We start from the raw sequence: 57,671 nt of genomic DNA, 5'->3' as shown, positions 1-57,671 counted from the left end.
CTCTTGCACTCATTAACAGTTCCGAACGCCTAGACAACAGGATTGTTATCGCCTGTCTTGAGTTCTGCTGTTGTTTTAACGAAAAGTAGGCTGAGGATAGAGGAGCCGTCAAGACAGACTTGAATGCGCGATCGCGACTGCTGGAGATAGCCATTAAAAAAGCCCACAATCTGCTGTGAGCTTCTCAGAACAAAAGGTTGGCTTTTCGGCTCAATACACTCTAGGCAGCACCGCGAATTTCGACGACAACGCCATCACGCAGTACAATTTCGACTTGCATTTTTTCAATCAAGTTATCGCCCGGATGGAGCTCAAAGAAGCTCTCGATTTGACCCTGATTAACTTCTTCTTCGAGGTTGACTACTTGTACTTGCTGGAGTTGCTGGAGAATTTGGTTCTTTTGCTCTAGTAGCTGGGTTTTTTGTTGATTGACTTGAATCTGAATGTTGTCAATCTGTTGCAGCACATTGGGATGTACTGGATTGGCACTTTGGCTGCGAATTTCATTGATAGCAGCCTGCCCCTGCAAGTCTAGCTGTTGGATCTGGGCATCTACCTGACCGAGCTGGCCCTGCAGTGCATTTTGGGCTTCTTGCTTCCAAGTCGGCGTCACGATCGCCTTGACATTGATCGTCCGCTTGAGCTGCAAAGGAGTACCGATAGCCATAGGGTCAAAGAAAAGGATGAAGGGTCAGGGGTCTGAGTCGACGCCTAACTCGCCGATTCAAACATCCCGTCGATCATAGCCGCGTAGCGCTCCGCCACAACATTGCGGCGGATTTTCAGGGTTTGAGTCAGCAGGCCGTTTTCCATGCTGAAGGGTTCTTCGAGGAGTCGGAAGGGACCAATGCGGTCATCAATGCGATAGCCTGGGCGGTCGCGCACTTCGCGGTTGAGTTCCTCGCGAATCAATTTTTGCACTGCCCCCTGCAAATCGGTTTGGCTGATGCTCTGTTCAGCGGCCCAAAGGGCGATCGCCTCTTGGTTGGGAACAATCAGTGCCCCCAAACTCTTGCGATCTTGCCCCACCAGCATGATCTGGCTGATGTAGGAACTGCGCAGGCAAGCATCCTCGATCGGCTGTGGCTCAATATTCTCGCCATTGGTCAGCACGATCGTGTCCTTGGCCCGACCGGTTAGCACAAGGTTGCCTTCGCCCACGACGTAACCCAGATCGCCAGTGTTGAACCACCCTTCGGCATCGAGCACCTGAGCCGTGGCCTCCGGTTTCCCAAAGTAGCCCTGCATAATCTGTGGCCCTTTGGCGAGCACCAGCCCGCGATCGCCACTGGGTCGATTTTCCTGGGTTTCGGGGTCGACGATGCGGATTGCTGTGCCCGGAATCGGCTGACCTGCAGAACCGCGTAGGTTGTGCCAAGGGCGGCGACCGGTCAGCACGGGCGACGTTTCCGTCAGACCATAGCCAACGAGGAGATCAACGCCGACGATTTCAAAGAAGGTGTCGAGGTGAAGCGCTAGTGAGCCGCCACCACTGATTACTTGGCGGATGCGGCCACCGGTTGCTTCACGCACCTTGCCATAGACGAGACGATCGCCCAAACGATGCAGGGGCGCTAAAGCCAACATCCAAGCGCCCTCAGTCAACCGTTGCAGGGGCGAGAGATCGAGGGCCAGCAAATCCAAGCCTTGCCAGCGGCGACGCGCCAAAACAAAGCGCTGACTGATCGCGAAGAATGTATCGATCAGGCGACGTTTTTTCGGCGGTTGCTCTCGAAATTGCTTTTGGACTCCCTCGTAGATCGACTCCCACAGACGCGGCACACTGACCATGAACTGGGGCCGATAGTGGCGCAGATCTTGTTTGACATGGCGCAGGGTAGTGTAGACCTGCGTGCAGCCTTGGGAGAGCAAGAAGTACTCGCAGGCCCGCTCGTAGGAATGCCAAGTCGGCAGAATGCTCAGAACGGTGTCGCCGGGTTGGGGCTGAACGACAACCCCTAAAGTCGTAACTTGGTGGAGCAGGTTGCCATGGGAGAGCATGACGCCCTTCGGCTGGCCTGTGGTGCCTGAGGTGTAGATCAAAGTTGCGAGGCGATCGAGTTGGAGAGTCGGTTCCGGTACCGTCTGCGATCGCCCTAGTTCCAACACCTCGCTAAAGCTGACAACGCGCAGTCCGCCCAGGTCAACCACTTCATCGCTCAACACGATCACAAATTGCAGCGATTGCTCTTCTAATCCGGGCTGTAGCTTATGAAGGAGGGCAGCATCTTCAACGATCAGGCCGATCGCGCCGCTGTCTTCCAAGATGTAGAGCAGTTCTGGAATATCTGCCTGAGCACCGCGGACGGCATTGGCAGCACCGGCTCGCAGTGTGCCCTGATCCGCAATCAGCCAGCGGGGGCTGTTGTCTGCAAACAGGGCTAATCGTGGGGGCAAATCCGTAGCTGTTGCGGCCGGTAATCCCAGCGCGAGCAAACCACCCGCGAACGCCTCAATCTGGATAGCGAGTTCCTGATAGCTGATCGTGACGGGTGGGTCAGCATGGGGAGCAATGAGGGCTGGTGCAGCACCGAATTGACTGGCTGTTCGTCCCCAAATCTGGGGCAGGCTTTGGACATCGCGATAGCTTTGCAATTGAGCCAGGAGTCGCTGTTCATGAGGCGTGATGGCGCGAGGTTGCGCGAGGGCGGTTCCAGTCACTCGAGTGGCTCTCCTCTACCGGCGTCCTCATTATTAAGGATCGTTCGCCTTTTCCCCGCATCCTTTGTGCGACTTTTGCCAATGGGCGATCGCTGCAGGGTTTGGGTGCCGAGAGCCTTCAGTCTGCAGGGAAGGCAGCCATAGGTTTTGGTTAAGCAAAATCTGGCATCGGTTGAACTGCGAGGACCCCTCAGCGCGATCGCGCCTGAAACAAAGCGTATTAAAGGAGCAATTCCCAGGAACGGCCGAATCCCCCTAGAGTGAGATCAACGCCTTTGTGTGGCCCTCGGGAGGAGCGCTAGCCATGAGTTCTGATACTGCAACAACGGAGCTGCGGATCCGCCTCTGCATTCCTGAGCCCCGTCGCAATGAACCCATCATCTACACGCTGATCACGGAATACCAACTGCAGGTCAACATCGCAGCTGCAACGATGGGAGCGAACGGCATTGGTGAGGGGTGGTTTGACCTCAGCCTGGCTGGCCCCTCGGATCGGATTGAAGAGGCGATCGCATTCCTGCGAACGAATGGCCTGGAAGTTTGGACGGAGTCTGAACCGACAGACTGGTAAGCGCCCTCAGCCTTGGTGAATTCTGCTTGCTGATCGGAGTCGTCCTGACCAAACGAGAGCTTTCTAGGACTCCGATCGCTGCTCCCAATTGTGACTTGCGGGATGATGAGCGCGTTTTATTTCATGACGCGCGACAGGTTGGGTGAGCGATCGCGGTTCACCTGACAGTCCCCCAAACGTTAAAAAAATCGCGACGATTCCTGAAAAGCAGGTTGTTCTCAACACTGTGAAGTTTGCTAGTGATCGCCATTGCCAATGGCCGGCCTGCAACCTTCCACCCATTTCATCGGTTTCGGCTGATGCTGCCTCTTGTCGAAGTTGGGCTGACGCTTGCGCCACTACTCCTGACAACACCGATTCTGGGGAGATACCTATGGCGCGTTTTTACTGAGCAATCCAGCCTGCTCGATCGCCTCTGCCGTCCTTGGGAACAGCGTCTCTGGGCGTGGATCGGCGTAGATCCCCAGCAGTCGATGACGGCGGGGGCCTACCTGCGATCGCTGCTTGCCGTCAATGCCATCACCGCCATCTTGAGTGCCGGTCTGCTGTCGCTCCAGGGTTGGCTGCCGCTTAACCCCACTCAGCGATCGCCCCTGCGCTGGGATTTGGCCCTGCATACGATCGTTTCCTTTGTCACCAATACTGACCAGCAGCACTACAGCGGTGAGCTAAGTCTTAGCGATGCCAGTCAGATTGGGGTGATCGGATTTCTGATGTTCACGTCTGCCGCGACAGGACTGGCAGTGGGGATTGCCTTCGTGCGGGGCTTGGCGGGTCAAGGACTCGGTAACTTCTACCGCGATTGGCTGCTGAGTTTGACGCGGGTGCTGCTGCCGCTCTCGCTCGTTTTGGCAGTGATCTTGCTGGCGCTCGGTGTCCCAGAAAGCTTGGCTGAGGTGGCGATCGCTCAGACCTTAGACGGGGCAACCCAAGCGATCGCTCGTGGGCCGATCGCCCATCTCGAAGCGATCAAGCTCTTGGGAGAAAACGGTGGAGGGATCTTGGCGGCGAACTCTGCCCATCCGTTTGAAAATCCCAGTGCCCTCAGCAATTGGCTGGAAGCGATCGCCATGTTGGTCATCCCGACAGCCCTGCTGGATACCTATGGTCGCTTTCTCGGCAATCGGCGACAGGCTTGGCTGCTGTTGGGTCTGGCGACAGGTCTACTGCTGGTGCTGGTGGGTTTGGCCGTCAGCAGTGAAGGCCAGGGCAATCCTGGGCTCCAGACTTGGGTGCAAGGCCCCAATTGGGAAGGCAAAGAAATTCGCTTCGACTGGGTGCAGTCCGCTCTCTGGTCGGTGATCACCACCAGCACCATGACCGGAGCGGTCAATGCTGACTTAGATTCCCTGATGCCCTTGAGTAACCTTGCGACCTTGTTTGCGCTGTTTCTGCAGGTCATCTTTGGTGGGCAAGGGTTGGGGGCAGCCTATCTCGTTGTCTTTGTGCTGCTCAGCATTTTTGTGACCGGTCTGATGGTGGGGCGTACCCCCGATTTTCAGGGCCGCAAGATTGAAAAGCCTCAGGTGGTCTTAGCCAGTCTGATTTTGCTCGTTCACCCGCTGTTTGTCCTAATTCCCAGTGCGATCGCCCTCTCCCAGCCTGTAGTGACGCAAACCCTCAGCCAAGCGGGTTTCCACGGCCTGAGCCAAGCCATCTACGAATATGCCTCTGCCAGTGCCAACAACGGCTCGGGTCTGGAAGGACTCCAGGATGACACCCTTTGGTGGAACCTCAGCACCACGGTCAGTTTGCTGGGCGGTCGGTTTCTGCCGATCGCGGCACTCTTGGCTTTGGCCGAAGGCATGGGGCACAAGCCCCAACTGCCACCCACCGCTGGCAGCCTCCGCAGCGATACTCCCCTGTTCACCGGTGTCACGGCGATCGTCATCGCCATTCTGGGCGCTTTGACCTTTTTCCCCGTTTTGGCGCTTGGCCCGATTGCTGAAGCCTTGCAGCTTTACCGCTAATTGCGACCCTTCGCGGCGATGCCCATGCCTCTACTCCCCCGTCATCACCGAGCTCCAGGCGGCCCGCGATCGCAGCGTCGTCACCTCGCTCAGCCCCAACGTCAGGGGTTATACCGGCGCGCCCTCATTGAAGCGTTCCGCAAACTCGACCCACGCCAGATGGTCCGCAATCCCGTGATGTTTGTGGTCTGGTTGGGCACGATTCTGACCTTCCTCTTGGTGCTGAATCCGAGTTTGTTTGGCGGCAGTCACGAGCCGGGGGCGCGATCGTTTAATGCCCTGATTGGTCTGACCCTGTTTTTGACGGTTTGGTTTGCCAACGTTGCAGAGGCGATCGCTGAAGGTCGCGGCAAAGCCCAGGCCGATGCCCTGCGGGCGACCCAAACCCAGACCCTTGCGCAGCGGCTCACGACAGCAGGGACGATCGAGTCGATCCCCTCACCAGAACTGCGGAAAGGCGATCGCGTGGTGGTGGTGGCAGGAGCGCTGATTCCCGCCGATGGAGAGGTGATTGCCGGAGTTGCTTCGGTCGATGAATCGGCGATTACCGGTGAGTCTGCCCCAGTGCTGAAGGAAGCTGGCTCGGATGTGGCGAGTTCGGTAACTGGCGGCACGCGGGTGATCTCCGATCAACTGACGATTCAGATCACCTCAGAGCCGGGTAAAGGCTTCATCGATCGCATGATTCAGTTGGTCGAAGGGGCTAAACGCAGTAAAACGCCGAATGAGATTGCTTTGACGGTTCTGCTAGCCGTCCTGACCCAAATTTTTCTGATCGCGATCGCGACGCTCTCGCCCATTGCGAACTATCTGGGTAGCCCCACTGCGATCGCCACCTTGATCGCTCTCTTGGTGGCTTTAATTCCCACCACGATCGGGGGGCTATTGAGTGCGATTGGCATCGCCGGCATGGATCGGGTTGCGCAATTTAATGTCATTGCAACCTCCGGCCGTGCGGTTGAAGCCTGTGGCGATATCAACACGCTAGTCCTCGACAAGACAGGCACCATCACCCTTGGCAATCGCTTGGCAGATTCCTTCATTCCCTTATCGGGGCGATCGCCTGAAGCCGTGGCAAGAGCAGCTTGGATCGCCAGCTATTTCGACAACACCCCAGAAGGGAAATCGATTGTCCGACTGGCCGAAAGCCAGTTGACTCAGGTGGATTTTGACTGGCAGTCCGCCACGGGAATTGACTTCTCAGCGCGAACTCGGATGAGTGGCACGGATGCTGCGGATGGGCAGGAGTTTCGCAAAGGGGCTGTCGATGCGATTAAGGGCTTTGCGCGATCGCGGGGAGGAACGATTCCCCCCGATTTAGAGGCTGCCTTTGAACAGGTTTCGCGTTTAGGCGGAACGCCACTGGCCGTCTGTATTGGTGCTGAAATCTACGGCGTCATCTATCTCAAGGACATCATCAAAACCGGTATCCGCGAACGCTTTGACCAGCTGCGGCGTATGGGGATTCGCACGGTGATGCTGACTGGGGATAATCATTTAACTGCTTCTGTGATTGCTGCCGAGGCTGGAGTGGATGACTTCATTGCGGAAGCCACGCCTGAAGACAAAATTGCGGTGATTCAAGCGGAGCAGCGCCAAGGCAAGCTGGTGGCGATGACCGGTGATGGCACCAATGATGCGCCAGCTTTAGCTCAGGCGAATGTCGGGTTGGCGATGAATTCAGGCACCCAAGCCGCTAAAGAAGCTGCCAATATGGTCGATTTGGATTCCGATCCAACCAAGCTGATCGATGTGGTGACGATTGGCAAGCAGTTGTTGATCACCCGCGGGGCACTGACTACCTTTTCGATCGCCAATGATGTCGCCAAATACTTTGCGATCTTGCCGGCATTATTCATCGATGCCGGCCTCGCCCCCTTGAATGTGATGAGACTAGCGACGCCGCGATCAGCTCTGCTGGCCGCGATGCTCTACAACGCGTTGATTATTCCAGCCCTCATTCCCTTGGCATTGAAAGGGGTGAAGTTTCGGCCGCTGACCGCGAATGAACTGTTGCAGCGCAATCTTCTGCTCTATGGCGTGGGGGGATTGATCGCGCCCTTTTTAGCGATTAAGGCGATCGACTGGGTCATTTTTCACTTAGGCATTCTCTGAGATGACGATTCCGCTTGATCCGCCAGCAACAGTTTGGATGGCCGCGATCGCGACAGCACCGACCGGCTTGCAAGTCGCCTTGCTTACGGGCGTGATTGCCCTCTCGGTCTATCTGTTTTACGTGATGATCTCTCCCGAGAAGTTTTGACCATGCTCCTGCGTCGGATTCAGCCCGCTCTGCGGATCACGCTCGTAGTCTGGCTACTGACTGCGGTGATCTATCCGCTGATGCTCTGGGGCATGGGTCAGCTGATTTTTCCTGCTCAAGCCAATGGCAGTCTGCTCACTGATGCCCAGGGAACGGTGATTGGGTCATCTCTCATTGGCCAGCCCTTCCAGAGCGATCGCTATTTCTGGGGACGCCCTAGCGCCATTGCCTATGCCACCGATCCCGCCGATCGCCAAACGGGGCGTTCAGGCAATCAACATCTCGGACCGACCAATCCTTTGCTGCGCGATCGCATTGCCGCAGCAGCCCAACAATGGCAGGCGACGGGGTTGTCTGAGATCCCCAGCGACTTGCTCTACAGCTCGGCTTCGGGGCTGGATCCGCACATTTCCCTTGCTGCTGCCCAAGCGCAGATTCCACGAGTGGCTGCGGCTCGTCAGCGATCGCCTGAAGCCATTGCCACCTTGCTCGACTGCTATCGCGATCGCCCTGTCTTGGGGATCATCGGTGGGACTGGCATTAACGTCTTGCAACTCAATCGCGCCTTAGATCGCAATGACCCGGCTGAAGGTCAGACCTGCCCTAACCGCTAACGCATCCCGGACCGTAGCCAGAACACAGTCCATCCCCAAATTCTCCGATATCCTGTCTGCTATGGGCTTTCAGTACGACGATGACGTACCCGTTGCGATCCGCAGCGAGGTGCCAGCTCCCAAAGCACGGACCAACCGCTTGCTGCCTTGGGCCGTGGGTGGTGCGATCGCGGTTTTCGCGATCGGGGCTTGGGCAGTTAGCCAACGTCCGCCTGCCGAGACGGACACGGTCACAGCACCGTCCGACCCCCTGACTGCCCCCTCTGACTCTCTCTTGGGGCATCGCCCCTATGCCGACGCTCCTGCGGCAGTCCTAACGCCACTGGCCAGTAACCCAGACATCCGTCTGCGAACGACTGCGGCCAGAGCGTTTAACGATCTTCAAACTGCCGCCGCTCGGGATGGCGTGCAACTGCTGCCGTTGTCAGGCTTCCGGTCTAAGCAAGAGCAGCGATCGCTCTTTTTTGATGTCAAGGCCGAGCGCAATCAAAGTGTGACTGAGCGGGCGAGTGTCAGCGCGCCACCGGGCTACAGCGAACACCACACAGGCTACGCGATCGACATTGGCGATGCCCAAGCGCCAAATACTCACCTTGAAACCACATTTGAGCAAACGGCAGCTTTCCGCTGGCTACAAGCCAATGCCAAGCGCTTTAATTTCGAGCTATCGTTTCCCCGCAATAATCCCCAGCAGGTCAGCTATGAACCCTGGCACTGGCGGTTTGTCGGAGATGTGGAAAGCCTACGCTTGTTCTACGGCGATCGCGGTACGCCAGCGGCTCAGTGATTGATCGAATTTCGCGGCAATGCCCGCAATCCAACGTTCATCCTGCTGGGTATAGCTGCGCGGAGCACGGGCGGCTAGCAGCAACACGCCGCGATCGCCGATGGGCTGACAGATCAAACCCTGACTGTTAGCGGGTAAATAGTTGAACTCGATCCGACCTGGATAGAGTTTGAGATCGACCAGATAGACGGCTTTGCCCGTTTTCATGGCCCGTTCGACGATTGGCCCCGGTTGCACGGGAACTGGGGGGGCCAAAATACCGCGCCGCATCAGCACCTGCCCGTCGTACCAGAGCAGCAGCGAGCCCGTAATTGTATTGGTCAGCAGCAGCTTGGAGGCCCAAGCTAATTCCTGGCGGATCTCTTCCGGGAGCTGGTCATCGAGATCAAAGCCCTCTTCCCCATCCAGGACGACTATCTCAGGTGGCACGGGCTGAACCCGTTGCCAAAGCAATCCACTCAGAATTAACAGAGCACTGAGCAGAATCCCCAAGGCATCCGATCGCGATTGGGTTGGCAGCAATTCAGGCGTGAGGGCACGGTTGACCATCAGCAACGTCCCCCCGATCGCACCAGCAATCAGGGGGAGCCGCCGTAACCAAACCCCGGAATCCGTGGCCATTTAGTCGAGGTAGCCCATCAAGCTCGCTGCATCTTCCGGCTCATTCGAAGCGATCGGACGATTGAACAGCTTCGGTGCTTGACGCAGATTGCGGTTGTCGGGTGCTTCCCAACGAGCAACAGGACGGCGACCTGCTATTGCCACAGTCTTGGCGACTTCGATCGACGAGGGAGAAATCGGTCGATTTTGGGGCAGTTGCAGGCTGGCTTTGGGTTCCAGATCTACAGGCTGCGCCGCAATAGTCAGGGCTTCTTCAGCGTTGGCTGCCGTGCGGCTGCGTCGGGGCGTGCGGGGCGTCGTCTCTTCGGACATAGCAACCTCTGGCAGGAATACGTCTCTACGGTCTACGTGAATTATAGAATCCGCTCTATCCATTCCACTGATAGGAGTCGTTGGAAATGGTGATGATCCCTATCGGCTGCGGTTATCGATTAAGCGATCGCGCCGGTGGGAGCCAGCGATCGATCCAACGTCCTAGCGATTGACGCAGTTGGCGTTGGCGTCGCCAGGACTGGAACTCCTTCTCGTAGACTTCGGGTGTGGGCTTCCAGGTTTGCCAAAAGCTCAGCACCAACCCGATTGTCCAAGGCACCAAAACGTACAAGCTCCAGCCCAGCCCTTGGCTGGTGATCCAGTTGAGCGCCATCAGGCCCGCATTGACGACGAGAAAGCGAATCGCTTGATCCTGCCAACGCTGCCAGCGCCGCTGATCAAACTCGGTTTGGTCTTGACGTTGCAGTTGCAGCGTACGCCAATCCGTTTCAGCCGCCTGGAGCTGCTCGGTTGTGATTCCCAGTTCAGCCGCCATTTCTTGGAGCTGCTGAGCACTAAATTCATCTTGGGTTGTCGATCGTGCGATCGCCCGCTGCAGAATTTCCTGCACATCTTCGAGGTTGTAGCGATCGGCCATGGTTCTGTCCTCTCTGCCCCTAGTCTGCCACTCGACTAGGACTCTGATAATCAGCCGTCGATCACCTCGACCGTTACCATCTGCAGGCTGGCATAATCACTGAGAAAATTGCGGATGTTGCGGCCGCTGGCCAGCATCAAGGCAGCACTAACGCCGCCACTGGCGATCGCACCGGCGACAGGAATCAAACTGCTGACTGAGGTCGCTGCTGCCCGCGCCAATAGACGACTGCCCAAGGTGGTCAAAGTCCGTTCCATGGCGGCTTTGGAGAGTTGACCCAAGACTTGGTGAATGGCATTGCGCATCAACTGACTGCCAATCAGGGCGGCTAGTTCTGCAACTCCAATACCTGCAGCGGCAGCCATCAACAGCGGCAGATGACGGCGATCGTCCAGTTCAACCCCGTGAACGCGGAACAGGGCCGCTGCAAGTTTGACCTGAGCATAGAGGGTTTGACCGGCATCGAACGAGAGACCCGCCAGCAAAGTTAGGGGGCCGGCGAGACCAGCGACCGTGCTCCAGCCTGCTGTTCGAATTGCGCTGTCGGTAATCATGCGATCGCAGAGCTGTTGGCGATCGGCTAAACCATCAGTCTCGGCCAAGAGGCGATCGGCCCAGCGAATGCCATCACTGACTGCCCGACGCAGTAGCGCACCCATCACAGGCAGCTGAATCAATTGCTGAGGATCGAGGGCAGCAGCCATCGCAACAACTTGGGAGGGGATAGCTGTCAGGTTAGATCATGGCGGCGGTGGACGGGGGCACCGCAGCAGCAAGCAGTTCCTGAACGATCGCAGCAGTAACCGGCGCTAGCAACAGTCCATTGCGGTAGTGAGCCGTCGCCACAATCACATTGGGCCAGTCCGTCAGGCATTCAATCACCGGTGCAGGTCGCCCCAGCGGTCGGGGACGGTAGCCTTGCCAAGCTTGGAGAACTTCTGCCTGTTGGAGATCGGGCCAGAACTGCACAGCGCGCGATCGCAAAGTCTCTAAATACTCCGCTTGTGGCGCGATCGCAGTTTGATCGGGGGGCATCTCCACTGTTGCCCCCAGCCACAATTCGCGATCAGTTAGCGGCACGAGGTGAATATCCTCAGCTGTCATCACTTGCTGAGGCAGACGATTATTCGGCCAGCGCAACCGCAAGGCTTGTCCCAGTACCGGTTGCATTGGTAAATCCAGCCCTAGTTGCTGAGCGATCGCCGTTGACCCCAGCCCAGCACTGAGAATCAGCCAATCACAAGGTCGACCTTCCACAGACAGACCGCGATCGCCGTTTCGCTGCAGCGTTTGTACCGGCGTGTTGAAGCAAAACTCTACGCCCCGTTGCTGAGCTGCTTTTACTAAAGCCAGCGTCAAAGCAGTGGGATTGATTTGGCGATCGTAGGGTGACCAGACCGCCAGGGCAAACTGCTCGGCGGCGATGCTCGGGACGCGATCGCGCAGTTCTGAGGGATCCCAGAGTTCCAGTTCGTAGCCCTGCTGGCGGCGAATCGCCTGCAACTGTTCCCAACCCTCCCGCTCAGTCGGATCGGTAACCAGCTTTAGCAAACCTTCATGGCCTGGAATGGGCTGGCCGATCGCTGCCTCAAGCTCCGGAATCAAGCTTTGGTAGCGGGCTAGGGTGCGTTGACGCAGCTGCCAAAAACGGCCCTTGGTGCGCTGACAAAGGACACCGATCAAGACGCCCAAGGCAGCACCTGTGGCACCCGTAGCTGGGCCAGCAGCTTGATCAAACACGGTGATTTGATAGCGCGAATCGGCGCTCAGCTCGTAGGCCAAGCAAGCTCCGATCGCACCGGCACCAATGATGATCAGCCGCTGTTTGGACATCAGCTGCGATCGCCTAGAGGGTCGGAATCGCGTTTAGGAAAGCGTCGAAATCAACGATCGCTTCTTGGAACTGTTGACGCGCCCGACGGCTATCCCCATCTTTGGCGGCATCATCCAAAGCAATCAGGTGATTAAACAGGTCTTGGGCCGTCTCAGTGGTTTCCGCTTTCAGGGCTGGATCGAGCAAGGTGCGACTGACGGTTGCCGTCTCTCGGCGCACATCGCCCAAAGGACCACGGATGAAGTTTTGGACGAAGGTCCAGTCTTCAGCATTGATCAATTGATCTAACTCGGGGAAGCGATCGCGCGCTGCTTGGAGATTGGCCTGTGATTTTTCGATCTGTAGAATCTGGCTCTCGCTATAGGTCGGCACAGTTGCTGCTGTTGGACCTGCGCAAGCAACCAAAACCGTTGAAAGCAAGGGAATGAGGACGAGCGCAACGGCTCGACGGCAACGAGACCACAATGTCATGGGTTCACGGAGAAATGTTGAGCAGAAGCGTGCTGAAGTGGCACTGCTTCTAGTCTAGGCAGGCTTGCGAGGAAGGGGGCTGATTCGTGTTGTGGCGCACCAATCACCAGCCAAAGTTCACGACTGGGAACCCAGGAGTGGAGCGAAGTCAATCCATGAGCTCAAGGCTGCCGCCGCCAGTATTCCAGCTGACGACGAACGCGATCATCGAGACGACTGCCGAGGGTTTTGGGTTGGTGTTTGCGGCGTTGCTCGACCTGCCACTGTTTTACTTTCTGAATCGAAGTCTCCACATCTTGGGCAAGGCGATGTGTCGACATCCACTCGGCTCCAAAGCCAATTACCGTCAATTGCTGGGCGCGATCGCTGGTGGCGACAATGACTCGCCGTCGAGAAGCTCGTAGTTCATCTCGATGGTTGGCGCAGGTCATTTCAATATAGGTATCGGCTGTCTGCTCAGGATCGGTGTAGCTCACAACAAGCTGCTCGGTCACTTGCTCCTGTTGTCCGGGTGTGGCTCGATACTGTGCATCGAAAACCAGATTGGTGGCATAGCCCTGATAGGCGCTGTAGTTGCTTAATAACTCAATCAATTCAGTCCGGGCTGCTTCTAAACCATGGCGATCGCGGAGTCGCTGCAAGCGTTGCCAAGCGCCAATGACGTTGTAGCCATCAACAAGCAGCAGAGCAGACATGATCTGAGGAGTGGCACTTACTTTGTAAGTGTGACACTTTCTTCACAATCTCCTGCAGCCGGATAGCCTGCCTTGGTTGCTTCTCTTGAGTCCTGAACGTTCAAAGCTGTTCAAGTTTGGCTTTCACGGTAGCCACCGATCCCGTAACGACCACTCGCCCCTGCTGCAACAGACAGGCGCCATCAGCTGCCTCCAGTTCCTCCAATCGGTGTGTCACCCAAAGAGCCGTCAACCCGCGATCGCGCACCAATTGTTTGACTTGCTGAACTAAATCTCGTTGACTGTCGCCATCCAACAGGGCTGTCGGCTCATCAAACAGTAGTAATTCACAGTGGCGAGCGATCGCGCCGGCGATCGCAACCCGTTGCTTTTGACCACCACTGAGGGCATAGACTGGCCGCCGCTCATAGTGCTCCAGTCGCACGGCTGCGAGAGCTTCAGCGACCCGCTCCTTTGCTTGTGCAACTGAGAGCCCTTCTTCAACCAGTCCAAACGCAACATCAGCCCCGACTGTGGGCATCACCAATTGATGATCGGGATTCTGAAAGACAAATCCCAGCGGGCGATCGCCAGTGATGGCGCCTGACTGTAACGGCAACAGGCCAGCAATCAGCCGCAAGAGAGTGGATTTGCCACTGCCGTTATCCCCCAGCAGCATCCAAAATTCACCACGGGGAATCTGGAGGTTGCAATCTTGCAGGATGGGTGACTCAGGCGACCAGCCAAAGCTGAGCGATCGCACGTCTAGCGCAAAAGGAGAAGGGGTTGATGACTGTTCCAAGGATGCTTGAGGAGGCTGCAGCCCCTTGAGAAGCTTTAAGAAAAAGTGAAGCAGCCCCAGTCATGTTGCCAAACCGAGACTGCTCATCAGACTGAAGAAACACTCAGCGATTGCCTATTGAGCGACAGCGATTACTCACCGATGACGGCAAAACCCGGGCGCTTGACTGTTGCGCTGCCGCCCGACTTTTCATACAGCTGCACCGAGGCAATCTCGCTGGTCAGCACTGCTAATTTTTTCTCAGCTTGGAACTCACAATTCAGCTCCAGCACCGATGGTTGGCCGCTCCGCAGCGCTTCAACCACCTGCTGATAGGTTGCCTGGGCAGCCTCTGCTTCTTTGCGCTGCACCGAGACCGGCATGGGCGTGAATTTCAGCGAAATCTCAAGGATGTACATGTGAGCCTTGCAAGACACAACAGCAGCGATCGCCTCCAGTATCTCAGATCCGCCTCCTACCCGTTCGGGGATCGCCTGCCTATAATGAGACGACAGTAACGAAACGTTAAGTTGTGGCCCATCGTTGCAACAAGCAGCTACGTCCGTCACCAGCTACGTTTCTTTGAACTGATATTGCAAATACCTGGAGATTCCGAAGCAATGACGATTGCAGTGGGGCGAGCGCCAGCGGAGCGGGGATGGTTTGACGTCCTCGACGACTGGCTGAAGCGCGACCGATTCGTATTTGTGGGTTGGTCTGGTTTGCTGCTGTTTCCCTGTGCGTACATGGCACTGGGCGGCTGGCTAACTGGGACGACCTTTGTGACGTCGTGGTACACCCACGGCATTGCGTCTTCGTACTTGGAAGGCGGCAACTTTTTGACCGTGGCGGTCAGCACACCAGCGGATGCGTTTGGTCATTCGTTGATGCTGCTGTGGGGCCCCGAGGCACAAGGGAACTTCGTGCGTTGGTGCCAACTGGGCGGTTTGTGGAACTTCGTAGCACTGCACGGCGCCTTCGGTTTGATTGGCTTCATGCTGCGTCAATTTGAGATTGCGCGCTTGGTGGGCGTCCGTCCGTACAACGCGATCGCCTTCTCGGGTCCGATCGCGGTGTTCGTGTCCGTGTTTTTGATGTACCCATTGGGGCAATCGAGCTGGTTCTTCGCACCGAGCTTCGGCGTGGCAGCGATTTTCCGGTTCTTGTTGTTCCTGCAAGGGTTCCACAACTGGACCTTGAACCCATTCCACATGATGGGCGTGGCGGGCATTTTGGGTGGAGCACTGCTGTGTGCCATTCACGGTGCGACGGTGGAAAACACTTTGTTCGAAGACTCCGAGCAATCGAACACCTTCCGAGCGTTTGAGCCGACGCAGGCTGAAGAGACGTACTCGATGGTGACGGCGAACCGTTTTTGGAGCCAGATTTTCGGGATTGCGTTTTCGAACAAGCGCTGGCTGCACTTCTTCATGTTGTTCGTGCCAGTGACGGGCTTGTGGATGAGCTCGATTGGGATTGTTGGTTTGGCATTGAACCTGCGGGCATATGATTTTGTGTCGCAGGAGCTGCGTGCAGCCGAGGATCCGGAGTTTGAGACGTTCTACACGAAGAACATCTTGTTGAACGAAGGGATTCGGGCCTGGATGGCACCGCAAGACCAACCGCACGAAAAATTCGTCTTCCCCGAAGAGGTTCTGCCCCGCGGTAACGCTCTCTAGGCATTTTTCTCTAATCTGGAAGATTTCCATGCTGCGACCTCCCCAAAGGAGGTCGTTGTCGTTAGAATCAAACCGTTAACCCTTGTAGTTGCGCGGAGGTGGTGCCCTCATGGTGGAATGTAGTAAAACCTTGGGTCTGATCGTTGGAGAAAGCCGGCTGTGAGCCGGAACCGTCCTCTGAGCACGATTCCCAGTAATCTTTAAGGTCTGGAACCAGACTTTAGTCGGAGTGTTCTTCCGGCAGCCAGGTTCTGACGTCATAGACCCGACTAGACCGCTCCTTGTCAGCTGACAGGGAGCGGATAGTTTTTTAGGAGCTGCGATCGCCTCATTTCGTAGCAAAAGACACGGGTTGTGAGTGAGCAACTCGCTAGGTTTGAAGGCAATGGTGATTCAAAATCTCTCAATATCAGTGTTCAGCTGGACGTCTTACTGCAAAGTGTTAGCCATTACCCTGATTGCGGGCACCCTACCCCCAGTTGTTGCGAGCCCGCCGGCTTCGGTTGCTCGCGCCTCGATGGCTCGAAACGTGGAGATGAACTCAGTGTTGAGTGCTGCCGAGATTCAAACTCGCTTACTGCGCTTACCGGCGTGGCGTCTGGATGGACAAGCGATTGTCTGCGATCGCCGTTTTGCCGGGTTTCCAGAAGCGATCGCCTTCTTGGATCGATTGGTGGAACCTGCAGAAGCGGCAGGACACCACCCCGACCTAGAGGTTTCCTATAACCGAGTCACCATCCGTTTGACGACGCACGATGCAGGAGGATTGACCGAGAAAGACTTCGCCTTGGCTGAAACCATCAGCCAGTTGTAGACGAGGACCAGTTTGCGAACTAGCACGATCTTGCCCCTTCCCATTGTTGACTAGGCAACATATAATCAACCGTGAAGTTCTGCGATTTCCTTGTCAGTAATCCCAAGCTTCTAACTCCTGGTGTGAGGATTGAGTTCATGAAAAATCTGTTCAAGGTTATGCTGGCTGGCCCATTGGCCGCTGGCGTTGCTTTTGCAGGTGCAGCCCAAGCGACCGACCTGAGCCGCGAAACGATCAATCAGGTCAATGCGATCGCTAACGAAGAGCTGCCTGCTGCGCAAGTCACTTCGATTACCCAGCTGAGCGACGTCAAACCCACCGACTGGGCTTACCAAGCACTCCAATCCTTGGTTGAGCGCTACGGCTGTATCGTTGGTTATCCCGATCGCACCTACCGCGGTAGCCGAGCACTGACTCGTTATGAGTTTGCTGCTGGCTTGAATGCCTGCTTGGACAAAGTTATTGAGTTCGCAGCTTCGAAAGAGGATCTCGACACCCTCAAGAAGCTGATGGAAGAGTTCCAAGCTGAGCTGGCAACCCTCCGTGGTCGTGTTGATGCTCTCGAAGCTCGTGTTACCGAACTCGAAGCAACTCAATTCTCCACGACGACCAAGCTGCAAGGCGAAGTCATCCTGAGCTTGGATCGCGCCTTTGGTCCTAGCGGTCTCGACACCGGCACCTCCTTCTCGCAACGGGTCAGCCTGAACCTCAACACCAGCTTTACCGGTAAAGACTTGCTGAAAACGCGCCTGCGTTCCAACAGCATCACCTCACCGGGTCTGCGTGACTTCAACGGCGGTGTCCCTGGCTCGGGTATCATCAGCCCTGCTGCTGCGCTGGACTACGACAACGCAACCAACGCTCCCAACGCGAACTTCTTCCTCGATACGTTGCTCTACACCTTCCCGGTGGGTGACCTCAAATTCACCGTCGGGACCTCGAACCTGCAAGTTGAAGACATCCTGTCGACGACTGGTTCTTTCTATGCTCCCTACATCAGCTACTTCTTCAGCAACCCGATTCCGGGCATCTACGGTGATGCTGACACTACCAACTCGGCTGGTGCTGGCTTCAACTGGCAGCTGAGCAAGAACTTTAACTTTGGTCTGGCCTACATCAACCAGAACGGCCCGACCACCGGTGGCAACCTGGAAAGCGACCCCACCTCAGGTGTCTTCGGTGCTGACTCCCAAACTACGGCTCAGCTAGCGTTCAAAAACGACAGCGGTACCTTCATCGGTGCATTGGCTTACGCCTACCGCAAAGGCCCAGACCTTGCAACTGACCTCAGCTTCCTGCCCAGCCAGTTTGGTGGTGTGAACTTCGGTACGCCGCGTGCCTTGGCAGGTCTTGGTGTTGGTAACTCGGGCACTGACCTCGTCAGCACCAACAACATTGGTCTGTCCTTGGGTTGGGCAGTCTCCGATGGCTTCACCATCAGCGGCTCCTACGGTATCAGCTTCGGCAACGGCTTCAACGCCAGCAACACGGTTCAGTCCTGGACGGTGGGCTTCACCTTCCCGAACCTGTTTGCTGATGGCAACGAGTTTGGCTTCGCTGTAGGCCAAGCTCCCTACGTGATCAGCGATAGCCGTGGTGCTGCTTTCCAAGACAGTGGCAACTTTGCCTTTGAGATCTACTACAAGCTGCAAGTGACCGACAATATCTCGATCACTCCTGCTCTGTACGCGATCACCAACGCTGGCGGCGGTTTGGAATTCCCCGACACGGCTAACGGCGACTTCTGGGTTCCTGTGATCAAGACTGTCTTCACTTTCTAGAGCTAAGCGCCTAGTTAGTTAAGTCAAATCGGTGGGTGGAGCAGTATCGCTGTTCCACCCATCTCTTTTGAGTGGGTCCGCTGGGGGTTTGTGGGTTTGTATTGAAGATGACTGTTGCAGATTTTGCAGAACCCCTATGCAGGATGTGTTCTAGAAGACTAGTTTTTTAAAAAAGGATTTGATAATTTACAAGCCGAGAATGATGGTCTAGCCATTTCTCTCTACATGGTGTGAGGTTATCAATGAAACGCCTTTTCTCGGCGCTGTTGCTCGCTCCGGCATTGGCCGGTGTAGCTGCAAGCGCAGCATCAGCGAATGGTCTGAACAACGACCAACTCCAAAAAATTGACGCTGTTACCCCCAACGGCATTACGGCAGGCCAAATCACCTCAATCGGTGAACTGAGCGATGTTAAGCCGACCGACTGGGCTTATCAAGCACTGCAATCTTTGGTTGAGCGCTACGGTTGCATCGTCGGTTATCCCGATCGCACTTACCGTGGCAGCCGTGCCCTGACTCGTTATGAGTTTGCTGCTGGCTTGAACGCCTGCTTGGACAAAGTCATTGAATTCGCAGCTTCGAAAGAGGATCTCGATACCCTCAAGCGACTGACTGAAGAATTCCAAGCTGAACTCGCAACCCTCCGCGGCCGTGTCGATAGCCTCGAAGCTCGCGTTAAAGAGCTTGAAGCTACTCGCTTCTCGACCACTACGAAACTTCAAGGTGAAGTGATCTTCAGCTTGGATGCCGTTGCTAACTCGGCTGGGAATGAGCGGAACCAAGATGGGGCTGTTTCCTTCGGTAACCGTGTCACCCTCAACCTGAACACGAGCTTTACCGGTAAAGACTTGTTGCTGACCCGCCTACGGGCTCGCAACATTGAAACCATCCAACAGCGCTTGTCGCCTGGCTTCAACCCCTCGGGTTCACGGCTTGACTACGATGGTACTGGTTCTCCTGGTGTTCCTAACTCCGCTAATACCTTCTTCCTCGATAAATTGCTCTACCGGTTCCCAGTTGGTGACGTTTCCTTCACCGTTGGTACGGCAGGCATTCAGCCTCAAGACTATGGTCTGAGCGACGCAACCTTCTTCAGCAGCCCTGCGAATACAAAGGCGTTCAAATACGTTGGCGCAGGTGTCTATGCTGATACCCGTGACGCCGATACTGCAGGTGTTGGCTTCAACTGGAAAGTCAGCAAGAACTTCAGCTTCCAAGCAGGCTATATCAACCGCAACTCGGCTGATGTTTCAGCTGCAAACAGCGGTGGCTTCTTCGCTTTCACTCCAGCAGGTACCGGCACCAATTCTTGGGACGTTAATGCCCAAGTCAAGTTCAACACGGACAACAACAAGTTCCGTGCAGCTCTAGCCTACGCTCTGCGTAACGGTCGCTACGCCACTGACTTCGGTACCACCAACGCCTTCCAGCCGTTTGGTGCGACCAACTACAACAGCAACAACTTGGCTCTGACCTTGGGCTGGGCAATTTCTGATGCTGTCACTCTGTCGGCTGGCTATGGCATCGGCTTTGTCAACGAGCAAGGCACGAACCAAAATGCAACCGTTCAGAACTATGCAATTGGTTTGACCTTCCCGAATCTCTTTGCTGATGGCAACGAGTTTGGGGTCGCTGCCGGTCAACAACCGTGGGTCAGCAGTGCATCGACTCGCTCAGCTGAAGATACGGGCTCCTTTGGCGTTGAAACCTACTACAAATTCCAAGTGACGGATAATATTTCCATCACCCCTGGGATCTATGTGTTTAACAACACCAACGGTCAGCAAGATGGTGGAACGACCTATGTTCCATTCCTGAAAACGGTCTTCCGTTTCTAGGACTTAATTCCCGCACAAGGATTGAGCGATCGCTTAATCCTTGTGTAACTCTTTCCTCACCCTTTCGGCTCTCGTTTTGCGGGAGCCTTTTTTGATCGCCACAATGAGCAACCCAGAAATCCTCAATCTCCAGTGGAGAATGGGTGTATAATCAGCTACGGCTGTATGGATCAATCGCGTGGAGCTGTCTGGAAAGTGTGAGTATGCTCTCCTAGCCTTGATTGAGCTAGCCAGAGGTCACAACAATGGTGAGCCACAACAAATTAAGCAGCTTGCAGAAAAGCAAAATATCCCCGATCGCTATCTTGAGCAGCTGTTAGCAACACTCCGACGGGGCGGTATTGTCCGCAGCGTCCGTGGAGCGCGAGGGGGGTATTTACTGGCTCGCGAGCCTTGGCAAATTTCCATGCAAGATGTCGTCTACTGTATTGATGGTGCCGAACCACAACGAATAGAAAGCACAGATCAACAGTCAGTAACTATTGAACGCCAGATTCTAGTTGATATTAATCATGAGCTTTGCAAAGCGGCTGAGGATGTTTTAGCAGGCTATAGCCTGCAGGATCTACTCGAAATTCGTGAAAATCGAGCAAGTACTGACTTGATGTATTACATCTAAAATTAGCGAGAGTTAGATAACTTCTATCTATTTGATTAACCCTAGCTAAAGCTCAGTGAGTCGTGGGTGCTTAAATTTAAGCCATGGCTGGCATGACGGACACAAACTGATGCGATCGCGATTGCACTCATCTGTCATCAATTTTGCTGACTCAACTTGGGATTACAGTTACTTTGACATGCGAACTTAAAGAATCGCAGCTGATGGGCCTACTGCCAACGATGTAGGTCATGATTGTAGGGATGCCATCTTCACGCGCCAACTGCTCAGCCATGCGAATTGCTCAAAACATCACGGAACTGATTGGTCGGACTCCTCTGGTACAGCTCAACCGCATTCCTGCTGCTGACGATTGCTTGGCCAGAATTGTCGTGAAGCTGGAGAGCTTCAATCCTTCGGCTTCAGTCAAAGACCGGATTGGCATCAGCATGATTCTGGAAGCAGAGCGGCAGGGGCTGATTTCGCCTGATCGCACCATTCTGGTTGAGCCGACGTCGGGGAATACTGGCATTGCCTTGGCGATGGCTGCTGCTGCTCGGGGCTACCGACTAATTTTAACGATGCCGGACACGATGAGTTCTGAGCGGCGAGCAATGCTGCGGGCCTATGGTGCCACGCTGGAGCTGACACCTGGCATTGAAGGAATGGCTGGTTGTATCCAGCGGGCGCAGGAAATTGTTGCCTCGCATCCTGAGGCTTACATGCTGCAGCAATTCAAGAATCCGGCCAATCCCAAGATTCACCGCGAAACCACCGCAGAAGAGATTTGGACCGATACCGATGGCACTGTCGATATTTTGATTGCTGGTGTGGGTACGGGTGGAACGATCACTGGTGTTGCTGAGGTCTTGAAACAGCGCAAGCCGTCTTTTCAAGCGATCGCGGTTGAACCGGTCAATAGTCCAGTCCTGTCGGGTGGGCGTCCTGGCCCGCACAAAATTCAGGGCATTGGGGCCGGTTTTGTGCCCGAAGTACTGGCCACGAAGCTGATTGATGAAGTGGTGACTGTCAGTGATGATGACGCGATCGCCTATGGTCGTCGCTTAGCTCGGGAAGAAGGGTTGTTGTCAGGGATTTCGAGTGGGGCTGCCGTTGCAGCAGCTGTCCAAGTTGCCCGTCGACCAGAGAATGCCGACAAGCTGATCGTGGTGATTCTGCCCAGCTTTGGCGAGCGTTACCTGAGTACGCCGCTGTTCCAAGAACCGGAATTGGTGGCAGCAAGCAGTAACGGATAGGGCAGTTGTCAGACCACTACGCAACGTTGGGCGTGTCGCCTAGCGCTAGCCAGCAAGAGATTAAGCTGGCCTATCGACAGTTGGCGAAGCAGTACCATCCCGATCGCAATGCCAAGGCAGGCCATGAGCGCATCATTGCGATCAATGCGGCCTACGAAGTGCTGGGTAATGCTGAGGAACGGCGTCGCTACGATGCGTTACGGGGTAGTAGCCGTCAGTCTGCTACTGAACGCACCGTGGCAGCCCAAGATCACTATCGGCAACAGCGGCGGCGCCAGGGCGATCGGGATGAGGCCGTTGAACGCTGGCTGAAGCGGGTTTATGAACCAGCTCAGGCTGCGATCGGAAAAATTCTGCGTCCCTTCCGAGCTGAGCTCACTGCCTTAGCTGCCGATCCCTACGACGATGCGTTAATGGCGGCCTTTGAAGCCTACATTGAGCGATCGCGTCAATACCAAGCGCAGGCAGAACGTTATTTGCAATCGGAACCTGCACCAGCTATGGCTGGGGCAATCGCGCGCCTCCTCTTTCAATGCCTGAATCAGACAAGTGATGCGCTGGATGAGTTAGAACGTTACTGTCTGGGTTACAACGATGACTGCTTACGGGATGGACGCGAAATGATGCGAATCGCCCAACGTCTCCGCCAAGAGTTACAGGCGATCGTGCGTCAGCAACCGGGTCGGAGTCACTAGTTACAAAAGCTGGAAGTTTAGAGAGTCGTTCTGAGTCATTCGTTTCCTAGCTGTTTCTGGCTTCTATTGACTGCAGTCAGGCTGTGAACTTTTGCTATTTACATCAAGGGTAAACGCAGCAGAAAGAGTCCCCAAGCAGCAGTCAAGCCATAGTAACAATAGCCAGCGACTCTGACCGCCCCAGAAAAGTAGCGGTTCTTTTTGATCAGGAAAAAGGTAGGGATCAGGAGTAGCGTAGAAGGTAAATAAACCCCGATGAGAATGAGCGTTCCAAAACCCATGTAGCCTCCTCCTTCAACAAAAAAGAGCCGGTACACTCCCCAGAGAATTGCAATCACGATTAAGGTGATTTGCAACGCTGAAATCATCTCAAATAGGTTATAAGGTTTCGATGATTGCTCAGGATTCGGCGGTTGAGGGAAACTCATGGTCAGCCTCTGAGTAAAATGCGATCGTCCTTATTGTTCGTGGTTCATCGAATCCTGCAACCTGGAAAATAGACCCGCCACACTCACAGTCAAGTCTCGTTAGACAATCAATTGCCAGAGCAGGCTGGTGAAGCCTACGGCTAAACCATGTTGTGGCAAGAGCGATCGCCAGGGCTGACGGGCAATTTTTTGCGTGACCAACAGGGTGGCAACTAGACCCAAGATCAGGCTGCTCGCTTGCAGAAAGGCAATGACCGCAGGATCAACGCTGTATTGCAGTAGCCCCGTGCTGGGCCAGCCAAAGCTGAGTGCTGTCCGAGGCAGAATTTGTCCCAATTCCGTCAAACCCATCCAGAGGTAATGAGCCACGCTTGCTGCCAACACCAAGGGCAAGTAGCCATAAGCCAGTTCTGTCAAAGATTTCAGACGGGGTTGCCACAGGTGGAGCAAGCGATCGCTGAAAAAGGCCAGTAGTCCTGGGGCACCCAGCACAGCCGTTGCCAAAATGGCATGCAACCCTAAGGATGTCAGCCAGCGATCGCCTAACCCAAAGACCTGGGCAATTTGGGGCAGATGGTGCAGAAATACAGCACCTAGCAAGAGGAATAGAAGCGATGCTTCCGATCGCGTTGCCACATGAGTTGTCCAGAGTTCGATCGCTGGCGGTCGTAGATTCAGTTCCACAGAGCGATGGGGACAGGCCTTGAGACAGGTCATGCAGAGGACGCAGTTTCGGTTATCCACCAGCTGAGCTGGATGGGAATAGACCGGGCAACCCATCGTTTCTTGGCCTTCCCCTTTTTCAGGGCCACCTTTGTAGCACTGGTAGGTATTGCAGGTGGCCGAGCAGACGCCGCGTTTGGCACGCAGTTCAATCACCGCTAATTTGGCAAACAGCCCATTCATCCCTCCAATGGGGCAGAGATAGCGACACCAAAACCGCCGCTCAAACAGCAGTGAAAACGTGATCGCTCCAGCGGTAATCAGCAGCAGCAGACAGGCCGACAACCAAGCGACATCTTCGAGGTGCCAGAGCTCTTCCCAGAGCAGAATTAGGGCAAAGAGGCCAAAGAGAAACCAGCCGCCCCAGCGTTCTGCCGCTGCTCGGGGCCAAGGTAAAAGCGATCGCGGCCAAAGCTTCAGTGATATCCACTGCACTAACTCGCCGTAGATCATGAAGGGGCAATAGGCACACCAAAGCCGCCCCACGAAGGGGAACGCCAGCAGAATCAGCGGCCACCAGCCCGCCCAAAACAGCGTCAGCCCCACATTCTCGGCGCGTGTCTGCGGTCCTAAAAACAGCAGGGCCACGACGGCGGTGTAAACCCCTAGAATCAGACCGTAGTTGATGCGCGTTGGCCACCAATCGCTGCGCAGTAGTTGCCGCAGGCGAGGATAGGCGTTGAGTAGATTCCAGCGGAAGCGATCACCTTTGGTCGAGGCAAACCAAAAGACATCTTCGGTCAGCACGGCTGCTTGCCCGCTTTGTACCAAAGCCCGCTCCACCAGGCTTTCCAGCTCGGTGATGTTGCCGGGATAGTCGTAGTTCTGGAGCTGGCGCTCGGCTTCTGGCGTGAGCTTGGGGCGAGGCTGCCGCCGCGTTTGGCAAAAGCGACTGAGGAAGTATTTGACGCTAGCGACAATATCAGCCTTACGGATCCGCAGGGGCGGCACTTTGATGGTTTGAGCACAGTGCCGCGCCAAATCAGTGGGATTAGTTTCTGCCACCAAAATCAGGCGTGCCAGACAGGGATGAGGTTCCGGTTCTGGGACTTGCAGCGTCGACAGCGGTCGATAGTAGCCTGTGGCGAGGAGCTCAATCACCCGCGATCGCAGATCAGCCGGCAGTTCTTGGACGTTGTTGAGCAACACTGTGCCCTTGCCAACCCAATCCAGCAGCCCTCGCCGTTCGTTGGCACGGCCAAAGAGCTCGACACCGTTGGGTTGCAGCGTATTGCAGTTGATTTTGATCAGGGGCTCACGGCGATCGCGCGATCCGAAATGGATCAGCGCGGCAATGTTGTCCTTACCCAGACCTGGCTCGCCAAAAATTAACACTGGCTGGCGATCGCGGCGCGCTGCTGCCTGGCGAATGTCTTGCCGCAGCCGCTGGGCATAGCGACTACTCCCGACAATCCCACGCCGCATTTTGGGGACAACGTAGGGTTGCAACTCCCGCAGCCGTGCCTGCTCAAACTGTAGCTGAGCAGTGACAGCATCTAGAGCTGCCGCCAATTGGACAGAGAGGTGGCGATCGAGTTCACTGAAGTCTGCTGCGATTGCCCTTAGTTGATCTGCGGACAATTGCCAGATCAAGGCAGCGGAAGCAGTCGTCACGCGCTGGTTGATTGGTTGACGGAGCAGGATCTCTTGCAAATTGAGCACGCTACCTGGCAGGAGGCGATCGCAAGTCCCTGTTTGAGGATTCTGGCGATCGAGTTCGCCGCTCACCAGAATGAACAAAGCGGTTGGTACCGTACCGTGATCAATCAACAGTTGACCGCTTTCGATGGGGACTTCAGTCAGTTCAGTGGCGATCGCCGTGATTGCCCGCTCTGATAAGCCCGAAAATAAAGTGTTCTCTGCTAGCCAACGCTGTTTCTCGATTGTTTCCATCCGTCAACCCACAAGCGCTGTGCTCCCATTCTCGCTGCTGATCTCTCAGGAGCAGGTTTCGTCAGCCTAGTGTTTCCTTAGCGATGGGATTGACTGCCGAAACAGGTATTAGAACAACTTGAGGAGTGCTGCGATCGCACTGATAGCTGCGACACCGGCACTGGCGATCCCACCAACCGTCACCCACTGAATCGTCTGTTTGACCTCTTGCAACACGGCATTCTCAGGTTTGAGAGCAATGAAAAACTGCTGGCGCGCTTCCGTACTGGGGCCGAGCGTCAATTCACCCGTTTCATCACTGGCAGCCCCGACGACGAGGATCGAGCGATCGCAGGGCAAAATTTCCTCGCGGTAGCGATAGCCCAGGGTCTTACCAGTACCGCCATTGACCGACAAACTGAGCGAAAAGCCGCCAAAACTCAAACTGTTTGTGGAGCTTGCAGGCCGAAATTCATCTAGGACAGGAATCGTCGCAATCGAAGCAGCCTCAGGTTCCACGCGAATCCGGCCATGCTGATCCCGCAGATAAAAAGGGGTACTACGACGGTTCTGGCTGATTGTTTCCGAGCGGCGTTCCGTCGTCCAAGTCACCTTGCCTTCGCTGTCTTCTTGGCGGACACGCTCTTCGTATTCGCGGCTGACTGTAAAGCTGTAGTAGACGCAGGGCTCTTCTTTTAATTCCGAAATCAACGGCTGGTCGACCTCGATCGCGCCCCACATTTTGACGTATTGACGCAAACTGCCCGCGCCAATCTCACCAGCTACATGATCCGCGATTTCCTTGAGCTGCCGGCTATTGGCAGGTTGTGCCAACAGCAAGCTCTGGAGCTTGATCCGATAATGACGGCGCACAAAATAGAGCACGATCGCAGCGATCGCCGTAACTGCCGCGAGAATGGCCGCCATAAATTGCCAACAAAAAGGAGCTAGCTCCGACAATAGTCGGCTGCTCGCTCCCTTTCAAGTCAATTTAGAGGGGATGAGGCCCTAACGCTTAGCGAGTTTCTTCGCCGGTAGCTTCCGCAGACGGATCGACTCTGGCGTCACTTCCAACAGCTCATCAGAACCGATGTATTCCAGTGCCCGTTCCAGGGTCATTTGGATCGGCGTTTGCAGCTGTACTAGTTCATCGCCCGTTGCTGAGCGGTGGTTAGTCAGTGCTTTGGTTTTACAAACGTTCAGCTCCAGATCTTGGGGCCGGTTGTGCTCGCCAACAATCATGCCTTTGTAGACCTTGGTGCCCGGCTCGATGAAGAAAGCACCGCGATCCTCAGCGTTCTTGAGGGCGTAGAAGGTAGCCGTGCCTTCTTCAAAGGCAATCAGCACCCCATTACGGCGCATTTCCAGGTCACCACAGAAGGGACGGTACTCCAAGAAGGAGTGGTTCATGATCCCTTCGCCACGGGTGAGGCGGATGAAGTCGCCCCGGAAGCCAATCAGACCCCGCGCCGGAATCACAAACTCCAGAATCGTACGGCCATTGCCGACGGCTTCCATGTTCTGCATTTCGGCTTTACGGGTACCCAAGCGCTCGATCACGCTACCGACCGCGTCGTCGGGCACGTCCATCACGAGCGTTTCAAACGGTTCGCCCGGCTGACCGTTGACTTCCCGGAAGATTACCTGCGGCTGCGACACTTGGAACTCGTAGCCTTCGCGACGCATCGTTTCGATCAAGATGCCGAGGTGCAGTTCACCCCGACCCGAGACCATGAAGCGATCGGGAGAATCCGTTTCTTCTACCCGCAGCGCCACGTTGGTTTCCAGCTCACGCAGCAGGCGATCGCGGACTTGGCGGCTGGTGACAAACTTACCTTCTTTGCCAGCAAAGGGTGAGTCGTTGACGCAGAAGGTCATCTGCAAGGTCGGCTCGTCAACCTTGATTAGCGGCAGCGCCAAAGGTTCGTTCGGACAAGCCAGGGTTTCACCAATGTTGGCATCGGCAAAGCCTGCCACGGCCACAATCATGCCAGCGGTGGCTTGCTCAATTTCAATCCGCTTCAGACCCTCAAAGCCCAGAAGCTTGGTCACTTTGCCCCGCACCACGCTGCCATCTTCCTTGAGCAAAGCGGTCGGCTGACCCATGTTGATCGTGCCGTTGTGGATCTTGCCGATCACAATCCGACCCAAGAAGTCTGAATAGTCGAGGGTCGTCACCTGCAGTTGCAGCGGCTTGCTGACGTCACCGATTGGCGGTGGAACATGGCGCAAAATCGCATCGAACAGCGGCTGCATGTCCTTGTTTTCATCTTCCAAAGACTCTTTCGCAAAACCGCTCAGACCGGAAGCAAAGAGGTAGGGGAACTCGCACTGATCGTCGTCAGCACCCAGTTCGATGAAGAGATCCAGAACCTTATCGACAGCAACCATCGGCTCAGCACGAGGGCGATCGATTTTGTTGACGACGACAATCGGTCGCAGCCCTTTTTCGAGTGCTTTTTTCAGCACAAATCGGGTCTGGGGCATGGGACCTTCGTTAGCATCCACAATCAGGATGCAGCCATCCACCATGCCCAAAACACGCTCGACTTCACCCCCGAAGTCCGCGTGACCGGGCGTATCGACAATATTGATTAGTGTGTCTTTGTATTTGACAGCTGTATTTTTGGAAAGAATGGTGATGCCCCGTTCCCGCTCCAGATCGTTGGAGTCCATGACGCAATCCGGAACGTCTTCGCCCTCACGGAAAATGCCAGATTGTTTGAGCAGAGCGTCAACCAAGGTTGTTTTGCCGTGGTCAACGTGGGCAATGATCGCAACGTTGCGAATGGGGAGCGACATAGAATTCCGCGAGCGTAGGAACCCTCAAGCTGAGCAGGGCTAAAAGAGCAACGAAAGCTTGAGTTGTGTATTTTTCTAACTATTTTACTGGCGATTGGATCCCTTTGGGATATCGATCGCCCAAGTTGTCAACTGATTCAAAAAAAGAGGAGGCGATCGCCCCCTCTTGTCACTTCAAGTTGCGCGATGGTGACTAGTCTTCGTCAACATCCACAAAGTTGCGACGGCTGGCACTGCTGTCATCAATCAGCTCATCACCGTCGTCGAGAATCATCGACTCCCCTTCTGCAAAGGTCATGGAGCGACTAAAGTCGCGGCCTTCGTTTAGGGTGTAGCTGCGAGCAGCCCGATCATCGATCACCACGTCGGCTAGGTCGTCATCGTAGACGCGATCGTCGTAGCCACTGTCCACATCGGTCAGTAGCGACTCTTCGTAGGCTTTGAAGCCCGTGCCAGCCGGAATTAGACGCCCGATGATCACGTTCTCTTTGAGACCGCGCAGCCAGTCGGACTTGCCTTCGATCGCCGCTTCCGTAAGTACCCGTGTGGTCTCTTGGAAACTAGCCGCCGAAATGAAGCTGTTGGTGTTGAGCGAGGCTTTGGTGATCCCCAACAGAACCGGTGTGAACTGAGCCGGAGCCATACCCGTCAGGGCCATGGTGTTGTTGGAGTTGTAGACCTCGCGCAGCTCGTGCAGCTCGCCCGGCAGCATGATGGTGTCGCCGCCATCGTCGATCCGCACTTTAGAGGTCATCTGCCGCACGATGACTTCAATGTGTTTGTCCGAAATATCAATCCCTTGCGATTGATAAACCGACTGCACTTCGTTCACCAGCAGCGCTTGCACCCGACGCAGACTCTCGAGAGCAGCTTCGTAATCGTTACCAAACTGCTCGCGGAAATAGTCGTAGTAGATTTCCAGCAAATCATGGGGATTTGCAGGACCATCAGTCAGGGCTTGACCTGCATCCACGGTTTCCCCATCACTGATGATCAGTGGCTGACCGGGGCCAACCGGATAATCGGCTTGGGTTCCATCTGCCTCAATGACTTGGATGTCGATCGCGTCGTCATCGCTGTAGTTGATGTGGGCAACACCCGGACGGCGGGCCAGAATGCAGGCTTCCTTCGGCTTCCGAGCTTCCAGCAACTCCTCAATCCGCGGTAGACCTTGGATGATGTCACCGGTTTTGGCCCGCTCAAACACAAGCAGCACCAAGTTATCGCCCCGTTGCACCAAACCCTTGTCTTCGACGTGGAGCACGGCACCCTGCGAGACACGGTAAGGACGCGCAATCCGCAGTTGCAGTTGACCCGGAGCGATCGAGCGCACCTCACCTGATTCAGGGGCAATGATGCCATCTGCTAGCTGGGTGCCAGCCACAATCAAAGAGCCCGGCTGCAGCTGCGTAGCAGCACTAACATCGAGATCGAGTGTGATGCAATCCCGCTCCCGCTCAACCAAGAGGCGACGAACTGCTTCGCTACCTTCTTGGATGCCTCGGACAATCCCGGATTCCTTGCACTGAATTTGGGTGCAGGCAATGACAGCACCCGGCTTCACCTTCTGACCATCTTTGACCCGTAGCTCCGTATGGGTGCTGCCATGGGTCGTGTCAGAAGCGACATCGCGACGGATCACAACCGGCTCAATAATCACCAGTTGCAGCCGCAGGGTTTCCGGATCTTTGTTATCTGGCAGCAGCTCAATGTCTGCTGAGAGTTGCGAAGATCCCTCTTCAGATTCCAGCACCAACTGAGTTCGCAGAAGGTCAACACCTTCGACTGACTTAATCCGCTCACCATCTTGGAACTGCAGACGCTGAACCGCGCGTAAGCGAATTGAGCGACTGTTCGACTCTTGGGACGAGTCTTGGCTAGGCACCGGCGGTTCATCGGGAATCACCAGCTCTTGCACGGGTCGCAGGAGGAGCAAGGGGCCATCAGTTCCATCGACGGCCTCGGCCCAGACCAACTGCTCCGCAGTTAAGCCCGGAAATACCTCCTCACCCGCATTGACCAAGCGACCTTCGTCGTACTTCGCCGCGGTGTCCGGGTCATCCAGCACATGAACATCCCCGGGCTTGATCACAATTTCCCGCAAGATGTCGTTGTTTTGGGTCACTGAGACGATCCCTGTCGTCTGACAGAAGATGTCCTTGACGACTTCGGTCCCGGCTTCGACTAGCTGACCGTCCTCAACGTTCAGCAGCGAAATATCTTTATTGACTTCGTGGGTCTCTTCCGGAATCCAGAGCAGGGTGCCACCTTTGGTGACTTCGTAGCCCTGCTTGGCCTTGGCCCGACCTTTTTTGGAGATCTCCACGCCGGAGTACTTGAGGATGCCACCGGTTTGCGTCCGATAGCGGCTGTCAATTAACTCCGCCACGACATGGCCGGTAGTCACTTTCGTGCCCGGAGCAGCCAACAGGTTAAATCGCTGTCCAGCCTTGGTTTCGATCACATAGTGTTCACGTCCTTGGCTAGCTTCAGCTTTGACTGTGGCAGTATCCAACACCACCGATGCGGTGATGATTTCGACTTCTCGGTGGGTGCTGGTGCTGTTGTCCTCACCCATCCGTACGGTGCCACCACGCTCGGTGACTAGCTTGGTCTCCGCGAGAACGTCACCAACATCGACGCGATCGCCGTTCTTGACGGTCGGTTCTGCCCCAGGCAGTAGGTTGTAGACATCCCCTGCCAAGACCCAGAGCAGGCCGCCGCGCTGGGCAATTCGGGTGGTGTTGCCTTGGCGATCGGTTTTCTCCTCCGGAACAATGTCTTGGAAGCGAATTTCACCAGCCAAATCTGTTGCCACGTCCTTGGTGGCTTTCTCCACGGTCCGTTTGGTTCGACCGCTGACCGGTACTTCCGCCAAGATCGTCTCTGCTGTGACTTTATCGCCATCGTTCACAAACAGCGTTGAGCCTTGCAGAATCGCAAAAGTCTCCTTACGGCCTTTGCCTTCTAGGACGAGGTCAAAGTTGGCCTCAGCAAGCAGGGCTTCTTCGCCGTGCCGCGTCCGATAGGGACGAGTCCGAGCTTTTTTGCCGAGCTTGATCGTGCCTGCAGAGGGTGCCCGTAACAAACGCGCCGTCTCACCGGTGAACACCCCACCCGTGTGGAAAGTCCGCATGGTCAGCTGGGTACCGGGCTCACCAATTGACTGAGCCGCAATAATCCCAACCGCTTCGCCCATGTCCACCATTTGGGCGTGGGCAAGGCTCCAGCCGTAGCACTTCCGGCAAACCGATCGCGCTGCTTCACAGGTCAGAGGCGATCGCACTTTGACCTTTTTAATTCCGGCCTTTTCAATGCGATTGGCTAGCCCTTCATCGATGTCCTGACCAGCTTCGGCAAGTACTTCACCCGTCGTCGGATTCACCACGGACTCCGCAGCCACACGACCATGCAGACGCTGAGCGATCGGAATCAAGATGCGATCGCCATCGGTCATTGCTTCCACGAGCAAACCACGACTGGTTCCGCAGTCTTCCTCGTGAATGATCACGTCCTGCGAGACGTCAACCAAGCGGCGGGTCAAGTAGCCCGAGTCAGCCGTCCGTAGCGCCGTATCCACCAGACCTTTCCGGGCACCGTAGGAGGAGATGATGTACTCCGTAACGGTCAATCCCTCACGGAAGTTAGTTTTGATCGGCAAGTCAATGATCTCGCCTTGGGGGTTCGCCATCAAACCCCGCATCCCCACCAACTGCCGCACCTGGGAAATGTTCCCCCGGGCGCCCGAGAACGCCATCATGTAGACGGAGTTGAGCGGATCGGATTCGCGGAAGTTTTTAACAACACGTTCGGTCAGCTCATCGTTAGTAATCGCCCAAGTGTCGATTACTTTCTGGAAGCGTTCCACCTCGGTAATTTCACCGCGGGTGTAGCGATCTTCGGTCTCTTGAATGCGCTGCTCTGCAGATTCCAACAGCTCGGCTTTCGAGCCTGGCACCTTGAGGTCATCAATACTAATCGAGACACCGGCGCGGGTGGCGTAGCGGAATCCCAAAGCCTTGAGGTCATCGGCAACCACAGCCGTCTTGGCGGTCCCGTAGTGAGCAAAGGTCCAGCCGATTAGCTTTTTCAGCTGTTTCTTATCGATGACCCGGTTGCGGAAAATCGGCGTGCTTTTCGCTTCTGCCATGGTTCTTGCGTAATGCTCGGGGACAAGACAACTTGAAACGGGTGAGGCCTGTCGGCAGGCCTCTTAGACACTAGTGAACCAATGCGGTCTGGACCGTGTTGTTGAACAGAATGCGACCTGGCGTGGTTTTCACGTACTGCGATAGACGCTGTCCGTCAGCAGTCTCGCGAACGCGTCGATAGCGGTAAGTTCTCGTGACGGTGCCATCATCCGCCGTGACCACTGACTCGGGTTCATCGCTTTCGCCGTCACTGTCCACTTCACCGTCGAAGCGGACCCAGACCCAGGCATGGAGATCGACTGTGCCCTGTTCAAAGGCTCGAATCGCATCTTCAAGATTGGCAAAGTAGCGACCGGCTCCCTTCTGGGCATTGGGATTCTCGGCTGTCAGGTAGTAGCAGCCCAAGACCATATCCTGCGAGGGCGTGACGATCGGCTGCCCCGTTGCTGGCGACAGGATGTTGCCAGAAGCCAGCATCAGCATGCGTGCTTCGGCCTGCGCTTCGATCGACAGCGGCACGTGAACCGCCATTTGGTCGCCGTCGAAGTCAGCGTTAAACGCAGGGCAGACGAGGGGATGCAGCTGAATCGCACGACCCTCTACCAAGATCGGCTCAAAGGCTTGGATACCCAGACGGTGCAGCGTCGGTGCCCGGTTGAGCATCACGGGGTGTCCTTCGATCACCTCCTCCAACACATCCCAGACCAAGGGATCGTTTTTCTGAATTAGTTTCTTGGCCTGTTTGATGTTGTTAATGCTGTGGTTTTTGATCAGGCGATGGATCACAAACGGCTGGAACAGCTCGATCGCCATCTCCCGCGGCAGACCACACTGGTGAATCTTCAGGTTGGGGCCGACGACGATTACAGAACGACCAGAGTAGTCAACCCGTTTACCGAGAAGGTTTTGCCGGAAGCGACCCTGTTTCCCTTCGATGATGTCGGAGAGGGATTTAAGCGGACGATTGTTCGCACCCACCACGGTACGGCCACGTCGCCCGTTATCGATCAGAGCGTCGACAGCTTCCTGCAGCATCCGCTTTTCATTGCGGACGATGATTTCAGGAGCCAGAATTTCCTGCAGACGAGCCAACCGGTTGTTGCGGTTGATCACCCGGCGATAGAGGTCGTTGAGGTCACTCGTCGCAAAACGGCCACCATCGAGTTGCACCATTGGGCGCAAGTCCGGCGGAATAACCGGGATGACATTGAGCACCATCCATTCCGGCCGAGATTCCGTGCCGATGAAGTTGTCAATCACCCGTAGGCGCTTGATCAGCTTGGCGCGTTTTTGACCCTTCGACTCCGCAATTTCCTGCCGGAGCTTCTCTGACTCCTCGTTGAGGTTCAAATCTTGCAGCAGGCGTTGTAGGGCTTCTGCACCGATGCCGACCTCAATTCCTTCGAGTTGAGAGTCCTCAGCGTAGATTTGATCCTCAATCTCCATCCACTGGTCTTCATTCAGCAGTTGCTTGTATTGCAACTCGCTGTGATTACCAGGTTCGAGAACAACGTAGGAGTTGAAGTAGACAATCTGCTCCACATCCCGCAGAGGCATATCGAGCAGAATGGCAATGTAACTGGGAATGCCTTTCAGGTACCAAACGTGGGCGACCGGAGCAGCCAGTTTGATAAAGCCCATCCGGTGTCGGCGCACCCGCGACTCCGTGACTTCTACCCCGCAGCGTTCACAGACAATGCCACGGTGCCGAACCCGTTTGTACTTACCGCAGTGACATTCCCAATCCTTGGCTGGACCAAAGATTCTTTCGCAAAACAGCCCGTCCATCTCCGGCTTCAGCGTCCGGTAGTTGATGGTTTCCGGCTTGGTCACTTCACCGACTACCTGACCGTTGGGCAGCGTGCGCTCGCCCCACTGCCGGATGCGCTCCGGTGAGGCAAGTGCGATCTTGACGTAGTCAAACCGCTGTTCCTGCTTCGCCATCTTGACCCTCTTCGCGAAATTACTGGCAGACTGCTTTGGCTCAATCTTGGCTAGCGACCGATCGCCGCTAGCAAGGGGATGGCCCCGACTTCAAGACCATCCCCGATCGCTCACGACTTAGTCGTCATCATCATCAATGTCACCAACCGACATTGACTCGTAGGTCGGGCGCGAGGGAGTCCGACGTTGATTGACATCGGCCATCAGATCCACTTCTTTGTCTTCTTCATAGTCCTCGGTCGAGGTCTTATAGACCGCAATGTCGAGGCAGAGCGATTGCAACTCTCGCATCAACACCTTGAAGGACTCTGGCGTACCCGGGCGTGGAATCGCTTTGCCCTTCACGATCGCATTGAGGGCTTCATTCCGCCCTTGCATATCGTCTGACTTGACCGTCAACAACTCTTGCAGGATGTAGGCTGCGCCATAGGCTTCCAAGGCCCACACTTCCATCTCCCCGAAGCGTTGACCACCTTGTTGGGCTTTACCACCAAGGGGCTGCTGGGTAACCAAGGAGTAGGGACCCGTTGAACGGGCGTGGATCTTGTCGTCGACCAAGTGCACCAGTTTGAGCATGTAAGCTCGACCCACCGTCACCGGGCGATCGAAGGGCTCACCAGTTCGACCGTCATAAACCTGGATCTTGCCGGGTTCATCATCGCTGAAGACCCACGGCTGTCGTGTTTGCTCCCGAGCCTCAGACAGCTTGGCGTTGACCGTCAAGCGCGAGGCTTCTGCCCCATACATCTCGTCAAAGGGAGTGACTTTGAAGCGGGCATCGAGTAGCTGACCTGCCCAGCCGAGCATGCACTCGAACACCTGGCCGACGTTCATCCGCGAGGGCACACCCAGGGGATTGAGAACGATGTCCAGCGGGGTGCCATCCGGCAGGTAGGGCATATCCTCGCAGGGCAGAATCCGCGAGATGATCCCCTTGTTCCCGTGGCGGCCGGCCATCTTGTCGCCGACTTGGATCTTGCGTTTTTGAGCCACATAGACCCGGACGACCATATTGGCGCCCGGTGGTAACTCATCACCCTGCTCGCGGGTAAAGAGACGCACATCAACGACGCGGCCTTTCTCACCGTTGGGGACTCGCAGCGAGTTGTCGCGGACATCCCGCGCTTTCTCACCAAAGATTGCCCGCAACAGTTTCTCTTCCGGCGGCTGATCCGATTCGCCTTTGGGGGTTACCTTGCCGACCAAGATGTCGCCGGACTCAACCCAAGCGCCGACGCGGATGATCCCGTTTTCGTCGAGTTGACGCAGGGCATCTTCGCCAACGTTGGGAATTTCGCGGGTAATCTCCTCAGGGCCTAACTTGGTCTGACGAGCCTCAATCTCGAATTTTTCGATGTGGATCGAGGTATAGACGTCGTCATAGACCAGCCGCTCGCTGATCAGAATCGCGTCCTCGTAGTTGTAGCCTTCCCAAGGCATGTAGGCGACGAGGATGTTTTGCCCCAGGGCCAGCTCACCTTTTTCAGTGGCAGAACCGTCAGCAATCACCTGACCCCGTTGAACGCGATCGCCTTCAAACACGATCGGGCGCTGGTTCAGACAGGTGTCTTGGTTCGAGCGCTGGTACTTCTGTAGGGAGTAGCCATACTTCTCACCCGTGTCAGCCGTCACTTCAATGTGAGTGGCATCGACGTAGGAGATCGTGCCGTCGACCGGGCTGGTGATCACCATCCCTGAGTCACGGGCCGCTTGGGGCTCCAGACCTGTCCCGACCAAAGGCCGCTCTGGCCGCAACAGCGGCACCGCCTGCCGTTGCATGTTCGAGCCCATTAGGGCACGGTTGGCGTCATCGTGTTCCAAGAAAGGAATCAGTGACGTTGCAACCGAGATGATTTGCACCGGCGACAGCGCAACGTAGTCCACCCGCTCCGATGTCGTGGTGGTGAAGTCCTGGCGATAACGCACCGGAATTGTGGTTCCCAGGATGTAGCCTGCATCATCCGTGGCCACGTCTCCCGGAGCCACCCGCAGGTCATCTTCTTGGTCAGCAGTCATGTAGACCGGCGCCAAGTCCTTGCGCACCCGTCCTTCTTCGACGCGCCAGAACGGCGTTTCAATAAAGCCGTAGTCGTTGACACGGGCGTGGGTCGCCAAGGAACCAATCAGACCCGCGTTCGGGCCTTCCGGCGTTTCAATCGGGCAAATCCGGCCGTAGTGACTGGGGTGAATGTCCCGCACCGCAAAGCCAGCCCGCTCCCGTGTCAAGCCACCGGGACCGAGGGCACTCAGACGCCGTTTGTGGGTCAACTCCGCCAAGGGGTTGGTTTGGTCCATGAACTGCGAGAGTTGTGAGGAACCAAAGAACTCTTTGATCGCAGCCACCAGCGGTTTGGGGTTGACCAACGAGGCCGGCGAGAGGCTGTCGGAATCCGACACCGTCATCCGTTCCCGAATGATCCGCTCCAAGCGATTCAGACCAACCCGCACTTGGTTTTGCAGCAGTTCTCCAACCGATCGCACGCGACGGTTGCCGAGGTGGTCAATGTCATCCACCTCACAGCCGCCTAAATCCAGCTCGAGGTTAATCAGGTAGTCGATCGCCGCCAGGATATCTTCGGAAGTCAGCGTCCGAACCGTATCAGCAACGTTGAGACCGAGCTTCTTGTTGAGCTTGTAGCGACCCACGCGACCCAAGTCGTAGCGTTTGGGGTCAAAGAAGCGCGACTCCAGCAATTGCTGACCGCCCGAAACGGTCGGAGGCTCACCCGGGCGCAGCTTCCGGTACAGCTCCATCAGCGCTTCGTCTTCGCTAAACTGGCCTTCCTTCTCAACCGTTTTTTGGTAGTACTCGGGGTGACGCAGCTTGTCGTAGATCTCGTTGTCGCTGAGGCCGAGGGCTTTCAGCAACACCTGAGCCGAGAGTTTGCGGGTCTTGTCAATCCGAACCCAAACCAGCCCGTTTTTATCGGTTTCAAACTTCAGCCATGCCCCACGGTTGGGGATCAGGCTGGCATTGTGGGTGAGACGACCGTTTTTATCGCGCTCTGATTTGTAGTAAACCCCAGGGCTACGGACGATTTGGTTGACGATCACCCGCTCAGCACCGTTGATGATGAAGGTGCCGCGGTCGGTCATCAGAGGCAGATCGCCAATAAAGACTTCCTGCTCCTTAATTTCGCCCGTCTCTTTGTTGATCAGGCGCGTCGGTACATACATCTGCACCGAGTAGGTGCCATCGCGCCGTTTTGCTTCATCAACGTCGTACTTCGGGCGCTTGAGCTTATACTGCTTACCGAGGAAGTGCAGCTCAAGCTTACCGGTGTAATCTGTGATCGGTGAAAAGCTTTCTAGCTCTTCAATTAGTCCTTCTTCTAGGAACCAACGGAAGCTATTCCGTTGAATGGCAACAAGATCAGGTAAATGGAAGGCAGCGGGAGCGAGTTGCGTTTGCTCAGCCATGCGTCTCCTCGGTCGTTTAGCGCCGAAGCGCGAATCTACAATTGTAACGGTCTTTGACAACCCTTGCTGATTGCTTAAGGATTAAGCAACTTGCGGTAGAGCAGTCGGTAAACGGAACAGTTCGAAAGCGTTGCGGGTGGTAGTTGCCGCGATCGCTTCCAGAGTTTCGGAACGGACTTCAGCCATCCGAGCCGCCACATGCTGCACGAAAGCCGGTTCATTGCGCTTGCCCCGCTTGGGAACTGGCGCTAGAAACGGACAATCGGTTTCAATCAGCAGGCGATCGCCGGGCACGAGCCGAGCCGAGTCGCGAATCGTCTCGGCTTTGCCAAACGTCAGGGTGCCACTGAAGCTGATGTAAAACCCGAGATCCAAAAACCAGCGGGTTTCTTCCGGCGTGCCGCCCCAGCAGTGCATCACCCCTCTCAGGGGCCCGGGCTGGGACTGCTGCGATCGCAGGACTTGGGCCATGGCTGTCGCTGCCTCACGGCAGTGCAGAATCACTGGCAGATCCAGCGATCGCGCGATTGCTAACTGGGCTTCCACCGCAGCGTACTGATGCTCGTGGTCTTCGGACTTGAAAAAGTCCAAGCCCGTCTCACCAATCGCCACAACCCGCCGATCAGCCCGCGCCAAAGCCTCAATTTCTGTAGCCGTGTCATCCTGCCAAAGCTCTACATCAAGGGGATGCAGGCCCACTGCCAACGACACTTCTGGAAAGCGATCAGCGATCGCTTGCAGTTGTGGAAATTCCGCCGGCGTAACACAGGAATGCACCAAGCGAGTCACACCCGCTTGGCGCCATTGATCAGCCACGGCATCTAGTTCTGCCGCGAAGCAGTCGAAATTGAGGTGAACGTGAGTATCGACGAGCTGCATTGAGTGAGGTCGACAATCCCAGCAACAGTGAACAGCAATAGCCCTACAGTGAGGGGCGATCGCGGTCTAGGCTTGGGGGTCAACCTTCAGGTGGAAGGCTTTGGCAAGACGAGCTTTTTTGCGCGCACCGGTGTTGGCATGCAGAACGCCGCGTTTCACCGCTTTGTCGATTTTGCTGTAGGCCGCCGAGAGGCGTTCGTTCACTGCTTGGCGGGCGGTTTCGTTGGGGTCTGCCGCATAGGCGTCGAAGGCCGTGAAGCAGTGCTTGACCAGCGTTTTGACTGCTGACTTGTAGGCCTTATTGCGGAGGCGGTTGCGCTCCGCGATCTGGACACGTTTGATGGCAGACTTGATATTAGCCACAGCTCAGAAAATCCGTCTGTTGTAGATCGCACAGTCAACGATCATATCAGGTTTTTGGAGATTGTGCTGACAGGGTAATCGCAATCGCTGAGAGTCGCCCAATTGGGACTCGCGATAAGCTGAAAGGACTTTCGGGCTCAAGATTGAGAAGTTTTCATCCTTCGAGAGTCCTTGCCACTCTGGGTTCCGCTGCTGGATGGGGTCATGCTGCGAATTGTTTCTCACCTCGCTGAAGCTCAGGCTGAAATTGAGCGAATTTGCGATCGCACCCATGATGATGCCGTCGTCCACCGTGAAGCCAGCGTTCGGGAGATTGTCCAAGCGGTGCAGCGTCGCGGCGATGCCGCTCTGATCGAATTCACCCAAGAATTTGATGGTTTTGCGTTGCAAGCCGAGAACCTGCGGGTCAGTGGCGCCGAGCTAGATGCGGCCTATCAGCAAATTCCTAAAGACCTCCTTGATGCGATCCGGTTAGCCCATCGTCAAATTGAGGCATTTCACCGTCAGCGCGTACCCAAAAGCTGGGTCCAGTTTGGGGCCGATGGTGAAGTGTTGGGCAAGCGTTATACCCCTGTCGACCGTGCTGGTCTCTATGTACCGGGTGGGCGAGCAGCTTATCCCAGCACGGTGCTGATGAATGCTGTTCCTGCCAAGGTCGCTGGAGTGGAACGGGTGGTGATCACCACGCCACCAGGGCCGGATGGCAGCTTGAACCCGGCTGTTCTTGTCGCGGCACAAGAGGCTGGGATTGAAGAGATTTACCGTGTGGGTGGAGCACAGGCGATCGCAGCTTTGGCCTACGGCACGGCGACCATTCCCAAGGTTGATGTGATCAGCGGCCCCGGCAATATCTATGTGACGCTGGCTAAGAAATTGGTCTATGGCACCGTCGGCATTGACTCCTTGGCAGGGCCTTCTGAGGTGCTGATCATTGCCGATCGCAGTGCCAACCCGCGTTGGGTTGCTGCGGATTTGCTCGCTCAGGCAGAACATGATCCGCTGGCAGCGGCGATTTTGATCACGCCCGATCTAGAGATGGCAACGCAGGTCAGCCTCGAAGTCGAACGGCAGCTGCAGGATCATCCGCGCCGGTTGGTCACCGAAAAAGCGATCGCTCACTACGGCCTTGCGATCGTGGTGGACTCGCTGGAGACAGCCGTGAAGCTCTCGAATCAGTTTGCGCCCGAACACTTGGAACTGGAAGTCGAAGATCCTTGGGCACTCGTTGAAAAGATTCGCCATGCGGGGGCGATCTTCCTCGGCTCTCTGACGCCAGAAGCGATCGGTGACTATGTCGCTGGCCCCAATCACACCCTGCCAACCTCGGGAGCAGCTCGCTATGCCTCAGCCCTGAGTGTGGAAACCTTCCTCAAGTCCTCTAGCCTGATTGAATACACCGCCGCCTCGTTGCAACGGGTGGCGCGAGCAGTCGATGTTCTGGCGACCGCTGAAGGCTTGGAATCGCATGCAGAATCGGTGCGGTTACGCCAGCAGTCGTTGGATCGCTAAGGGCAGTTGAAAACAGCTGCTTCAGACTGTTGCCACTGCAGCCGGGTTAAGACTGCTGCGGCATCAACTCGGCGGTAATCTCGGCCCAAAACTGCTGGATGAGTTCCGATCGCAGGGGTGGGCGATCGCTTTCGATAGCATCCTGAATCCACTGCTGAACCATGTGACAGTGCTGGGCGATCGCTTGAGGAGGGAGTTGGCGCAGGCTGGTCACCAATACTTCATGCAGGCGTTGCTGGGCACAGAACGCAAGATCGATGTGAATCAGTTGACTGCGTTGGCGATCGTTGAGTTGTTGGAGTTGGCCGGTCGCAAGGGCTCGCAATCGTGGCAGGCGTGTTTGGATCTTGCTGATCTGCGCTTCTTGCAAAAAGGGCGATCGCTGCGTGGTGGCGGAGGAAAGGTGCAAATTGTTGATCGATCGCGTTAGAGCCACGTACAAAATGCGGCGCTCCTCTTCCTGCAAGCTGCGATCGAGGACAACTTCTGCGAGTGGATCAAAGCTGTTGCGCCCGGCACCTGATTCACTCTCTCGGCTAGCCCCAAAGGGATAAATGCCTGCATCCAGATCAGGAATAAAAACGGTGTCCCATTCCAGTCCCTTCGCTTTAAACACTGTCAGGAGATTGACGCCACTGCCTTCATCAGACAGGGGCGACTGTTCTTGCAGAGTGGCCATTTCCTGCAGCCAACTTTGGAGATCACGATCGCCCGCAAAAGCTTGCAGCGCATCAATAATCAGGGCTTTTTGAGCCCCACTTTCCGGCGAGATATCGCTATCAATAATCCAGCGGCGCAGATCGAGAAGCTGCTCCAGTTTGGCGATTGCGGCGGCGGCAGAACTGGGTTGAGCCACCAACACCCAGCCAAGGTAATCCAACCAGCGTTGCAGCGATCGGTTGCGGCCCAGGCGATCGCGACAGCGTTGACTGACAATCGTCGCCAAGGGCAAATGAGGATTGTCCAAGGCTTCTTGAAGCATTGAAAGCAGCTCTGGTCGCTTGAGATAGCGGCTGGGGCGACTCGATGTTTCGCGGAATAACTGGTCGTAGCGATCGCGGTTCGTGGGCGTCAGACCGTTCCGGACACGGTTGCGCTCCGCCTCTGCAAACTCCAAGTAGGCCAGCAGTAGTTTGACTTCCCGCCGTAGATAAAACGGCTGGCTACCGGGGATCACGTAGGGCAGTTGTGCTGCCATTAGCTGTTGTTCAATCAGCGGCGTTTGGGCATAGGTGCGAATCAAAATCACTAGATCAGACAAGGGCTTGCCGCGATCGCGATACTCAAGAATTTGCTTGGCGATCGCCGCCGCTTGGGCAGAACCGGACGGGAACGATCGCCACTCACAGTGATGTTGCCAAGCCTTGGTGCCCTGGAGTTGCTTGGGCGATCGCAGGCGATTGTGGCGAATCAGGGCATTGGCCAGCAGGAGCTGGGGCGCACGCGATCGGAAGTTGCGATCAAGGGTGTATTGCACCCACTGGCGATCGCGCAATTTATCCAAAATCAACTGGGGCCGCGCACCACGCCATTCATAAATCGTTTGGTCATCATCCCCAACCACCATCAGGTTCTGCTGGGCTTCATCCAAGACAGAAATGATAAGGTTTTGGGCGCGATTGATGTCTTGATATTCATCAACAATCAGGAAGTCAAAGCGCGATCGCACTCGCTCACGAATGCCGAGATCGGCACAGAGCAAGCGACAGGCATCGACCAACAGATCGTCAAAACTGCGTAACCGTGCGTCTTGGCGGCATTGCTCAAAAGCATCAACACAGATGTTCAGCCAACGCTGTGACTCCGGCCAAACTTCCAGTGTGGCGACGGCCTGCAAGGCTGGAGGCAGCTGTTCAAATTGCCAAGCACTGAAGCGCAGATCACCTTTCAGATAGCCCAGATAGTTAAGGAAGCTGTCTTCAGTCAAGTCCGCAATCTGGCGTTGCTCCGTACTGCTGAGATCCGTCGGTAGATCGAGACGGCCTTGCCGAATCGCAGACTGCATGTCGTAGAACAGCCGTCGCATTTCCCCGTCTGCCGCCAAGGGCCAAGGATCAGCTTCGAGCTTGAGAATTTGCTGCGCCAGGGCATGAAGGGTTCGCACTGCTACCCCTGCCGGCACAGTCAGATGGTCCAGCTTCTCGCGGATCTGACTGCGGGCATAGCGGTTAAAGGTTGTGGCTAGAATCCGCTCTGGTGGGACTTCGACTTGGTGCACCAAGCGCCCAATGCGCCTCGCGATCGTCGTGGTTTTGCCAGCCCCCGCCACGGCAACGACGACTGCCCGTCCCTGCTCATGATCGATGACAGCTTGTTGTTGTGGAGTAGGCCGTAGCAAGCGGATATCAAGACCTGATGGGGACCGAAATTGCAGCCCGAGACCCAACCAGCAACTCTGCAACTGGTTGAGGGTTTCTTGGACAGCCTTTCCATTGTCGAGGGTTGGGCGTCCACCATGCCGCTGTCGTTCTTGGCGCTCTGGTCAAATTTGCTCAGGACAGCTTTGGCAATCGCCCAGCTATCGATAGCGTTTACTGACCGTCGATTCAAAACAAGATTAAAACTCAGTCAATCTCGACAGGTATCACTTCGAGCTGAATCATTAAAGTTTTCAGAGCCCTTAACGAGACTTGAACTCGTGACCTCTCCCTTACCAAGGGAGTGCTCTACCGCTGAGCTATAAGGGCAGTGGAAAGGTGGGCCGAGCTGGATTCGAACCAGCGTAGGCATAGCCAGTGGATTTACAGTCCACCCCCATTAACCACTCGGGCATCGACCCAAGCTTTCCACAAGAAGACATTTAAGCACAGGCCACAGAGGATTGCCAGTTTTTCTGGAAATTTTCTGGGGCAAATCGCTGACTTGAAGCGGGCGAGATCGATTCGCTATCATCAGTAGCAACGCCTGCTGTTGCAGGGTCTGTTCTTGAAAACCTGTATGGGGCAAGCACAGCATGGGATTAGTGGATCAAATTCTGGATCGCCTGCAAGATTTGGCACGGCGGTTGATCGAAGCGCTGTTTGGTCCCCAAGCCCAGCCTGAGCCCGAGCCTATTCCTGTTCCTGTGCGCGATCGCCGCTAATTTTTGAGCTTTGCTGAAAATTCTTGTCTTGCATGGCCCTAACCTCAACCTTTTGGGGCTGAGAGAGCCAACGATTTACGGTCAAACATCACTGGCTGAAATCAATACCGATCTGGTTCAGCTTGGACAGAGTCTTGGGGCAGCAGTCTCTATCCTGCAAAGTAACCATGAAGGCGCTTTGGTTGACGCGATTCATGCGGCGCGGGGTGAGCAAGATGGGCTGGTGATCAATGCCGGTGCCTACACCCATACCAGCGTGGCGATTCGTGATGCGATCGCCGGTACTCAAATCCCAACGGTTGAGGTGCACCTCAGCAACATCCATCAGCGCGAGTCTTTCCGCCACCATTCCTACTTGGCAGCGGTCGTCCTCGGCCAGATTTGTGGTTTTGGCCCAGACAGCTATCAGCTGGGACTGCGGGCGATCATCAACCACCTACAGGCTGTCAAAGCCGTATGACCACAACTGTTCTGCCCGATGCTCCAGCGACGATTCGCTTTTTGCAGCAGCCGACTTCTCAAGCTTGGATTGAGCAGGCACTGGCCTATTTCCCAACGGTTCTGCTCGATCACGCCCACTGTGAGCGGAAGGCGGCTGGCGTTGCCCTGAGTTTGATCAGTCGCTATCCCAGTGATGCCAAGCTGGTACGCACTTTAACTGCGATCGCCCGCGAAGAACTCGAGCATTTCGAGCAGGTCAATGCTCTGTTGGAAGCCCAGGGGATTCCTCTGCAAGCGTTGCCAGCCCCGCCCTATGCTGCTGGTCTGCATGCGGCTATTCGGCGGACGGAACCCGATCGCCTATTGGATCAGCTGTTGATTGCAGCCTTGATCGAAGCGCGGAGCCATGAGCGCTTGGGATTACTCGCGGCGCATTTGCCCGATGCGGCGATCGCGAGTTTCTATCGGGCCTTGATGGCCTCAGAGGCACGACATTTCGGTGCCTATTGGCTGCTGGCCGTAGACCGTTTTCCGCGATCGCAGGTCGATGAGCGGCTGCAAGAATTAGCAGCACTGGAAAGCCAGCTCTTGAGAACCCTTCACCCTGAGCCACGGGTTCATAGCTGACGATGGCTGATGCGATCGCGGCAGGCTTAGTGACGTTACGACCTTGGCAGCCAAGCGATCGCGAGGTTGCCGCCCAACTGATTGCGCAAGTGTTGGCAGAGTACGGGTTGGGCTGGGAGCCGGAGGGTGCCGATCGCGATGTTCTGGAAGTTGAGCAGTCCTACTGGCAGACCGGCGGTGCTTTTTGGGTGCTGGAGCAGGGCGATCGCTTGGTGGGGACTGGGGCCTTTTATCCGCTGCCAGTGCGAGGAATAAGCGCAGCCGAGATTCGCAAGATGTATCTCTTGCCAGAGGTGCGCGGGCAGGGTCTGGGTCGGGCTTTGCTCAAACGGCTAGAGCAGGCTGTTGCCACGGCCGGGTATCAGCAGGTTTGGATCGAAACCAGTTCGCTACTGAAGGAAGCGGTGAGTCTCTACGAGTCAGCGGGCTATCAACCCGCGACGGATGTACACACCCTGCGCTGCGATCGCGTTTACTACAAATCCCTGTAGCCAGTTCTGATTACGGGAGAATAGTGCTGCTCTTCTGATTTTCGATTGGCGATCGGCAATCAGTCCCAAATTGGTTAGGTCAGGCGAGCAGTACATTCCAAAATCAAGCGCTGGTTAATCAGGGCGTAGGGTTGAATCTCGAGGGCAGCACGAAAGGCAGCGATCGCCTCGCGATACTGTCCGAGTGCCGCTAGGTTCAGTCCCTTACCGTGTAAGGCACCAAAGTGAACTGAGTTGAGATCAATAACGCGATCGCAATCTGACAAAGACTCAGAGTAGCGACCCTGTAAGTAATGCAAAACAGCACGGCGGTTCCACGCTTCGGCAAAATCTGGGAGTTGCAGAATCAAATCACTCAGAAGTTGCTCTGCGGCTACCATCTCGCCAGCGGTCATCAGCACCTCAGCGCGTTGGAGTTCATTGAAGCCGTAGGTGCCTTTTTGGCGATACCAGCGCTGCCAGAGTTGTTGGGTGGCGCGATCGCGCACCTGGGGTTCAGTGTCTTTCAGATCCGACAGCAGCGCTGCCAAGCTAGGGTCTTCCATCCTTGTCCTGGTGGGGTGCCATCTGCCCGGAGCTCAGCCGGCGTCCACAGCTTATCAACAAGATGGGCGATGATCAGAGCGATCGCCTCCGCTGCGCAGGTTTACCCTTGAAACTTCCTGTCTCGTTGCAACTGGCGATCGCGACTGCGCTCTGGGGCGGTACCTTCACCGCTGGGCGAATTGCAGTCCAACAACTCTCTCCCTTGGCTGTCGCCTGTGGTCGCTACTTACTGGCGACAGCAGTGTTGCTGCTGATCATGCTGCAGCGAGAGCGCTGGCCCCGTCTCAATCGCCGCCAGCAGGGGTTGCTGTTCGGCCTAGGCGTCAGTGGCATCGCCCTCTATAACTGGCTGTTTTTCATTGGCCTGAGTCTGATTCCGGCCAGTCGTGCCGCCTTGATCATTGCCTTGAATCCGACCGCGATCGCGCTGGGTGCGGCGCTCTGGACTGGCGATCGCCTGCGATCGTGGCAGTGGGCTGGCGTGGGACTGTCGCTAATTGGGGCAGTCCTCCTCTTGGGCAGTCGGCAAGCTGGGGCATTGACGCTTCCGGGCTGGGGGGATCTCGCCTTAATCGGCTGTGTTCTCTGTTGGACGGTCTACAGTTTGCTGGCTCGGCAGGCACTGCGATCGCTCAGTCCCCTGACAGTGACGACTGGTGCTTGTTGCTGGGGTAGTCTCTTGCTGGTCGGACTTTGGGCTTGGCAGGGAGTCCTGCTGCCAATCGACCTATCACTGACGACGACTGCGGCGATCGCCTACCTCGGCTTGGGCGGCACAGCCCTGGCGTTTTGCTTATATGCCAATGGAATCGAGCGGCTGGGAGCTGCCCGGGCGGGTCTGTTTATCAATCTCGTGCCGGTGTTTGGCAGTGCGATCGGAGCGCTGTTGTTGCAGGAACCGCTCTCGGTGTTGACCCTAGTCGGCGGTCTGCTGGTCTTAGCGGGTGTGGGTTTAGGGACCATCCAGCCCTCGGGACTGTCGCTTGCTGCCGTTGATCCATCCCAGCCGTCTCCGGTTGCTCAACGCGATCGCTAAGATCGGAAAAAACGCTGCCGTGATTGATGCGTTTAGTGCCGAGCAACCGCCGTGGGTCAAAACTGCCCGTCACTCCCTAACCTTTACCTGTCCAGTCTGTGAGGCTTCGCCACGGGCAGCGGTAAGGGTCTGGATCAATCGCCGATCGCCTGTCTATGGCTCCGATGGCCGCCGCAAATGGCAGGAGTTTTACCATTGCAGCTGTGGTTGCAGTTGGTGGAGCTGGAGTAGCGATCGCCCTGCTCCGTCCACTGAGGAGTCCTGACCGATGGCAACACCGCTCTGGCAAACGATCTACGACAACGCTGTGCTCTTGCCTGAGTCGCCCAAGGCGATCGTTCACTTTCTGGGCGGTGCCTTCATTGCGGCTGCGCCCCAAGTCACCTATCGACGCTTGCTGGAAGGGCTAGGCGATCGCGGCTTTGCGGTGATCGCGACGCCATTTATCAATACCTTTGACCACACCACCCTCGCGGATGAGGTCGATCGCAGCTATCGGTTAGCCTACCAACGGCTCTTGGCCTTGAACTTGCTGTCGTCGGATCTGCCCGTTTTTGGGGTCGGACACAGTATGGGCAGCAAGCTACACCTCTTGATGGGCTGTGCACAAACGAGTGATCGCCGCGGCAATGTCTTGCTGGCCTTCAATAACTATTCAGCCCGCCGTTCGATTCCCCTATTGGGTCAGTTGGCGCCTGCCTTGGATGTCACGGTCGAGTTTTCGCCCTCACCCGCCCGCACCCTGCGTCTGATCCGCGATCGCTACAGCGTCGCCCATAATCTGCTGGTCAAGTTCCGCAACGACGAGATTGACCAGACCCGCGATCTAATTGGGGCACTGCGCGATCGCTTTCCAGAAACCAGTGAATGGCTGCGGCTGTCGGGGAACCACCTCACTCCTGTTGGTCAGACGCTGCCGCAGCAAACGGGCTTAACCTGGTTGGACAATGTTTCGCAGTTTGCCAGCCGCGAGCTCGGTCGTGATTTAGAAGTTGTGACAACGGCAATCGCTGATTGGTGCGATCGTCGGCTGACCCAAGCTGCAACGCTGGCTTAAGCACTTCAGCCTTGCGTAATTGCCTGGGCACAGCGGCGGAAGTGATCACCCCGCGCTTCGAAATTCGGATACTGATCGAAGCTGGCGCAGGCAGGCGAGAGTAACACTTGCTGCGCCCCTAGGGATTGGGCGAGTTCCACCGCCCGGGGTACGGCGCGATCGAGAGTCTCCACATCTGCTACCAAGCCGGTGTAGCCCACTTCCGCTAAGCGACGCGCAAAGAGAGGCGCTGCCGAACCGATCAGCAGCACTGCACTGGCCTTGGCTTGAATTAACGCCAACCATGCTTGGTCGTCACCTTGCTTCGCTTCGCCGCCCGCAATCAAGATCGTTCGTCCCGGTACCGCTTGCAGTCCCACCCAAGCGGCATCGTAGTTGGTGGCCTTGCTGTCGTTGATCAGGTCAATGCCCTGCCAAGTTGCTACGCGTTCCAGTCGGTGGGGAATACCCGGAAATTCAGCCATTGCCTCAGCGATCGCTGGGGCTTCAATCCCTGCCAGCCGAGCAGCTGCCACCGCCATCAGCAAGTTTTGCTGGTTGTGGTTGCCCACCATACTGAAGCGTTCGACCGGAAAGAGGCGATCGCCGCGATCGATCACCCAGCCGTCTTCAATCCAAAAGCCGCGATCGCGCCCTGTGGGTAATGCTGCTGCCCCTTGGGTGCTGGTCCAAAATGCGCCTGGCCAGCGGCTGGTGGCATTCGCACGCTCCCGCAAGTAAGGGTCATCGCCATTCAGCACCTGTTGCTGAGCGCGATCGAGCAGACTGGCCTTGATCGCGAAATAGTTTTCGAGGGTGTAGTGGCGATTGAGGTGGTCGGGTGTGAACGTTGTCCAGACGCCGATCGTGGCGGCTAAAGTCGCTGCCGCCTCAATTTGATAGCTACTGGCCTCAGCCACGACCCAGTCCAGGGGCTTGGCCTCAGGTGATTGCTGTTGCAACGCTACTTCACAGGCGGCTAGCCCAATGTTGCCGCAGGCTGGAGCGTTTAATCCGGCTTGAGTAAAGATCGCAGCGATCAACGCCGTTGTTGTTGTCTTGCCATTGGTGCCCGTGACTGCGACCCAAGGGACAGTGGAGAGGGTGCGCCAAGCCAGCTCGAGTTCACCCAAGGTGCTGATTCCCAAGCTTCGGGACTGGTCTAGACCTGGTAAATCCCAAGGTACGCCTGGACTCACAATCAAATAATCAGGGCGCTGTTCCGGTTGCTCCCAACCCAAGGCAATCGGATCGAGACTTTGTCCGAGGCGCAGCTGAACGCCAGCCTCAACTAAGGTTTGGGGAGCAGTGGCTTGGTGATTGCGATCGCTCAGTTCGACTTGCCAACCCTGCTGCCGCAGCAGCAACGCCGCCGCACAGCCAGACTTCCCGAGACCGATCACATGGGCACGCTGCATAGCCACTGGCACTCAAACGATTTCTGATCGTACCGCCAGTGTTGCGATCGCTCGCCTAGGCTAGTAGTAGCAGCTCATCCGCTGCGATCGCGCGTGAGAACGTCCATGTTAGGGAGAAAGTGGATTGCCCTTGGTGGCCTGATCTGGGTCCTCGGATCAGCCCTGCCTGCGATCGCGGAATGGACGCCAGCTGCGAAGAATACCGTCGAAACGAAGCTGGTTCTTCTCTGGCGATCGGTGTTTCGGCGGCTTGATCGCGAGTTTAAAGTCCCTGCTTTTATTGACGCGAGTGGTAACTGGGTTGCCCAGAAAAGTGCGCGGCGGTATTCCCCCTGCGGTGATGTCTTTCTTGCCCACTACTGTGTCCGCGATGGCAATATCTACTTCAATGAAAATGAGTTGAGTGGGATTGCCCTAGAACTGGGCGACAGTGCGGCTTTCTTGGCGTTGATTCATGAATATGGCCATGCCATTCAGCATCGCCTGGGTCTGTTAAAGGCTGAGCGCCCCCTCAAAGCGATTGAGTTGGAGGCCGACTGTTTTGCAGGCGTACAGATGGCCTACCTCAACGATCTCGATCTCTTGGAACCCAACGACCTCGATGAAGTGGTCACAGCCTACGGGCTCTACGGCGACTACGACATTACATCCAGTAGCCATCACGGTACCCCCGAAGAACGCATCCAGTCGTTTTTCAAGGGCTTTCATAAGGGCATGGCAGCCTGTCTTGCACCTTCCGCAGCCCCTGCCAACCCTCAGCAGCAAACCGTCAGCCGCCGTGACTGTCGCTTGAGCTTGAGCGTATTGTGAAAACTCTGGCTATCGTAGTTGCTACTTCAGCGAGTGCAGTCTGCTGTTGGAGAGTGGCTGAACCTGTTTGAGGTTCATTGGGTGCAGCAGGAAAGACTTTTGAGATCAGGTTCCAAACAGGCGATCGCCTGCATCCCCCAGCCCCGGCACAATGAACCCGCGATCATTAAGTTGCTCATCGATAATGGCGCTGTAAATGGTTAGGGCAGGATAGCGCTGACTCAGTTTTTGCAGGGCGGGTGGGGCAGCTACGATCGAGAGCACGCGAATTTGGTCGGCGGGGATACCGCGATCGCTGAGCTGATCCAAGACGTAGAGCAGTGAACCCCCGGTTGCCAGCATTGGTTCTAGGACGAGAACGCGAGTATTGGCGTCGAATTGCTCAGGTAGGCGATTGAGGTAGCAACGGGGGTCAAGGGTCGCCTCATCTCGCTCCAGCCCGAGGTGAAAAATCCGGGCTGTGGGCAACACCTGCTGCACAGAGTCCACCAGACCAAGGCCAGCTCGTAGAACCGGCACGATCGCGAGGGGCTGCGAAAAATCGACAAATTCCGCTGGAGTCTCTGCCAACGGGGTCAGCACGGTTGCTGAGACAGTGGGCAGCCATTCCCGAACTGCCTCATAGGCCAACCAACGACCGAGTTCAGCGATCGCGGTGCGAAAGAGAGGAGTGGGTGTTTGGTGATCGCGGGCAATCCCCAGCCAGTGCCGAATGAGCGGATGAGGCGGCACAAAAATACGCAGTTGAGGAGCCATGCCAATCAGCGGAAGACAGCCTCTCATCTTACCGCTCTGACTGAGCGGCGATCGCACCGACTGTGCCCTGCTGCTCAGGACTGGGTTGTGTTGAGGCGATGGAGAAAGGCGATCGCTTCGGCCTCTGGGAGCGGCGGGCTGTAGAAGAAACCTTGGACGGCATCGCAGCCAATCGCTTCTAAAAAGGCTGCTTGTTCTAGTGTCTCTACACCCTCCGCAACCGTCTGAAGATTCAGAACCTTGGCCATGGCAACAATCGCCTGCACGATGGCTTGATCATCACTATCGTGTGAGAGGTCACGAATGAAGCTGCGATCGATTTTTAAGGTATTAATCGGCAAGCGCTTGAGATAGCCCAAGCTGGAATAGCCGGTTCCAAAATCATCTAGGGAAATCTTGAAGCCCATGGAACGTGCTTCCTGCAGCCACTGTACAAAGCGTTCTGGCGACTCAATCAAGCTACTTTCGGTGAGTTCAATTTCCAGCTGTTGAGGAGGGATTTGAAACTCTTGTAAAACCTCAAAGAGCTTTAAGAAAAAGTTTTGACGCAGAAACTGTCGAGCAGAAATATTACAGGAGAAACTGCCGGTAAAGCTCTCTTGATCAATCCAACGACGCAAGGTTTGCCCTGCAGCTCGCATCACCCACAAACCGATCGCATCAATCAGATCAGACTCTTCGGCAATCGCTATGAATTCTCCCGGTGAGACTAGACCACGCTCGGGATGATTCCAGCGGATGAGGGTCTCGAAACCCAAAAGCCGGCGGCGACTCAAGCAAATTTGGGGCTGAAAATATAGCTCAAAGGAGTTATCGACCAGTGCTTGACGTAAGTCCTTTTCAATATCGATTCGGCTCAATAGCTGCTCGCGCATCGCCATCGAGAAAGAGCACCAAAGATTTTTGCCTTGCTGCTTGGCAGCGCAGACCGCTAGGTCAGCAGCTTGTAGGAGATCGCGCCCGAGCTGACCATCGTTGGGAAAGATCGCAACCCCAATGCTGGCGGTTAACTCGATTGGCTTACCCATGACCTCAAAGGGCTTCGCAATTAAGCTTTGAATTGCCGTGGCTTTGGTCTTCGATCGGCTCTGAACATCAGGTCCAATCAAAAGAATGGCAAATTCATCGCTACTCAGACGAGCAACGGTTTCATGTTCTTGGATACATTGTTGGAGTCGGCCAGCGGTCAGCTGTAAAACAACATCGCCTTCACTGTGGCCAAAGCCATCGTTAATTGCTTTGAAATTATCAAGATCAATAAATAAAACAGCGACGGGTGAACCACCACTGCGAGCTCGGGCAGCAGCTTGTTCGAGGCGATCGAGAAAGAGCAAACGATTGGGCAACCCTGTCAGGGCATCGTGAGTGGCTTGCTGAAGCAGCATAGACTCAAACTCTTTGCTCTCACTGACATCCATCTGAGAGGCAACAATATGCGTCAATTGACCTTGCTGGTCTCGGACAGGCGCGATCGAAATTTGATTCCAAAAGAGAGACCCATCTTTGCGATAGTTCCGTAGGGTGACTTCGCAAGCTACCCCCTCACTGAGGGCACGGCGAATCTCTTCTAGCTCAGGTTGTTGCGTGTCAATTCCTTGTAAAAAGCGACAGTTGCGGCCAATGACTTCTTCCGCGGTGAATCCAGTGATTTTTTCAAAGGCTGGGTTGACATAGACAATGGGCAGATCCGGCTGCTTGGCATCAGCAATGATGATGCTGTTGCCAGTGGATTCGATCGCCCTGAGCCAGAGTCTCAGTTGTTCATTCACAGCAACGATCGCAGAGATATCCTGCATGGCGCCCGTGAAGCGAATCGCCTGGCCACTGTCGTTGCGAACGATGTAACCCCGATCGAGAACATCTGCGTAGGTGCCATCCTGTCGTAGAAAGCGATACTGCTCACTCCAAGTATTCGAACCATCAGCGATCGCTGCTGAAAAACTGGCATAGACGCGATCGCGCTGATCGGGGTGGACGCGATCAATCCAATGGAGGTCAATCGATTGCGTCAGTGCGTGGGTAATCTCTTGCTCTCCTCCCCCAAAAAGACGACTGTAATTGGCGCTATACCAAGCTTCGTTGGTGAGTAAGTTGTAGTCCCAAACTGCATCATTGGTGGCACGAGTCACCAATTGGAAGCGATCGGCCATCTCTTCCAAAAGACGACGACTCAGAACGCGATCGCTGATGTCACGGAAATAGAGCGAAATCTCAGTTCCAGAAAAGTGAGCGTTGACTTCCCAACAAGTTTCTAAAGTGTCAATGAAGATTTCAAAGGTGCGGGTTGGTGACTGACTTTGGATCTGTTGCAATTCACTTTGAAAAGTGACGCTGACTTCCGTGGGAAATAGTTCCCAGATGATTCGACCAATCACCTGCTTAGGGTCTTGTTGGAGCTGGTGAGCGGCCTGAGGATTGAGAGCACGAATTTCAAAATTTTGATCGAGGACAATGACGCCGTCACTGACCGCTGCGAGAGTCTGCTCTAGTTGGTCAGACAGGGCATTGCGAGCCTGTTCAGCTCGACGCCAGCGCGTGACATTGCGGCGAATCCCGAGCAAACCCAGAATTTGCCCCATTTCATTGCGTAGGGGGACTTTACTAATCAGAAAGTATTGACTGGGCCAGTTCTCAGCACTAATAGCCCACTCTTCATTAATCACTGGCAGCCCAGAGGCGATCGTTGCCAGATCGCTGATCTCTTCTTGTCGATTGACTTCCGGCGAAACAAAGGGGGTGAGGTCTAGACAAGCTCGATTTTGGAGAATAATTTCGCCTTTATAGTTTTTGATATAAACGGGGTCGGGGATGGCTTCTAGAATCCGCCGCAAAACGGCTGGTTGATCGAGCGAGAGAGGCAAAGGGTCAAGGGGGTTCGTCGGCGCTTGATGCTGCGGTTCCAGCGCCCCTCGCAGCGATCGCACGGTTCCTGAGAGGTCTTTGATCGGCAGAGCACGCAGTTCAATGAACTCAACTTCAGTGTTTTGGCTTGCCAAGCGATAGGTTGCTTGCAGCGATCGCCCTGTTTGGAGTGCGGTGGTGAGATCCTGCTGAAGCCGATCGCGATCGCCAGCGTCAAAGCAATCGAGCCATCGCTGCCAAGTCCAGATCCCCTGATCCTCAGGTCGGCCCAAGATTTGATTAACCAAAGGCGAAGTCTGCAGCCGTTGGCATTGGGCATCTAGCTCCCAGTAGCCGACCTGAGTCAGCTGTTGCCAGATCTTCAATTCACTATTATCTATAGCCGTGACCAGCCACGCAGCGGGATCCGGATAAGCGCAACGCCGTAGCTCCATGGTCCGCACTTGGCCACTGGGTGTCTGGAGATCCAGCACAAGCGAGAGAACGTCTGGATGCTCTGACCACTGTTTAAAGGGTTGCGATCGCGGCGCTAGTTCCTGCAGGTAGGTCACCCCTCCCCAGGCCGCCGCCGCCGCATTGCGATCGAGAATCCGCAGGGATTGGGCTTCAACCAGCCAGAGGGGAGCGGGATTGCCATCAAACAAGCCGACTAACTGCTGCAGTCGCCGCTCCTGATGACTGAGACGTAAGGACTGGATGGCTTGCCAATGGCGCAGGAGGACGTAGAGGACAAGGGCTGAAAAGGAGAAGTAGAGCAAGTCCTTGACTGTGGACCAGTGCCAGAAGCGTTCCTCAGCACCAAACCAAGTGTGTAGGAGAAGGTCAGTCCCCAGAATCCAAATTAGACCTGCCACGCCATAGCAGGCTGCAATCATCAGAGCGCGCTGAGGTGTTTGCCATGAAAAGCGCGATCGCATCCAGCGCATGCAGCAATCAGTCCAATGTTTGCTTGTGGCTTTAGAGTAGCCAACAACATGCGATCGCTAACAACAGAATCTACAATTGTTAGGTCGATTCTTTGTGACTGCTTGGTCTGGATCCACCTCTGGCCACCGAGCCACAGGCTTCCAACTCAAGACGTTTGCGTCAATAAAGTAATTAGCGCTACTGGGGCGCGAGCACTGATCAATTCCGCCTCCTTTTTGATCGTGCTATCCACCCAGCCCAACCCCTGAGAGTTCAGGGCACTCGATGGTGACCTTCTCCCCAGCCTGCTGATGCCGTTTAATTCACTTATTGCATGTGGTCAACTGCGAAGGTGAGGATGCAAGACGGATCGAGGACATTTCTCCTCTGCCCTAGTTGTCTAAGTCAGTAGGTGTGGAGCACCAGAAAGTGGAAGCAGCCATTCTGCTTTCCGGATGGCATCAGTTGCAAACTGGACGACCCAGAATCTGATAGCAGAAGGAAATGGCCACGTTTTCTACGAGCTGGGATTATGAGCACCCATTCCCCAACTATCAATTGATTCCCTAGCAGTCTGGGAGCCAAAAGGCAGGGCGCCTTGTAACTGATGACCGTCAGCAGATACAGAAAAACAGCAACTGGTTACTCCAAAACAGTCACTGGGTTACAACTTTAGACTCACTAGCTGTACCCAGAGAGGAAATAGATATAGATATAGTCTCGGCATACTGAAAGATGTTCAAAGAGTCGTGAGGTGTTGTCAAACATGAGTGTGGTAAGGGTTAGGAACAGCTGATGGCTTTCAAAAATGGGTCAGTTGTGGATGCAGAAGAGCTATGTACCAATGAGAAGCACTGCTGGTCCATCTAGGTTGGACTGGGTGGATGCCAGCCACCCTGATCGCTGTGGCGGATTGGTCAGAGAGTTGTAAACTTGTTGAGGGTGTGCTGCTGCTCTTGAAAACGCTCTCTCATTCAACGCTAGCCCCACAACGGGTCAGGAAAACCAAAAAGCAGTCTCAGTTCTTCTCCTTGCACGTCGTCAGTAGGCCAAAAGTCTTTCAAGATAGCGTCTGAGGGATGAAAGAGTGAGTTGCATTTCAGCTCCTCTACGGGACTCGACGAGGAGTAGGGGCTGAATGTAAAAAAAAGCTGGAACTCGCATTCATTTTGTAGCCGTGCGAGCTAGGCGAGCAGGCAAGAAAGTGAGCTAAGGTTCTTTGTCATCTCAGAGAAGCACGTGCCATAATCCCAGTGCGCTAGATGCTTGCCCACCAAAGAATAAGCGGTACAGTAGATGCGTGTGTGGGAGTGGATGTGTTATCCGGGGCCAGATCGGGTAGTTTATTATCCGGTGTAGGCCTTCCCGTCTTTTGTCTCCAGTGAGGACTTTTCTCCAAAATGGCAACCCTCAAGATTTCTTCGGCTCAGCAGCTCTACATTGCTTACTATGGTCGCCCAGCCGATCCTTTCGGTGAAGCTTTTTGGGATAGTAAGGTCGGCGAAAACACTGACTATGGTGCAATCGCCGATGCCTTCGGCAATTCTCCTGAAGCGTTAGCGCTGTTCGGTGGCCTATCCGATGCACAAGCGATCAATCTGCTCTATCAGCAAATCTTTGGGCGTAACGCAGACAATGCCGGGCTAGCTTTTTACACGGGACTGCTAGCTAGCGGTGAGGCGACACTAGCCAACATTGCAATTCGCATTGTTGAAGGGATCCAAGAGGGCAGCCCAGACGCAGCTATTTTCGCCAATAAAGTCGAAGCGGCAAACGCCTTCACCGATCTGGTTGTTGAGCTTGAGCTGATCCCTGCTTACACGGGGCCAGACTCAATCGAAGCAGCGCGTGCTTTCTTGTTTGGGGTGACCACCACGCCTGCCACCCCAGAAGCAATTGCAGCAGCAGTCCAAGCATCCATAGGCAACCCTGCTCCTTCGGGTGAAGCGCAGTTTGTTTTGACCGACAGTCAAAACATTGTCAGCGGTACTGCCGTTGAGCTGTTTAAGTTCATTGGTAATGAAGAAACGCTGGGCCAAGGCGACATTCTCAGCCGCGGTGCTGCGATCGCAGCACAACTTGATCTCAGCACTTCGGGTAGCTTTGACATCAGCAACTTTGAGCTGAATGGTGTTCAAACCCTGAACCTGCGGGTGGGTAATGACGCCCTAGGTGGCACTGGGTTCTTGGATCTGGGTGCTGCCAATGGCCTAGAAACCATTTTTGTCAACCAGAGTGATCTCGACACCATCACCCTTTCGGATCTCCAAACTGGCAATGGCCTCTTCTTGGATATCCTCGATTCCGCTACAACGTTCAACGTCAATATCGATGCTTCGGCACTGCTAGGTGACGACACGATCGACATCCGCCTTGCAGAATCGCCGATCGATGCTGACGGTGACTTCGTTGCCTTCGACTTCACCCAAGGTCCTGGCGGGGCAGGTGCTGCGATCGAAGTGATCAACATTGAGTCGCTTGAGGCTGGTGGCGTTGACAACAACCTCGTTGGCTTCCTACGGGTTAGCAACTCACTGGAAACCCTGAACATCACCGGCGATGCCAACCTAGAGATCATTGAAGATCTGGGCAATCGCAACGGTCAAATTTCAACGATCGATGCTTCAGGTCTTACAGCTGACCTCGACATCGAGTACACCTCAGATTTCCGCGGTCGGGTACTAGTTCTAGGCGCAACTGGCGACGGCGATACCGTTGATAACGGCCTCAATGGCAACAGATTGGACCTTG

Annotated in this window: 49 protein-coding genes and 2 tRNA genes (1 of these 51 only partly in view); 23 read left to right on the top strand and 28 right to left on the bottom strand. The window is 55.6% G+C overall.

The window, feature by feature from the left end; genetic code table 11:
* Positions 1-29 precede the first annotated feature (29 nt).
* From DOP62_RS03190 to DOP62_RS03180, 3 genes are read right to left on the bottom strand one after another with little or no spacing between them, the layout of a single operon-like run.
* The gene (locus DOP62_RS03190) at positions 30-167 is read right to left on the bottom strand and encodes a hypothetical protein (RefSeq protein WP_208673221.1); all 138 of its coding nucleotides are present in this window, start codon (positions 165-167) and stop codon (positions 30-32) included.
* A 53-nt stretch (positions 168-220) separates the two neighbouring features.
* Positions 221-667 carry a YlqD family protein gene (locus DOP62_RS03185; protein ID WP_208673220.1) on the bottom strand — a complete coding sequence of 149 codons (447 nt, stop codon included), beginning with the start codon at positions 665-667 and terminating at the stop codon, positions 221-223.
* 44 nt (positions 668-711) lie between these two features.
* Positions 712-2,661 carry an AMP-dependent synthetase/ligase gene (locus DOP62_RS03180; RefSeq protein WP_208673219.1) on the bottom strand — a complete coding sequence of 650 codons (1,950 nt, stop codon included), beginning with the start codon at positions 2,659-2,661 and terminating at the stop codon, positions 712-714.
* Between the two features lie 304 nt (positions 2,662-2,965).
* Between DOP62_RS03180 and DOP62_RS03175 the strand changes: the two genes are divergently transcribed.
* The 6 genes from DOP62_RS03175 (at position 2,966) to DOP62_RS03150 (ending at position 8,866) form a co-directional block, all read left to right on the top strand.
* Positions 2,966-3,232, top strand: a complete 267-nt coding sequence (locus tag DOP62_RS03175) for an NIL domain-containing protein (protein ID WP_208673218.1) — start codon at positions 2,966-2,968, stop codon at positions 3,230-3,232.
* A 296-nt stretch (positions 3,233-3,528) separates the two neighbouring features.
* Entirely contained in the window at positions 3,529-5,202 is a 1,674-nt protein-coding gene (gene kdpA, locus DOP62_RS03170) for a potassium-transporting ATPase subunit KdpA (RefSeq protein ID WP_222610291.1), read from the top strand.
* Between the two features lie 24 nt (positions 5,203-5,226).
* Positions 5,227-7,317 carry a potassium-transporting ATPase subunit KdpB gene (gene kdpB, locus DOP62_RS03165; protein WP_208673214.1) on the top strand — a complete coding sequence of 697 codons (2,091 nt, stop codon included), beginning with the start codon at positions 5,227-5,229 and terminating at the stop codon, positions 7,315-7,317.
* A gap of 1 nt (position 7,318) precedes the next feature.
* Entirely contained in the window at positions 7,319-7,465 is a 147-nt protein-coding gene (locus DOP62_RS03160; RefSeq protein WP_208673213.1) for a potassium-transporting ATPase subunit F, read from the top strand.
* A gap of 2 nt (positions 7,466-7,467) precedes the next feature.
* Positions 7,468-8,079 (top strand): K(+)-transporting ATPase subunit C, encoded by a 612-nt coding sequence (gene kdpC / locus DOP62_RS03155; protein WP_208673212.1) that lies wholly within the window; start codon positions 7,468-7,470, stop codon positions 8,077-8,079.
* Positions 8,080-8,140: 61 nt separating this feature from the next.
* Complete coding sequence (locus DOP62_RS03150; RefSeq protein WP_208673211.1) at positions 8,141-8,866, top strand: M15 family metallopeptidase; 726 nt, start codon at positions 8,141-8,143, stop codon at positions 8,864-8,866.
* On the opposite strand, the gene DOP62_RS03145 is transcribed toward DOP62_RS03150, so the two are convergent.
* The 9 genes from DOP62_RS03145 to DOP62_RS03105 all read right to left on the bottom strand — a co-directional run bounded on the left by DOP62_RS03145 (position 8,822) and on the right by DOP62_RS03105 (position 14,576).
* Positions 8,822-9,487: a cofactor assembly of complex C subunit B gene (locus DOP62_RS03145; RefSeq protein ID WP_208673210.1), complete on the bottom strand. Its 666-nt coding sequence runs from the start codon at positions 9,485-9,487 to the stop codon at positions 8,822-8,824. The genes DOP62_RS03150 and DOP62_RS03145 overlap by 45 nt on opposite strands.
* Positions 9,488-9,799, bottom strand: coding sequence for a hypothetical protein (locus DOP62_RS03140; protein ID WP_208673208.1), 312 nt, complete (start codon positions 9,797-9,799; stop codon positions 9,488-9,490).
* Between the two features lie 112 nt (positions 9,800-9,911).
* Entirely contained in the window at positions 9,912-10,397 is a 486-nt protein-coding gene (locus tag DOP62_RS03135) for a 2TM domain-containing protein (RefSeq protein ID WP_208673206.1), read from the bottom strand.
* A 50-nt stretch (positions 10,398-10,447) separates the two neighbouring features.
* Positions 10,448-11,101, bottom strand: coding sequence for a hypothetical protein (locus tag DOP62_RS03130; protein WP_208673204.1), 654 nt, complete (start codon positions 11,099-11,101; stop codon positions 10,448-10,450).
* A gap of 31 nt (positions 11,102-11,132) precedes the next feature.
* Positions 11,133-12,230: an NAD(P)/FAD-dependent oxidoreductase gene (locus tag DOP62_RS03125; RefSeq protein ID WP_208673202.1), complete on the bottom strand. Its 1,098-nt coding sequence runs from the start codon at positions 12,228-12,230 to the stop codon at positions 11,133-11,135.
* Positions 12,231-12,243: 13 nt separating this feature from the next.
* Positions 12,244-12,702, bottom strand: a complete 459-nt coding sequence (gene psbQ, locus DOP62_RS03120; RefSeq protein ID WP_261789800.1) for a photosystem II protein PsbQ — start codon at positions 12,700-12,702, stop codon at positions 12,244-12,246.
* Positions 12,703-12,863: 161 nt separating this feature from the next.
* A complete protein-coding gene (locus DOP62_RS03115) occupies positions 12,864-13,397 on the bottom strand; it encodes an NYN domain-containing protein (protein ID WP_208673200.1) in 534 nt (177 codons plus the stop codon).
* Between the two features lie 100 nt (positions 13,398-13,497).
* Positions 13,498-14,139: an energy-coupling factor ABC transporter ATP-binding protein gene (locus DOP62_RS03110; protein ID WP_208677020.1), complete on the bottom strand. Its 642-nt coding sequence runs from the start codon at positions 14,137-14,139 to the stop codon at positions 13,498-13,500.
* 170 nt (positions 14,140-14,309) lie between these two features.
* Positions 14,310-14,576 carry a hypothetical protein gene (locus DOP62_RS03105; RefSeq protein WP_208673198.1) on the bottom strand — a complete coding sequence of 89 codons (267 nt, stop codon included), beginning with the start codon at positions 14,574-14,576 and terminating at the stop codon, positions 14,310-14,312.
* Positions 14,577-14,777: 201 nt separating this feature from the next.
* Here DOP62_RS03105 and psbD point away from each other — a divergent pair, with 201 nt between their 5' ends.
* The 7 genes from psbD (at position 14,778) to DOP62_RS03070 (ending at position 22,818) form a co-directional block, all read left to right on the top strand.
* Entirely contained in the window at positions 14,778-15,836 is a 1,059-nt protein-coding gene (psbD, locus tag DOP62_RS03100) for a photosystem II D2 protein (photosystem q(a) protein) (protein WP_208674406.1), read from the top strand.
* Positions 15,837-16,353: 517 nt separating this feature from the next.
* Entirely contained in the window at positions 16,354-16,650 is a 297-nt protein-coding gene (locus DOP62_RS03095; RefSeq protein WP_261789757.1) for a 4a-hydroxytetrahydrobiopterin dehydratase, read from the top strand.
* A 137-nt stretch (positions 16,651-16,787) separates the two neighbouring features.
* Complete coding sequence (locus tag DOP62_RS03090) at positions 16,788-18,431, top strand: iron uptake porin (RefSeq protein ID WP_338430992.1); 1,644 nt, start codon at positions 16,788-16,790, stop codon at positions 18,429-18,431.
* 242 nt (positions 18,432-18,673) lie between these two features.
* A complete protein-coding gene (locus tag DOP62_RS03085) occupies positions 18,674-20,269 on the top strand; it encodes an iron uptake porin (protein ID WP_208672698.1) in 1,596 nt (531 codons plus the stop codon).
* A gap of 178 nt (positions 20,270-20,447) precedes the next feature.
* On the top strand, positions 20,448-20,888 hold the full coding sequence (locus DOP62_RS03080; protein WP_208672700.1) for an RrF2 family transcriptional regulator: 441 nt from the start codon (positions 20,448-20,450) through the stop codon (positions 20,886-20,888).
* Positions 20,889-21,160: 272 nt separating this feature from the next.
* The gene (cysK, locus tag DOP62_RS03075; RefSeq protein WP_208677744.1) at positions 21,161-22,123 is read left to right on the top strand and encodes a cysteine synthase A; all 963 of its coding nucleotides are present in this window, start codon (positions 21,161-21,163) and stop codon (positions 22,121-22,123) included.
* 5 nt (positions 22,124-22,128) lie between these two features.
* Complete coding sequence (locus DOP62_RS03070; RefSeq protein WP_208672703.1) at positions 22,129-22,818, top strand: J domain-containing protein; 690 nt, start codon at positions 22,129-22,131, stop codon at positions 22,816-22,818.
* A gap of 98 nt (positions 22,819-22,916) precedes the next feature.
* Here the strand turns inward: DOP62_RS03070 and DOP62_RS03065 are convergent, their stop codons facing one another.
* The 9 genes from DOP62_RS03065 to rpsT all read right to left on the bottom strand — a co-directional run bounded on the left by DOP62_RS03065 (position 22,917) and on the right by rpsT (position 39,400).
* Positions 22,917-23,246: a hypothetical protein gene (locus DOP62_RS03065; protein ID WP_208672707.1), complete on the bottom strand. Its 330-nt coding sequence runs from the start codon at positions 23,244-23,246 to the stop codon at positions 22,917-22,919.
* Positions 23,247-23,345: 99 nt separating this feature from the next.
* A complete protein-coding gene (locus DOP62_RS03060; protein ID WP_208672710.1) occupies positions 23,346-25,862 on the bottom strand; it encodes a sigma 54-interacting transcriptional regulator in 2,517 nt (838 codons plus the stop codon).
* Between the two features lie 108 nt (positions 25,863-25,970).
* On the bottom strand, positions 25,971-26,768 hold the full coding sequence (locus DOP62_RS03055) for an E3 ubiquitin ligase family protein (protein WP_208672713.1): 798 nt from the start codon (positions 26,766-26,768) through the stop codon (positions 25,971-25,973).
* 81 nt (positions 26,769-26,849) lie between these two features.
* The gene (typA, locus tag DOP62_RS03050; protein ID WP_208672715.1) at positions 26,850-28,643 is read right to left on the bottom strand and encodes a translational GTPase TypA; all 1,794 of its coding nucleotides are present in this window, start codon (positions 28,641-28,643) and stop codon (positions 26,850-26,852) included.
* A 193-nt stretch (positions 28,644-28,836) separates the two neighbouring features.
* Positions 28,837-32,793: a DNA-directed RNA polymerase subunit beta' gene (locus DOP62_RS03045; RefSeq protein ID WP_208672718.1), complete on the bottom strand. Its 3,957-nt coding sequence runs from the start codon at positions 32,791-32,793 to the stop codon at positions 28,837-28,839.
* A 70-nt stretch (positions 32,794-32,863) separates the two neighbouring features.
* Positions 32,864-34,738, bottom strand: a complete 1,875-nt coding sequence (locus tag DOP62_RS03040) for a DNA-directed RNA polymerase subunit gamma (protein WP_208672720.1) — start codon at positions 34,736-34,738, stop codon at positions 32,864-32,866.
* A gap of 117 nt (positions 34,739-34,855) precedes the next feature.
* The gene (gene rpoB, locus DOP62_RS03035) at positions 34,856-38,158 is read right to left on the bottom strand and encodes a DNA-directed RNA polymerase subunit beta (protein WP_208672723.1); all 3,303 of its coding nucleotides are present in this window, start codon (positions 38,156-38,158) and stop codon (positions 34,856-34,858) included.
* 81 nt (positions 38,159-38,239) lie between these two features.
* The gene (locus DOP62_RS03030; RefSeq protein WP_208672725.1) at positions 38,240-39,037 is read right to left on the bottom strand and encodes a TatD family hydrolase; all 798 of its coding nucleotides are present in this window, start codon (positions 39,035-39,037) and stop codon (positions 38,240-38,242) included.
* Positions 39,038-39,103: 66 nt separating this feature from the next.
* Positions 39,104-39,400, bottom strand: coding sequence for a 30S ribosomal protein S20 (gene rpsT, locus DOP62_RS03025; protein ID WP_011244815.1), 297 nt, complete (start codon positions 39,398-39,400; stop codon positions 39,104-39,106).
* A 204-nt stretch (positions 39,401-39,604) separates the two neighbouring features.
* On the opposite strand from rpsT, the gene hisD reads away from it, so the two are divergent.
* The gene (gene hisD, locus DOP62_RS03020) at positions 39,605-40,909 is read left to right on the top strand and encodes a histidinol dehydrogenase (protein ID WP_208676966.1); all 1,305 of its coding nucleotides are present in this window, start codon (positions 39,605-39,607) and stop codon (positions 40,907-40,909) included.
* 46 nt (positions 40,910-40,955) lie between these two features.
* Here the strand turns inward: hisD and DOP62_RS03015 are convergent, their stop codons facing one another.
* The 3 genes from DOP62_RS03015 to DOP62_RS03005 all read right to left on the bottom strand — a co-directional run bounded on the left by DOP62_RS03015 (position 40,956) and on the right by DOP62_RS03005 (position 43,688).
* Positions 40,956-43,295: an ATP-dependent helicase gene (locus DOP62_RS03015; protein WP_261789760.1), complete on the bottom strand. Its 2,340-nt coding sequence runs from the start codon at positions 43,293-43,295 to the stop codon at positions 40,956-40,958.
* Positions 43,296-43,524: 229 nt separating this feature from the next.
* Positions 43,525-43,596, bottom strand: a tRNA-Thr gene (locus tag DOP62_RS03010).
* A gap of 10 nt (positions 43,597-43,606) precedes the next feature.
* Positions 43,607-43,688 (bottom strand) — tRNA-Tyr (locus tag DOP62_RS03005).
* Positions 43,689-43,862: 174 nt separating this feature from the next.
* Here DOP62_RS03005 and DOP62_RS03000 point away from each other — a divergent pair.
* From DOP62_RS03000 to DOP62_RS02985, 4 genes are read left to right on the top strand one after another with little or no spacing between them, the layout of a single operon-like run.
* The gene (locus DOP62_RS03000) at positions 43,863-43,991 is read left to right on the top strand and encodes a DNA topoisomerase I (RefSeq protein ID WP_208672727.1); all 129 of its coding nucleotides are present in this window, start codon (positions 43,863-43,865) and stop codon (positions 43,989-43,991) included.
* A 10-nt stretch (positions 43,992-44,001) separates the two neighbouring features.
* Positions 44,002-44,451, top strand: coding sequence for a type II 3-dehydroquinate dehydratase (aroQ, locus tag DOP62_RS02995; protein WP_208672729.1), 450 nt, complete (start codon positions 44,002-44,004; stop codon positions 44,449-44,451).
* Complete coding sequence (locus DOP62_RS02990; RefSeq protein ID WP_208672731.1) at positions 44,448-45,059, top strand: tRNA-(ms[2]io[6]A)-hydroxylase; 612 nt, start codon at positions 44,448-44,450, stop codon at positions 45,057-45,059. The genes aroQ and DOP62_RS02990 overlap by 4 nt, the downstream gene beginning before the upstream one ends.
* Before the next feature lie 2 nt (positions 45,060-45,061).
* Positions 45,062-45,550 carry a GNAT family N-acetyltransferase gene (locus tag DOP62_RS02985; protein WP_208672733.1) on the top strand — a complete coding sequence of 163 codons (489 nt, stop codon included), beginning with the start codon at positions 45,062-45,064 and terminating at the stop codon, positions 45,548-45,550.
* Between the two features lie 74 nt (positions 45,551-45,624).
* On the opposite strand, the gene DOP62_RS02980 is transcribed toward DOP62_RS02985, so the two are convergent.
* On the bottom strand, positions 45,625-46,095 hold the full coding sequence (locus DOP62_RS02980; protein WP_208672735.1) for a tetratricopeptide repeat protein: 471 nt from the start codon (positions 46,093-46,095) through the stop codon (positions 45,625-45,627).
* A gap of 62 nt (positions 46,096-46,157) precedes the next feature.
* Here DOP62_RS02980 and DOP62_RS02975 point away from each other — a divergent pair, with 62 nt between their 5' ends.
* The 3 genes from DOP62_RS02975 to DOP62_RS02965 are packed head-to-tail and all read left to right on the top strand — an operon-like array spanning position 46,158 to position 48,189.
* Positions 46,158-47,132, top strand: a complete 975-nt coding sequence (locus DOP62_RS02975) for a DMT family transporter (protein WP_261789761.1) — start codon at positions 46,158-46,160, stop codon at positions 47,130-47,132.
* The gene (locus DOP62_RS02970) at positions 47,080-47,397 is read left to right on the top strand and encodes a hypothetical protein (RefSeq protein ID WP_261789762.1); all 318 of its coding nucleotides are present in this window, start codon (positions 47,080-47,082) and stop codon (positions 47,395-47,397) included. The genes DOP62_RS02975 and DOP62_RS02970 overlap by 53 nt, the downstream gene beginning before the upstream one ends.
* A gap of 3 nt (positions 47,398-47,400) precedes the next feature.
* The gene (locus tag DOP62_RS02965; protein ID WP_208672738.1) at positions 47,401-48,189 is read left to right on the top strand and encodes a DUF1350 family protein; all 789 of its coding nucleotides are present in this window, start codon (positions 47,401-47,403) and stop codon (positions 48,187-48,189) included.
* A 5-nt stretch (positions 48,190-48,194) separates the two neighbouring features.
* Here the strand turns inward: DOP62_RS02965 and murD are convergent, their stop codons facing one another.
* On the bottom strand, positions 48,195-49,586 hold the full coding sequence (gene murD / locus DOP62_RS02960) for a UDP-N-acetylmuramoyl-L-alanine--D-glutamate ligase (protein ID WP_208676972.1): 1,392 nt from the start codon (positions 49,584-49,586) through the stop codon (positions 48,195-48,197).
* A 105-nt stretch (positions 49,587-49,691) separates the two neighbouring features.
* Between murD and DOP62_RS02955 the strand changes: the two genes are divergently transcribed.
* Entirely contained in the window at positions 49,692-50,396 is a 705-nt protein-coding gene (locus DOP62_RS02955; RefSeq protein WP_208672740.1) for a neutral zinc metallopeptidase, read from the top strand.
* 105 nt (positions 50,397-50,501) lie between these two features.
* Here the strand turns inward: DOP62_RS02955 and upp are convergent, their stop codons facing one another.
* Complete coding sequence (gene upp / locus DOP62_RS02950; protein ID WP_208672742.1) at positions 50,502-51,152, bottom strand: uracil phosphoribosyltransferase; 651 nt, start codon at positions 51,150-51,152, stop codon at positions 50,502-50,504.
* Between the two features lie 74 nt (positions 51,153-51,226).
* Entirely contained in the window at positions 51,227-54,931 is a 3,705-nt protein-coding gene (locus DOP62_RS02945; protein WP_370538857.1) for an EAL domain-containing protein, read from the bottom strand.
* 1,389 nt (positions 54,932-56,320) lie between these two features.
* Here DOP62_RS02945 and DOP62_RS02940 point away from each other — a divergent pair.
* A protein-coding gene (locus tag DOP62_RS02940) for a beta strand repeat-containing protein (RefSeq protein WP_208672746.1) crosses the window boundary here: on the top strand, positions 56,321-57,671 show its beginning. It continues 2,822 nt past the right edge of the window; only the first 1,351 of its 4,173 coding nucleotides appear in the window; the start codon lies at positions 56,321-56,323; the stop codon falls past the right edge of the window.

The sequence above is a fragment of the Synechococcus elongatus PCC 11801 genome (assembly GCF_003846445.2).
GTDB classification, from domain to species: Bacteria; Cyanobacteriota; Cyanobacteriia; order Synechococcales; family Synechococcaceae; genus Synechococcus; species Synechococcus elongatus_A.
This window is presented reverse-complemented; position numbering and strand designations above follow the sequence as displayed.

Excerpts from the sequence above, each read along its gene's own strand:
- DOP62_RS03185 (WP_208673220.1), bottom strand. The coding sequence starts at position 667 with ATGGCTATCGGTACTCCTTTGCAGCTCAAGCGGACGATCAATGTCAAG.
- DOP62_RS03175 (WP_208673218.1), top strand. The coding sequence starts at position 2,966 with ATGAGTTCTGATACTGCAACAACGGAGCTGCGGATCCGCCTCTGCATT.
- kdpB (WP_208673214.1), top strand. The coding sequence starts at position 5,227 with ATGCCTCTACTCCCCCGTCATCACCGAGCTCCAGGCGGCCCGCGATCG.
- DOP62_RS03160 (WP_208673213.1), top strand. The coding sequence starts at position 7,319 with ATGACGATTCCGCTTGATCCGCCAGCAACAGTTTGGATGGCCGCGATC.
- kdpC (WP_208673212.1), top strand. The coding sequence starts at position 7,468 with ATGCTCCTGCGTCGGATTCAGCCCGCTCTGCGGATCACGCTCGTAGTC.
- DOP62_RS03150 (WP_208673211.1), top strand. The coding sequence starts at position 8,141 with ATGGGCTTTCAGTACGACGATGACGTACCCGTTGCGATCCGCAGCGAG.
- DOP62_RS03145 (WP_208673210.1), bottom strand. The coding sequence starts at position 9,487 with ATGGCCACGGATTCCGGGGTTTGGTTACGGCGGCTCCCCCTGATTGCT.
- DOP62_RS03140 (WP_208673208.1), bottom strand. The coding sequence starts at position 9,799 with ATGTCCGAAGAGACGACGCCCCGCACGCCCCGACGCAGCCGCACGGCA.
- DOP62_RS03135 (WP_208673206.1), bottom strand. The coding sequence starts at position 10,397 with ATGGCCGATCGCTACAACCTCGAAGATGTGCAGGAAATTCTGCAGCGG.
- DOP62_RS03130 (WP_208673204.1), bottom strand. The coding sequence starts at position 11,101 with ATGGCTGCTGCCCTCGATCCTCAGCAATTGATTCAGCTGCCTGTGATG.
- DOP62_RS03125 (WP_208673202.1), bottom strand. The coding sequence starts at position 12,230 with ATGTCCAAACAGCGGCTGATCATCATTGGTGCCGGTGCGATCGGAGCT.
- psbQ (WP_261789800.1), bottom strand. The coding sequence starts at position 12,702 with ATGACATTGTGGTCTCGTTGCCGTCGAGCCGTTGCGCTCGTCCTCATT.
- DOP62_RS03115 (WP_208673200.1), bottom strand. The coding sequence starts at position 13,397 with ATGTCTGCTCTGCTGCTTGTTGATGGCTACAACGTCATTGGCGCTTGG.
- DOP62_RS03105 (WP_208673198.1), bottom strand. The coding sequence starts at position 14,576 with ATGTACATCCTTGAGATTTCGCTGAAATTCACGCCCATGCCGGTCTCG.
- psbD (WP_208674406.1), top strand. The coding sequence starts at position 14,778 with ATGACGATTGCAGTGGGGCGAGCGCCAGCGGAGCGGGGATGGTTTGAC.
- DOP62_RS03095 (WP_261789757.1), top strand. The coding sequence starts at position 16,354 with ATGGCTCGAAACGTGGAGATGAACTCAGTGTTGAGTGCTGCCGAGATT.
- DOP62_RS03090 (WP_338430992.1), top strand. The coding sequence starts at position 16,788 with ATGAAAAATCTGTTCAAGGTTATGCTGGCTGGCCCATTGGCCGCTGGC.
- DOP62_RS03085 (WP_208672698.1), top strand. The coding sequence starts at position 18,674 with ATGAAACGCCTTTTCTCGGCGCTGTTGCTCGCTCCGGCATTGGCCGGT.
- cysK (WP_208677744.1), top strand. The coding sequence starts at position 21,161 with ATGCGAATTGCTCAAAACATCACGGAACTGATTGGTCGGACTCCTCTG.
- DOP62_RS03065 (WP_208672707.1), bottom strand. The coding sequence starts at position 23,246 with ATGAGTTTCCCTCAACCGCCGAATCCTGAGCAATCATCGAAACCTTAT.
- DOP62_RS03060 (WP_208672710.1), bottom strand. The coding sequence starts at position 25,862 with ATGGAAACAATCGAGAAACAGCGTTGGCTAGCAGAGAACACTTTATTT.
- DOP62_RS03055 (WP_208672713.1), bottom strand. The coding sequence starts at position 26,768 with ATGGCGGCCATTCTCGCGGCAGTTACGGCGATCGCTGCGATCGTGCTC.
- typA (WP_208672715.1), bottom strand. The coding sequence starts at position 28,643 with ATGTCGCTCCCCATTCGCAACGTTGCGATCATTGCCCACGTTGACCAC.
- DOP62_RS03045 (WP_208672718.1), bottom strand. The coding sequence starts at position 32,793 with ATGGCAGAAGCGAAAAGCACGCCGATTTTCCGCAACCGGGTCATCGAT.
- DOP62_RS03040 (WP_208672720.1), bottom strand. The coding sequence starts at position 34,738 with ATGGCGAAGCAGGAACAGCGGTTTGACTACGTCAAGATCGCACTTGCC.
- rpoB (WP_208672723.1), bottom strand. The coding sequence starts at position 38,158 with ATGGCTGAGCAAACGCAACTCGCTCCCGCTGCCTTCCATTTACCTGAT.
- DOP62_RS03030 (WP_208672725.1), bottom strand. The coding sequence starts at position 39,037 with ATGCAGCTCGTCGATACTCACGTTCACCTCAATTTCGACTGCTTCGCG.
- hisD (WP_208676966.1), top strand. The coding sequence starts at position 39,605 with ATGCTGCGAATTGTTTCTCACCTCGCTGAAGCTCAGGCTGAAATTGAG.
- DOP62_RS03000 (WP_208672727.1), top strand. The coding sequence starts at position 43,863 with ATGGGATTAGTGGATCAAATTCTGGATCGCCTGCAAGATTTGGCACGG.
- DOP62_RS02990 (WP_208672731.1), top strand. The coding sequence starts at position 44,448 with ATGACCACAACTGTTCTGCCCGATGCTCCAGCGACGATTCGCTTTTTG.
- DOP62_RS02985 (WP_208672733.1), top strand. The coding sequence starts at position 45,062 with ATGGCTGATGCGATCGCGGCAGGCTTAGTGACGTTACGACCTTGGCAG.
- DOP62_RS02980 (WP_208672735.1), bottom strand. The coding sequence starts at position 46,095 with ATGGAAGACCCTAGCTTGGCAGCGCTGCTGTCGGATCTGAAAGACACT.
- DOP62_RS02975 (WP_261789761.1), top strand. The coding sequence starts at position 46,158 with ATGGGCGATGATCAGAGCGATCGCCTCCGCTGCGCAGGTTTACCCTTG.
- DOP62_RS02965 (WP_208672738.1), top strand. The coding sequence starts at position 47,401 with ATGGCAACACCGCTCTGGCAAACGATCTACGACAACGCTGTGCTCTTG.
- murD (WP_208676972.1), bottom strand. The coding sequence starts at position 49,586 with ATGCAGCGTGCCCATGTGATCGGTCTCGGGAAGTCTGGCTGTGCGGCG.
- DOP62_RS02955 (WP_208672740.1), top strand. The coding sequence starts at position 49,692 with ATGTTAGGGAGAAAGTGGATTGCCCTTGGTGGCCTGATCTGGGTCCTC.
- upp (WP_208672742.1), bottom strand. The coding sequence starts at position 51,152 with ATGGCTCCTCAACTGCGTATTTTTGTGCCGCCTCATCCGCTCATTCGG.
- DOP62_RS02945 (WP_370538857.1), bottom strand. The coding sequence starts at position 54,931 with ATGCGATCGCGCTTTTCATGGCAAACACCTCAGCGCGCTCTGATGATT.